The organism is Pseudomonas sp. GM50 (genome assembly GCF_000282375.1).
Lineage (GTDB): Bacteria > Pseudomonadota > Gammaproteobacteria > Pseudomonadales > Pseudomonadaceae > Aquipseudomonas.
The window spans coordinates 1-57671 of the sequence record NZ_AKJK01000018.1 but is presented as its reverse complement, the minus strand read 5'-3'; the positions used below and the strand labels follow the sequence as shown (position 1 = coordinate 57671).

Annotated in this window: 53 protein-coding genes (1 of these 53 running past the window's edge); 26 read left to right on the top strand and 27 right to left on the bottom strand. The window is 56.9% G+C overall.

The features are described 5' to 3' along the window. The 3 genes in view from PMI30_RS25030 to PMI30_RS25040 are tightly spaced (at most 4 nt apart) and all read left to right on the top strand, a layout consistent with a single transcriptional unit that may run on beyond the window. Positions 1-1883: the 3' portion of an FUSC family protein gene (locus PMI30_RS25030; RefSeq protein WP_008006432.1), read on the top strand. Its footprint begins 265 nt before the window's first position; 1883 of the gene's 2148 nt are visible here — the last part of the coding sequence; the start codon falls outside the window, past its left edge; the stop codon is at positions 1881-1883. After that, the gene (locus PMI30_RS25035; RefSeq protein WP_007905582.1) at positions 1873-2073 is read left to right on the top strand and encodes a DUF1656 domain-containing protein; all 201 of its coding nucleotides are present in this window, start codon (positions 1873-1875) and stop codon (positions 2071-2073) included. The genes PMI30_RS25030 and PMI30_RS25035 overlap by 11 nt, the downstream gene beginning before the upstream one ends. 4 nt (positions 2074-2077) lie before the next feature. Further along, entirely contained in the window at positions 2078-3043 is a 966-nt protein-coding gene (locus tag PMI30_RS25040; protein WP_008006429.1) for an HlyD family efflux transporter periplasmic adaptor subunit, read from the top strand. A gap of 342 nt (positions 3044-3385) precedes the next feature. On the opposite strand, the gene PMI30_RS25045 is transcribed toward PMI30_RS25040, so the two are convergent. The 6 genes from PMI30_RS25045 to PMI30_RS25065 form a co-directional block, all read right to left on the bottom strand. Next, positions 3386-4807 carry an efflux transporter outer membrane subunit gene (locus tag PMI30_RS25045; RefSeq protein WP_008006427.1) on the bottom strand — a complete coding sequence of 474 codons (1422 nt, stop codon included), beginning with the start codon at positions 4805-4807 and terminating at the stop codon, positions 3386-3388. Further along, positions 4804-7983 (bottom strand): efflux RND transporter permease subunit, encoded by a 3180-nt coding sequence (locus PMI30_RS25050; RefSeq protein WP_008006425.1) that lies wholly within the window; start codon positions 7981-7983, stop codon positions 4804-4806. The genes PMI30_RS25045 and PMI30_RS25050 overlap by 4 nt, the downstream gene beginning before the upstream one ends. A gap of 12 nt (positions 7984-7995) precedes the next feature. After that, positions 7996-9249 carry a multidrug efflux RND transporter periplasmic adaptor subunit MexE gene (gene mexE / locus PMI30_RS25055; protein ID WP_007905572.1) on the bottom strand — a complete coding sequence of 418 codons (1254 nt, stop codon included), beginning with the start codon at positions 9247-9249 and terminating at the stop codon, positions 7996-7998. Between the two features lie 275 nt (positions 9250-9524). Then, entirely contained in the window at positions 9525-9980 is a 456-nt protein-coding gene (locus PMI30_RS0129440; RefSeq protein WP_081501235.1) for a DUF805 domain-containing protein, read from the bottom strand. Positions 9981-9995: 15 nt separating this feature from the next. Then, the gene (locus tag PMI30_RS25060; protein WP_008006422.1) at positions 9996-10346 is read right to left on the bottom strand and encodes a DUF4190 domain-containing protein; all 351 of its coding nucleotides are present in this window, start codon (positions 10344-10346) and stop codon (positions 9996-9998) included. A gap of 389 nt (positions 10347-10735) precedes the next feature. Continuing rightward, positions 10736-11119: a winged helix-turn-helix transcriptional regulator gene (locus PMI30_RS25065; RefSeq protein ID WP_008006420.1), complete on the bottom strand. Its 384-nt coding sequence runs from the start codon at positions 11117-11119 to the stop codon at positions 10736-10738. A gap of 102 nt (positions 11120-11221) precedes the next feature. Between PMI30_RS25065 and PMI30_RS25070 the strand changes: the two genes are divergently transcribed. The 9 genes from PMI30_RS25070 to PMI30_RS25100 all read left to right on the top strand — a co-directional run bounded on the left by PMI30_RS25070 (position 11222) and on the right by PMI30_RS25100 (position 19176). After that, entirely contained in the window at positions 11222-12340 is a 1119-nt protein-coding gene (locus PMI30_RS25070) for an NADH:flavin oxidoreductase (protein ID WP_008006418.1), read from the top strand. Positions 12341-12733: 393 nt separating this feature from the next. Continuing rightward, positions 12734-13024 (top strand): hypothetical protein, encoded by a 291-nt coding sequence (locus tag PMI30_RS31235; protein ID WP_157173015.1) that lies wholly within the window; start codon positions 12734-12736, stop codon positions 13022-13024. Positions 13025-13110: 86 nt separating this feature from the next. Beyond that, entirely contained in the window at positions 13111-13512 is a 402-nt protein-coding gene (locus PMI30_RS0129435) for a hypothetical protein (RefSeq protein ID WP_157173014.1), read from the top strand. Next, complete coding sequence (locus PMI30_RS25075) at positions 13509-14540, top strand: ABC transporter ATP-binding protein (RefSeq protein WP_008006416.1); 1032 nt, start codon at positions 13509-13511, stop codon at positions 14538-14540. The genes PMI30_RS0129435 and PMI30_RS25075 overlap by 4 nt, the downstream gene beginning before the upstream one ends. Further along, positions 14537-15166 (top strand): ABC transporter permease, encoded by a 630-nt coding sequence (locus PMI30_RS25080; protein ID WP_008006414.1) that lies wholly within the window; start codon positions 14537-14539, stop codon positions 15164-15166. The genes PMI30_RS25075 and PMI30_RS25080 overlap by 4 nt, the downstream gene beginning before the upstream one ends. Next, complete coding sequence (locus tag PMI30_RS25085) at positions 15166-15849, top strand: ABC transporter permease (RefSeq protein ID WP_008006412.1); 684 nt, start codon at positions 15166-15168, stop codon at positions 15847-15849. Before PMI30_RS25080 ends, PMI30_RS25085 begins: the two co-directional genes overlap by 1 nt. A gap of 49 nt (positions 15850-15898) precedes the next feature. Continuing rightward, positions 15899-16804: an ABC transporter substrate-binding protein gene (locus PMI30_RS25090; protein ID WP_008006410.1), complete on the top strand. Its 906-nt coding sequence runs from the start codon at positions 15899-15901 to the stop codon at positions 16802-16804. A 36-nt stretch (positions 16805-16840) separates the two neighbouring features. Then, on the top strand, positions 16841-18169 hold the full coding sequence (locus PMI30_RS25095) for an LLM class flavin-dependent oxidoreductase (RefSeq protein ID WP_008006408.1): 1329 nt from the start codon (positions 16841-16843) through the stop codon (positions 18167-18169). A 251-nt stretch (positions 18170-18420) separates the two neighbouring features. Next, positions 18421-19176 carry a FadR/GntR family transcriptional regulator gene (locus tag PMI30_RS25100; protein ID WP_008006407.1) on the top strand — a complete coding sequence of 252 codons (756 nt, stop codon included), beginning with the start codon at positions 18421-18423 and terminating at the stop codon, positions 19174-19176. A 9-nt stretch (positions 19177-19185) separates the two neighbouring features. On the opposite strand, the gene PMI30_RS25105 is transcribed toward PMI30_RS25100, so the two are convergent. From PMI30_RS25105 to PMI30_RS25115, 3 genes are all read right to left on the bottom strand, one after another. Further along, positions 19186-20067 carry an SMP-30/gluconolactonase/LRE family protein gene (locus PMI30_RS25105; protein ID WP_008006405.1) on the bottom strand — a complete coding sequence of 294 codons (882 nt, stop codon included), beginning with the start codon at positions 20065-20067 and terminating at the stop codon, positions 19186-19188. Next, positions 20064-20906, bottom strand: coding sequence for an NAD-dependent epimerase/dehydratase family protein (locus tag PMI30_RS25110; RefSeq protein WP_008006404.1), 843 nt, complete (start codon positions 20904-20906; stop codon positions 20064-20066). Before PMI30_RS25110 ends, PMI30_RS25105 begins: the two co-directional genes overlap by 4 nt. Before the next feature lie 91 nt (positions 20907-20997). After that, complete coding sequence (locus PMI30_RS25115) at positions 20998-21723, bottom strand: oligogalacturonate-specific porin KdgM family protein (protein WP_008006403.1); 726 nt, start codon at positions 21721-21723, stop codon at positions 20998-21000. A gap of 360 nt (positions 21724-22083) precedes the next feature. Here PMI30_RS25115 and PMI30_RS25120 point away from each other — a divergent pair, with 360 nt between their 5' ends. From PMI30_RS25120 to PMI30_RS25160, 9 genes are all read left to right on the top strand, one after another. Next, complete coding sequence (locus PMI30_RS25120; protein ID WP_008006402.1) at positions 22084-23238, top strand: mandelate racemase family protein; 1155 nt, start codon at positions 22084-22086, stop codon at positions 23236-23238. A 72-nt stretch (positions 23239-23310) separates the two neighbouring features. Further along, entirely contained in the window at positions 23311-24921 is a 1611-nt protein-coding gene (locus PMI30_RS25125; RefSeq protein WP_008006401.1) for an ABC transporter substrate-binding protein, read from the top strand. An 87-nt stretch (positions 24922-25008) separates the two neighbouring features. After that, positions 25009-26022 carry an ABC transporter permease gene (locus tag PMI30_RS25130; RefSeq protein ID WP_443216281.1) on the top strand — a complete coding sequence of 338 codons (1014 nt, stop codon included), beginning with the start codon at positions 25009-25011 and terminating at the stop codon, positions 26020-26022. Positions 26023-26073: 51 nt separating this feature from the next. Next, positions 26074-27684 carry an ABC transporter substrate-binding protein gene (locus tag PMI30_RS25135; protein WP_008006399.1) on the top strand — a complete coding sequence of 537 codons (1611 nt, stop codon included), beginning with the start codon at positions 26074-26076 and terminating at the stop codon, positions 27682-27684. Positions 27685-27746: 62 nt separating this feature from the next. Then, a complete protein-coding gene (locus tag PMI30_RS25140) occupies positions 27747-28664 on the top strand; it encodes an ABC transporter permease (RefSeq protein ID WP_008006398.1) in 918 nt (305 codons plus the stop codon). Positions 28665-28675: 11 nt separating this feature from the next. Continuing rightward, positions 28676-29515 (top strand): ABC transporter ATP-binding protein, encoded by an 840-nt coding sequence (locus PMI30_RS25145; RefSeq protein ID WP_008006397.1) that lies wholly within the window; start codon positions 28676-28678, stop codon positions 29513-29515. Between the two features lie 10 nt (positions 29516-29525). Next, on the top strand, positions 29526-30302 hold the full coding sequence (locus PMI30_RS25150; protein ID WP_008006396.1) for an ABC transporter ATP-binding protein: 777 nt from the start codon (positions 29526-29528) through the stop codon (positions 30300-30302). A gap of 26 nt (positions 30303-30328) precedes the next feature. After that, positions 30329-30697 (top strand): 5-carboxymethyl-2-hydroxymuconate Delta-isomerase, encoded by a 369-nt coding sequence (locus tag PMI30_RS25155; protein ID WP_008006394.1) that lies wholly within the window; start codon positions 30329-30331, stop codon positions 30695-30697. 54 nt (positions 30698-30751) lie between these two features. Further along, the gene (locus tag PMI30_RS25160) at positions 30752-32569 is read left to right on the top strand and encodes a glycoside hydrolase family 28 protein (protein WP_008006393.1); all 1818 of its coding nucleotides are present in this window, start codon (positions 30752-30754) and stop codon (positions 32567-32569) included. Between the two features lie 71 nt (positions 32570-32640). Here the strand turns inward: PMI30_RS25160 and PMI30_RS25165 are convergent, their stop codons facing one another. From PMI30_RS25165 to PMI30_RS25185, 5 genes are all read right to left on the bottom strand, one after another. Continuing rightward, a complete protein-coding gene (locus PMI30_RS25165) occupies positions 32641-33579 on the bottom strand; it encodes a carbohydrate kinase family protein (RefSeq protein ID WP_008006392.1) in 939 nt (312 codons plus the stop codon). 131 nt (positions 33580-33710) lie between these two features. Further along, positions 33711-34349, bottom strand: coding sequence for a nucleoside triphosphate hydrolase (locus tag PMI30_RS25170; protein ID WP_008006391.1), 639 nt, complete (start codon positions 34347-34349; stop codon positions 33711-33713). 162 nt (positions 34350-34511) lie between these two features. Further along, positions 34512-35438 (bottom strand): ABC transporter substrate-binding protein, encoded by a 927-nt coding sequence (locus PMI30_RS25175; protein WP_008006390.1) that lies wholly within the window; start codon positions 35436-35438, stop codon positions 34512-34514. A gap of 43 nt (positions 35439-35481) precedes the next feature. Then, entirely contained in the window at positions 35482-36504 is a 1023-nt protein-coding gene (locus PMI30_RS25180; RefSeq protein ID WP_008006389.1) for an ABC transporter permease subunit, read from the bottom strand. Next, positions 36501-38060 (bottom strand): sugar ABC transporter ATP-binding protein, encoded by a 1560-nt coding sequence (locus PMI30_RS25185; protein WP_008006388.1) that lies wholly within the window; start codon positions 38058-38060, stop codon positions 36501-36503. The genes PMI30_RS25180 and PMI30_RS25185 overlap by 4 nt, the downstream gene beginning before the upstream one ends. Positions 38061-38577: 517 nt before the next feature. Between PMI30_RS25185 and PMI30_RS25190 the strand changes: the two genes are divergently transcribed. From PMI30_RS25190 to PMI30_RS25200, 3 genes are all read left to right on the top strand, one after another. Further along, positions 38578-39588 (top strand): LacI family DNA-binding transcriptional regulator, encoded by a 1011-nt coding sequence (locus PMI30_RS25190; protein WP_008006387.1) that lies wholly within the window; start codon positions 38578-38580, stop codon positions 39586-39588. Positions 39589-39922: 334 nt separating this feature from the next. After that, positions 39923-41587, top strand: a complete 1665-nt coding sequence (gene pgi / locus PMI30_RS25195; RefSeq protein ID WP_008006386.1) for a glucose-6-phosphate isomerase — start codon at positions 39923-39925, stop codon at positions 41585-41587. Positions 41588-41826: 239 nt separating this feature from the next. Next, positions 41827-43053, top strand: a complete 1227-nt coding sequence (locus tag PMI30_RS25200) for a maltoporin (RefSeq protein WP_008006385.1) — start codon at positions 41827-41829, stop codon at positions 43051-43053. Between the two features lie 521 nt (positions 43054-43574). Here the strand turns inward: PMI30_RS25200 and PMI30_RS25205 are convergent. The 8 genes from PMI30_RS25205 to oxdA all read right to left on the bottom strand — a co-directional run bounded on the left by PMI30_RS25205 (position 43575) and on the right by oxdA (position 50642). Then, positions 43575-44252: an energy-coupling factor ABC transporter permease gene (locus PMI30_RS25205; RefSeq protein WP_008006384.1), complete on the bottom strand. Its 678-nt coding sequence runs from the start codon at positions 44250-44252 to the stop codon at positions 43575-43577. A gap of 59 nt (positions 44253-44311) precedes the next feature. Beyond that, complete coding sequence (locus PMI30_RS25210) at positions 44312-44752, bottom strand: nitrile hydratase accessory protein (RefSeq protein ID WP_008006383.1); 441 nt, start codon at positions 44750-44752, stop codon at positions 44312-44314. After that, positions 44749-45402 carry a nitrile hydratase subunit beta gene (gene nthB, locus PMI30_RS25215; RefSeq protein WP_008006382.1) on the bottom strand — a complete coding sequence of 218 codons (654 nt, stop codon included), beginning with the start codon at positions 45400-45402 and terminating at the stop codon, positions 44749-44751. Before nthB ends, PMI30_RS25210 begins: the two co-directional genes overlap by 4 nt. 19 nt (positions 45403-45421) lie before the next feature. Further along, positions 45422-46054, bottom strand: coding sequence for a nitrile hydratase subunit alpha (gene nthA / locus PMI30_RS25220; protein ID WP_008006381.1), 633 nt, complete (start codon positions 46052-46054; stop codon positions 45422-45424). Between the two features lie 76 nt (positions 46055-46130). Then, complete coding sequence (locus PMI30_RS25225) at positions 46131-47645, bottom strand: amidase (RefSeq protein WP_008006379.1); 1515 nt, start codon at positions 47643-47645, stop codon at positions 46131-46133. Between the two features lie 302 nt (positions 47646-47947). Beyond that, positions 47948-48472 carry a group I truncated hemoglobin gene (locus tag PMI30_RS25230; protein WP_008006377.1) on the bottom strand — a complete coding sequence of 175 codons (525 nt, stop codon included), beginning with the start codon at positions 48470-48472 and terminating at the stop codon, positions 47948-47950. Between the two features lie 160 nt (positions 48473-48632). Beyond that, on the bottom strand, positions 48633-49499 hold the full coding sequence (locus PMI30_RS25235) for a transporter (RefSeq protein WP_008006375.1): 867 nt from the start codon (positions 49497-49499) through the stop codon (positions 48633-48635). Between the two features lie 87 nt (positions 49500-49586). Next, positions 49587-50642, bottom strand: a complete 1056-nt coding sequence (gene oxdA, locus PMI30_RS25240) for an aliphatic aldoxime dehydratase (RefSeq protein ID WP_008006373.1) — start codon at positions 50640-50642, stop codon at positions 49587-49589. 572 nt (positions 50643-51214) lie between these two features. On the opposite strand from oxdA, the gene PMI30_RS25245 reads away from it, so the two are divergent. After that, positions 51215-52150, top strand: a complete 936-nt coding sequence (locus PMI30_RS25245) for a helix-turn-helix domain-containing protein (RefSeq protein WP_008006369.1) — start codon at positions 51215-51217, stop codon at positions 52148-52150. Positions 52151-52235: 85 nt separating this feature from the next. On the opposite strand, the gene PMI30_RS25250 is transcribed toward PMI30_RS25245, so the two are convergent. The 5 genes from PMI30_RS25250 to PMI30_RS25270 form a co-directional block, all read right to left on the bottom strand. Beyond that, the gene (locus tag PMI30_RS25250) at positions 52236-52496 is read right to left on the bottom strand and encodes a hypothetical protein (RefSeq protein WP_008006367.1); all 261 of its coding nucleotides are present in this window, start codon (positions 52494-52496) and stop codon (positions 52236-52238) included. A gap of 230 nt (positions 52497-52726) precedes the next feature. Beyond that, positions 52727-53749: a transketolase family protein gene (locus PMI30_RS25255; protein ID WP_008006365.1), complete on the bottom strand. Its 1023-nt coding sequence runs from the start codon at positions 53747-53749 to the stop codon at positions 52727-52729. After that, a complete protein-coding gene (locus tag PMI30_RS25260; protein ID WP_008006363.1) occupies positions 53746-54594 on the bottom strand; it encodes a transketolase in 849 nt (282 codons plus the stop codon). The genes PMI30_RS25255 and PMI30_RS25260 overlap by 4 nt, the downstream gene beginning before the upstream one ends. A 17-nt stretch (positions 54595-54611) precedes the next feature. After that, entirely contained in the window at positions 54612-55913 is a 1302-nt protein-coding gene (locus tag PMI30_RS25265) for an MFS transporter (RefSeq protein WP_008006361.1), read from the bottom strand. A 96-nt stretch (positions 55914-56009) separates the two neighbouring features. Then, positions 56010-56759 carry an SDR family NAD(P)-dependent oxidoreductase gene (locus PMI30_RS25270; protein WP_008006358.1) on the bottom strand — a complete coding sequence of 250 codons (750 nt, stop codon included), beginning with the start codon at positions 56757-56759 and terminating at the stop codon, positions 56010-56012. A gap of 191 nt (positions 56760-56950) precedes the next feature. Between PMI30_RS25270 and PMI30_RS25275 the strand changes: the two genes are divergently transcribed. Next, positions 56951-57671: LysR family transcriptional regulator (locus tag PMI30_RS25275; RefSeq protein ID WP_008006356.1), on the top strand; the 721-nt coding region annotated here is incomplete at its 3' end.

Below are 57671 nucleotides of genomic sequence, written 5' to 3'. Positions count from 1 at the left end.
CGATCTTTCCCCAGGCGCCCCTGCCTTTCATCCTCACCCTGGCCTTGTGGTTGGCATTCTGTACCGCCGGCGGCACCTTGTTGCGCTACACCAGTTCCCAGGCATTTGTCTTGAGCGGGTACACGGCGGTGGTCGTGGCGCTGCTGGCGGTGCCCGATCAGGACGGCACGTTCCTGCTGGCCGTCACTCGTGTGACCGAGACGCTTTTGGCGGTGGCTTGCGTGTGCGTGGTCAGTCTTCTCACGGCGCGGCCGGAAGCTGTTGCGCGGGATTACTTCGCCAAGATCGACCAGGTCATCAAGCTGCTCGCGACCCACGCTGCTGCCGTCATCCGAACCGAAGAAAGCGAGGCCGATTTCCATCGGCGGCAAATGCAACTGCTCGGCGCAATCAGTGCTCTGGAGGGGGTACGTCGGCATTTATATTACGATGCGCCACGGTTGCGCAGCGCCAATAGTCTGGTGCAGCTGCTTGGCAATCAACTGGTGCTGCTGACTTCGCGGTTGACGGCCCTGCGTCACCAGCGGCTATTGCTCACCGAACGCTGGGAAGGCGCGTTGCCGGAAGAGATACAGCGTTTGCGCGCCGAAGAACTGGCGTTTCTCGATGAGTTGGCCCTGCAAGGGCGTTCACTGTCGATCGAGGCGCGGCACCATTTCGCCGCGCTGCAACAGCGTTTCGATGACCAGGCCTACAAGGCCGAACAACTCACCGAGACGATGCCTGCCACGCTGCGTTCATTGGCCTGGGCACTGCGCTGGGAGCAGGCACGGATGCTGGAGCAACTGGCGCAGATTCTGGAACTGAGCGACGCGATTCAGGAAGGGCGTGAAGCCAGTTGCGTGTTCCGTGGCCAGGAAAATCCGCTGCATTTGGACTTCACTTTGGCGGCAATGAATGCAATCCGGGCATTTGCCGCGTTGCTGGTGGCCGGTCTTATCTGGATCGAGACCGCTTGGGACGGAGCCCGTGGCGGGATGATTGTGGTGGGGATTCTCTGTTCGCTGATGGCGACTTTTCCGCGACCGTTGCTGGCCGCGCAAAGCTTTGCCAGGGGGCAGGGTCTGGCTTTGGTAGTGTCGGCGCTCTATCTGTTCATGCTGGTACCGATGATCAGTGACTTCGAGTTACTCGCCTTGTTGCTTGCCCCATTGCTGTATGCCGTCGCGGTGGGGCTGGCCAGTCCGTCAACCACGGGTACGGGCATTGGTCTTGGACTGACGACCATTCTGTTGCTGGGTCCGCAAAACACAGAAATCGGCCAAAACAGTGCCATTCAGTGGTTCGAGTTTGCCGGTGCGTATGTCAGCGCCTCCGCGCTGGCGCTCAGTGTCTACGCCTTGATCTTCCCGTTCAGGCCCGTTTTGCGGATACGCCGGCTGTTCAATGAAAACTGCGAGCAGGTCTACGCGTTGCTGAAGACGCCGGCCACCGATGAACAGCAATTTACGTTTGAAAGCCGTATGGTCGATCGCCTGACCATGATGCTGGGACTATTGCCGGCGACCAACGACAAGCACTCCAGCGAGCTGTTCGAAGTCAGCCTTGGGTGCATGGCACTGGGTGTGGCCTTGAATCAGCTCAGGCAACAGGGGCAAAGCAATACGTTGTTGAGTACAGAACAGCAAAACCGTTTGCTGGCTGCCGTGCGTGAGACAGGACGATTGATCTCTGGGCGGCCCGGGATTGACCTTGAGCAGTTGCTCGGAAACTTGCGTGTCTTGGGCGATGAAATGGATGACTTGCATTTAGACGTTCATGAACACCTGTGGTCGGTATTCAGGATGCGCGTGGCGTTGTTGATCGTGGTGTCGTTTCTGGAGCGACATCGCAAATACGTTCAACCTGCCCAAACGGAAGGAGAGCCAGCCCTTGCCCATTGATTTTGAATTGGGTGGCGTCTACTTGCCACCGATTGCCCAGGCGTTACTACTGGCCCTGCCGATTTTCCTGCTGCTGGACTGGGTCTTGCGCCGCTTTGGCGTGCTGCGTTTTGTCTGGCATGAAGCCTTGTTCGAAGGCGCGTTGTACGCGTGTGTTTGCGCGACGCTGATTCTGGTGATGGGAGCTTGATGCCTTGAAGAAGATCCTTGCCCGACTCGTGACTGTGGCAGTGGTATTGCTGGCTTTCGTGCTCGGCTGGTTCGCCTGGGAACATTACACCCGCTCCCCCTGGACCCGGGATGCGCGGGTTCGCGCCGATGTGGTGACATTGTCCGCCGATGTCTCGGGGCGCATCGTCAGCCTGAGCGTTCAAGACAACCAGCATGTTACGAAAGGCCAGTTGCTGCTGGAGATCGACCCGGCTCGTTATACGCTGGCAGTGGAGCATGCCAAGCGCGCGGTGGAAGTCGCAAAAGCCACGCTGGGCCAATCCGAAGCGACGATTGTCTCCAGCGAAGCGCTGCTCAGGCAGCGCCAAAGCGAAGAGCGTCGCCGTCGAACCCTCAAACAGGGTTTCGCGATCTCCGGCGAAGAATGGGAAAAATCCAGTACCGAAGTGGCAGTGGCGCAGGCGGAGCTGTTGCGCAATCAGGCGAATCTGGGCCTGGCACAAGCCAATGTGCAGTTGGCGATCGCCGCATTGACCCAGGCCGAACTGGACTTGCAGCGCACGCGGGTCGTAGCGCCTGTCAGTGGTTATGTAACCAACCTGCTGACTCGTCAGGGAGATTACGCCACTGCTGGAGGGGCGTTATTGGCACTGGTGGACAGCGACTCGTTTTATATCAGCGGCTACTTTGAAGAAACAAAACTGCCACGAATCGAGGAGGGCGACCGGGTAAAGGTCGAGTTGATGAGCGGCGAGACCTTCGGCGGCACCGTGCAGAGCATCGCTTTTGCTATCGCCGACCGCGAGAACTCCCCCGGCAGTCGCCTGCTGGCCAACATAAACCCCAGTTACACCTGGGTGAAGCTGGCGCAACGGGTGCCGGTGCGGATTCAGATCGACGCCGACTATGTCGCCAAAAACCGCCTGCGTGCCGGGACCACGGCTACGGTAACCATCATGGAAAACGGCGATAGCAAGGCAACCCACTAACCCCATGTGGGAGCGAGCCTGCTCGCGATAGCAGTCTGTCTGACACATGGATGTTGGATGTACCGACACTATCGCGAGCAGGCTCGCTCCCACAGTTTGATTGCCGCCACCACGAAGACCGCGCAGAACCCAGATCCCTTGTGGGAGCGAGCCTGCTCGCGATGGGGCCTCACATTCAATATCGATGTCGCCTGACACGCTGCCATCGCGAGCAGGCTCGCTCCCACAGGGAATGTGGTGTTTGGACTAGGACATGCAACCAAAAAAAAGCCCCGCGACCGAATGAGGCGCGGGGCAAAGGAATTGGTTGGTTGCGGCCAACCAAAGGAGCTCGTTAAAACGTTACTTGCTGGCGACCGTCTCTGGCTGCCAGCCGCCGCCAAGGGCTTTGTAGATCGCGACAATGCCGCGATACAAATCGACTTCGGCCTGGGCCTGGGTGTCTTCGGCTGCCAGACGCTCGCGCTGGGCATCGAGCAGTACGAGGAAGTCCACGGTGCCTTCGCGGTAGCGAATGTCGGCCAGGTCCGCAGCGGCGCGGCTTGATTCGCTTTGACGAATCAGCGAGATCAGGCGCTGCTGACGTTTGCCGTAATCGCTGAAGGCATTTTCCGATTCTTCCAGTGCCAGCAGTACTTGCTGCTCGTAGGTCGCCAGGGCGCCTTCGGCTTCAGCATCGGCGCCGCGCAAACGGGCGCGCACACTGCCCAGGTCAAACGCCGCCCAGGTAATGCTTGGGCCCAGTGCCCAAGCGTTGGCCGCCGAGGAGCCGATCTGCGATCCGCGCCCGGCGGTGAAACCGAGGAAGCCGCTGAGGCTGACCCGTGGGAACAAATCAGCCTTGGCCACGCCGATACGGGCGGTGGCGGCGGCCAGTTTGCGTTCGGCGCTGCGGATGTCCGGACGCCGTTGCAGCAGTTCGCCCGGATCACCGATGGGCAGTGCCTTGGCGATCGCCGGCAAGTCTTTTGGACTCAGGTCGACGGTCAGTTTGTCTGGACGCTCACCCAGCAGGGTGGCGATGCGGTTGCGCTGACGAACCTGTTCGGCCTGCAGTTGCGGCACGCTGGCTTCGACAGAGGCCAGGCGTGCATCGGCGCGAACCACGTCCAGCTGATCGCCGACACCGGCATCACGCAGGCTTTCAGTGATCTTGCGCGATTCCTGCTGGTTGTTCAGGTTGGCCAGGGCGATTTTTTCCCGCAGCTGTGCGCCGCGCAGTTGGCCATAGGCGTCCACCAGTTCGGCAATCATGGTGACTTGCAGTTGGTAAAGATCGGCTTCGGCCGCCTGCTGTTCAGCGTCGCTGGATTCCAGGTTGCGCTGGATGCGACCGAACAAGTCCAGTTCCCAGGCCATGTCCAGGCCCAGGTCATAGCGTTCACTGCTGACGCGTTTAGTGGTCTGGCCGGGAATCTGTCCTTTGGCCAGATCACTGCTCGCGCGGCTGGTGATGGTCGGCATGGCGTCATTGCTGGCGTCATCGCGAATAGCCCGGGCCGCTTTCCAGCGAGCGAAGGCCACGCGCAAATCACGGTTGCCTTGCAAGGATTGCGTCACCAACTGGTTGAGGGTCGGATCGTCGAACTGCTGCCACCAGATACCTTCGAAACGTGCACGGTCGAAGTTCTTCTGACCGGCGCTGCCATCGGTGGCGGCCGTTATGTTGGCCGCCTCCGTCGCTGGGGTTTTGTAGTCCGGGCCAACGGCGCAGGCACTCAGGGCCAGCACCAGAAGGCTCGGCAGGAAGGCTTTCAGGCTCATTGTTGTGCCTCCAGTTTCAGCGCCTTGGCCGCTTTGCGCGCTTCACCGCGCTCCACAAAGTTGCGAATCAGTACGTAGAACACCGGCGTCAGCAACAGACCGAAAAAGGTCACCCCGAGCATCCCGGAGAACACCGCCACACCCATGGCATGACGCATTTCAGCACCGGCACCGCTGGAGAAAACCAGAGGCACCACACCCATGATGAACGCGAAGGAGGTCATCAGGATCGGCCGCAGACGCAGACGGCAAGCTTCCAGCACCGCTGCCAGCGGGCCGAGGCCTTCTTCCTGTTTGTCCTTGGCAAACTCGACGATCAGAATCGCGTTCTTACACGCAAGTCCCACCAGTACGATCAGGCCGATCTGGGTGAAGATGTTGTTGTCACCGCCCGAGGCAATCACACCGGTAATGGCCGACAGCAGGGTCATCGGTACGATCAGGATCACCGCCAGTGGCAGGCTCCAGCTTTCGTATTGAGCCGCGAGTACCAGGAACGCCAGCAGTACGCAGAGCGGGAACACGAACAGCGCCGTGTTGCCGGACAGAATCTGCTGGTAGGTCAGGTCGGTCCACTCGTAGGTCATGCCGTTGGGCAATTCGTCCTTGAGCAGTTTCTCGATGGCTTTCTCGGCCTGGCCGGAGCTGTAGCCGGGGGCTGCCGCACCGTTGATTTCAGCGGTGATGAAACCGTTGTAGTGCATCACGCGGTCCGGCCCCGAGGTGTCGCTGACCTTGATGAAGGTCGCCAGCGGAATCATCTCGCCCCGGTTGTTACGGACTTTCAGCTGACCGATCTGGTCCGATTCGAGACGGAACTGCTGCTCAGCCTGAACGTTGACCTGATAGGTGCGACCGAAGCGGTTGAAGTCGTTGGCATACAGCGAGCCCAGATAGATCTGCAGGGTGTCGAAGATGTCGCTGACGGCCACGCCGTGGGTCTTGGCTTTTTCCCGGTCGATGGCGGCATCGACCTGCGGCACGTTCACGGTGTAGCTGGTGAACAGGCCGGCCAGTTCCGGCACGCTGTGGCTTTTGGTGATGATGTTCATGGTTTCTTTGTACAGCTCGTCATAGCCCAGGTTGCCCCGGTCTTCGATCTGCAGGCGGAAACCGCCAATGGTGCCCAGGCCTTGTACCGGCGGCGGCGGAAAGATCGCCATGTAGGCTTCCTGAATCCCGGCGTATTGGCCGTTCAATGCACCGGCAATCGCACCGGCGGACATGCTCGGATCCTTGCGCTGGTCGAACGGTTTCAGGGTGACGAACACGATGCCGGCGTTAGGGCTGTTGGTGAAACCGTTGATCGACAGACCCGGGAAGGCCACCGCGCTTTCCACGCCAGGCTGTTTCAGGGCCAGGTCGGACATGCGCTTGATCACGTCTTCGGTACGGTCCAGGCTCGCGGCATCCGGCAGTTGCGCGAAGGCCACCAGGTATTGCTTGTCCTGGCCGGGTACGAAACCGGTCGGGGTATTGGAGAAACCGAAGAACGTCAGCACCATCAGGCCGGCGTACACGAGCAAGGCGATACCGCTGCTGCGGATAACCCGGCCCACGGTGCCGACATAACCATGACTGGCTTTGTCAAAGAAGCGGTTGAACGGACGGAATAACCAGCCACCGAAGATCTTGTCCAGAACCCTGGAGAAGCGGTCTTTCGGCGCGTCATGGCTCTTGAGCAACACGGCGGCCAGCGCCGGCGACAGAGTCAGGGAGTTGAAGGCCGAGATCACGGTCGAAATTGCAATCGTCAGGGCGAACTGTTTATAGAACTGCCCGGTCAAGCCGGAGATGAACGCCGCCGGGATAAACACCGCGCACAACACCAGCGCCGTCGCGATGATCGGACCGGTCACTTCGCGCATCGCACGCTTGGTGGCTTCGACAGGGGTTAATCCGAGCTCGATGTTTCGCTCGACGTTCTCCACCACCACAATCGCATCGTCGACCACGATACCGATGGCCAGTACCAATCCGAACAGCGACAAGGCGTTTAACGAGAAGCCGAACAGGTGCATCACGGCAAACGTACCGATCAGCGAAACAGGCACTGCCACCAACGGAATGATCGAGGCGCGCCAGGTTTGCAGGAACAGGATCACCACGAGTACAACCAGGATCAGCGCTTCGAAGAGGGTATGAACCACCGCCTCGATGGAGCCGCGCACGAAGATCGTCGGGTCATAGACGATGCTGAAGTCCATGCCTTCCGGGAAGTTCTTCTTCAGTTCGGCCATTTTCTCCCGAACGTCGTTGGAGATCTGGATCGCGTTGGAGCCAGGGCGCTGGAAGATCGGGATCGCCACCGCCGGCTGGTTGTTCAGCAAGGAACGCAGCGCGTATTGGCTGGAGCCGAGTTCGACGCGAGCGATGTCTTTCAGGCGAGTGATTTCACCATTCTCGCCGGAACGAATAATGATGTTCTCGAACTCTTCCTCGGAAACCAGGCGGCCTTGGGTGTTGACCGACAGCTGGAACGCGGTGGCATTCGGCGCAGGCGGAGCGCCCAGGGCACCGGCCGCCACTTGACGGTTCTGTTCACGAATCGCAGTGACCACATCGGTTGCGGTCAGGTTGCGCGAAGCAGTCTTGTTCGGATCGAGCCATACCCGCAGCGAGTAATCGCCCATACCGAACAGCTGCACATCACCGACACCGCCCAGACGCGCCAGCTCATCCTTGATGTTGAGCAAGGCGTAGTTGGACAGGTAGAGCATGTCGTAGCGTTTGTCCGGCGAGGTCAAGTGCACAACCATGGTCAGGTCGGGCGAAGCCTTGTCGACGGTGATACCGATGCGCGTCACTTCCTCGGGAAGCTTGGGCTCGGTCCGGGTCACGCGGTTCTGCACCTGCACCTGTGCGTTGTCCAGGTCGGTGCCCAGCGCAAAGGTGATGGTCAGGGTGATCTTGCCGTCGGCGGTGGACTGCGAGGACATGTACAGCATGTTCTCGACGCCGGTGATGGCTTGCTCCAGTGGAGCGGCCACGGTTTCACCGATGACTTTAGGGTTGGCGCCCGGGAAGTTGGCACGGACCACAACGGTCGGCGGAACCACTTCCGGGTATTCGCTGATCGGCAACTGGAACAGCGAGATGGCGCCGGCGATCAGGATCAGCAGCGACAGTACCGCTGCGAAGATCGGCCGTGAAATGAAGAATTGGGAAAAATTCATCGTAGAGATCCCTTAACCGCGTGGAGTCGCAGCAGCCACTTTCACAACCGTACCCGGCGCAACCTTGGCAGGTGCGACTTGGGGCAGGTTGCTGGCTTCCAGCGCTTGTCGTTGTTGAGCCAGAGCCGCGAGGGTTTCCTGGCTGGCCATCGGGATCACTTCAGGGGTGACCGGTGAACCAGGGCGAACCCGTTGCAAGCCCTTGACGATGATGGTGTCGTCCTTGTTCAGGCCGCTGCGCACGATGCGCAGACCTTCGATCTTCGGACCCAGTTCGACGGGGCGGTAAGCCGTTTTGTTGTCGGCATCCATCACCAGCACGAACTTTTTACCCAGGTCGGTACCGACCGCTTCGTCATTGATCAACACCGCGGAGTAAGTGCCGCTGCCCACCAGTTTCAGGCGTGCATAAAGACCTGGGGTGTAGGTGCCGTCGCTGTTGTCGAACACCGCGCGCCCGCGGATGGTGCCGGTCTTCGGGTTGACCTGGTTGTCGACGAAGTTCATCTGGCCCTGGTGCGGGTTGCCGTCTTCATTGGACAGGCCGAGGTAAACCGGCGTGGTTGCGCCGCGTTGGCCCTGGCGGGCGAGCTGGGTGTATTTAAGGAAGACACGCTCGTCGGCGTCGAAGTAGGCGTAGACCTTGTCGGTAGACACCACGCTGGTCAACGCGGTGGTATCGGCGGTCACCAGGTTACCGGCGGTGATTTCCGCACGGCTGACACGGCCGCTGATAGGCGCAGTGACGCGGGTGAAACTCAGGTTCAGTTTGGCCAGGTCCAATTGGGCCTGGAGAGCGCCGACGGCGGCGCGGGCTTCTTGAGCCGCGCTGGTGCGCGAGTCGGCGAGTTCGGCGGAAATCGCGTTGCTGGTGCGCAGGCGTTCGCCGCGCTGGGATTCGTTTTCGCTGCGGGTGGCCGTGGCGCGAGCTTGGGCAACCAGGGCTTCGAGGCGGCGGACCTCAGCCTGGAATGGGCGTGGGTCGATCTGGAACAGCAGGTCACCTTTCTTGACCAACGCGCCTTCGGTGAAGGCCACATCATCGATCTGGCCGGAAACCCGTGGACGAATCTCTACCGTTTCCGGCGCTTCAAGGCGCCCGGTGAATTCGTCCCACTCGTTGACCGGTTGTTCCAGCACCTTGGCCACGCTGACTTTGGCCGCGGGCATGGTTGCGGCAGCGTCCGGGGTCTTGCCGCAAGCGCTCATCACCAGCACGGCCAACAGGGCCAAGGGGAAGCGCAAATGTTTGAGTGACTGTTCCATGGATGCATCCGCCAATGTATTGAGATGGACGGATGATGCTTGGCGGGGTTGTATGGCACGAATCGAATGAACCGAAGGTAACTATCATTCGGAATGATATAAGTTCATTGCGAGCCCTCTAGCATGCACCTCCCATTGGCGGGCTTTCAAATGAAATGATGACAATTGTGTGTTGCGAGGAGTGCAAAGATCGGACGGATTGGAAGTGTTGCCAACGGTTCAAACAAAGAGACGGCCATTGCGGCCGTCTCGATTAGCGTCTTGCGGGACTGATCTCAGTTGATCCCTTTAGGGTTCGGGCCGAAACGGTTGTCGCCCGGTTGACTGTCCTGGGCCAGGAAGACGATGTTCACGATAGGCAGCAAGATCCACCAGCCACTGCGATTGGTGTCGTGCATCCGACGAATGGCCGCAGCAATACTAGGAACAAACATGGCCAGGCTATAGGCATTTGAAATAAATCCTTTGGCACCCAGAAGGGCGTCAATAATGCCGAGCAATATAGCGATCCCAAGGTTGATCAAAATAAACATCCAGTACTCCCTTCGGCTCGCACGGCCAGTGAATACTGTATATTTCTTGAGCACCTCAAGGTACGGATTGCCTGTTTCAGGTATACCGGCTGATAACGCGCGTGTTGGCTGGAATGCCTGAGGCGCGCCGCATTGCGGGCAGGCCGTAGCAGTGCTGTGAATTTCCTTGGCACAACCGCGACAAAAAACCATGCTCATATTTTTTCCCTAAAATTAGTCTAGCGATAGCCCAGCGAAACAAAGCGTCGCAATAACCGACAATACAACGCCAGCAATCGCGAGATTATTTCCTGGTCTTTTTTGATTGATACTGATGATGCCGCAAGCGAGGCTGGCGACGGAGAAGATGCTCATTCCGAATAGGGTACTTCTATCCCACGGGGAGTCATCAATCAGGGTAAGTATGCAGATGATGCCCAATATCAACGAGACAATGGCCAGCCATGGCGAATCGATGTCAGCCGGTGCCGCCCGGGCAACGTGTTGGCTCGCTCCGCATTGGGGGCAGATTGGGGCTGTTTCGTGAATTTCCTTGGCGCATGCACGACAAAAGACCATTGCCATCGTTATCCTTAACTTCTGATGCTGAATACCCGCCGCTTTATCGACCGGGCTTGGCGTAACTTTAGGGCTGTTTCAAATAATCTTTGGCGGCGGGATTGGCATGCCGCTATTGAAGACTGTCCGGATCGCCAAAAAACATTTTGACTGGGCTCTAGGACAATGGTTTCTGGCAAAAAAATTGAAATTTGCCCCCCTATTTGCCCCCGCTCGCATCGGGTGTACGAGTGATCGCTTATGGCGATTTCTGACAGAACACCAAGACGGTACATACGCGATAAACCTAGAGTCAATTAGGCACTTAATGTGGCGTTGGTAGGTTTAGGGATACCGCGAGTAAACCTGCGAAGTCATGCGTTTCAGATGGGCAGTGGCGGCGAGTCAATAAAAAATCACTTCGTCAGGCTTACCTGCGCGGCCTCGTCAAACTTCAACCGGGCCGTTTCAACCTCAGGCAATTTGTCGAGCGTCCATTTATGCAATTCGCGAAATGGCTGCTGCAGTGTTAGACCAAGTGGGGTGATCTCATACTGCACTGCCACGGGCGAGAACGAAATGATCTGGCGCGAGACGAGACCATTTCGTTCCAACCGCCGCAGGGACTGTGTCAGTGCTTTCTGAGTGACGCCCTCCAGGCGACGCCTGATGGCATTGAAGCGATGCGGCCCATCATCAAGCACCGCCAGAACCATCATCGACCACTTGTCTGCGATTTGGTCGAACAGCGCCCGGCTTGGGCAGTCTGACGAAAAACATTGCGGCTTTAATTCCAGCATCGAAGTTTCCTCATGTATACCTAGGCGACTCTAGGTGCCTAATTGACATTAGGTCTACAAAATATACTTATGTGGCTTCCAAAAGCAAATGGAGTCCATCCAATGTTAAAGCTTGATACCAGCGTTTTATTTCGTCCTCTTTCCATCCGGTCGCTTGAACTGAAAAACCGGATTGTCATGGCGCCGATGACGCGTCTGTTCTCACCCGAAGGCATCCCGGGTGAAGCGAGCGCTGCCTATTACCGGCGGCGGGCAGAGGGAGGTGTCGGGCTGATATTGTCGGAAGGCACCGTGATTGATCGCCCTGCATCGCGCAATGACTCCGGCATTCCTTTTTTTCACGGCGAAGCGGCGCTGGCGGGGTGGAAAAACGTGATCGATGCGGTCCACAACGCTGGCGGGCGCATGGCACCGCAGATCTGGCACACCGGTGCCACGCGTTACATCAACGACTGGGAGCCAGATGCGCCCGTGGAAAGCCCGTCGGGCCTTGATTCGCCAGGTGACCTGCGTGGTGTGGCGATGAGTGAAGAGGACATTGCCGACACGGTAGCAGCGTTCGCCAAGGCCGCAGCGGATGCCAAACGACTGGGCTTCGATACCGTTGAGATCCACGGAGCCCATGGTTATTTGATCGATCAGTTTTTCTGGTCTGGTACCAATCTGCGCACCGACCGCTACGGCGGCCCGACGATCAAGGAACGCTCGCGTTTTGCCAGTGAGATAGTGTCTGCCGTTCGTGATGCTGTTGGCCCTGAATTCCCGATCATCATGCGCGTCAGCCAGTGGAAGCAACAGGACTACGGCGTACGCGTCGCTGAAACACCAGCTGTGATGGAAGACTGGCTGCTGCCATTGGTCGAGGCCGGTGTCGACGTCCTGCACTGCTCGCAGCGACGTTTCTGGGAACCTGAATTTCCCGAAATTGACGGTGAGAACGGCCTGAACTGCGCGGGCTGGGCGAAGAAAGTAACCGGGGCCGCGACCATCAGTGTTGGTTCGGTTGGGCTAGAAAATGATGTTACTAACGCCTTTGCCGGCAAGGGATCAACCCCTGCGAGTTTGGATCGGCTCGTCGAGCGCATGGAGCGCGAAGAGTTTGATCTGATCGCAGTAGGGCGTGTTCTGCTGAGTGACAAGGATTGGGCCGCCAAAGTTGAAAAAGGCGATTACGCAGACCTGAAGGGCTTCAATCCGGCATCTTTAGCCGAATTGGTTTGAGCCTTACAGCTGAGTGGAGAGTTTCATGCCACAAAGGTTTTAGTCTGAAGGAATCAGAGGTCTAGCCTCGGATGTTGCGAGGTCGAGATCGTAATTTGTTGTTGAGTGCGCCATGACTGTTTCAATGACCGAACAGGTTAAGGCCACTCGACACCTACGCAAACAGGATTGCGTTGCAGTGTGGCCCTGGCATTTACGCGCAGGCTACACAGCGTCGCTAATTAATGTAGTGCTAGATTCTTCATGGCGCGGGCATCCACCGATTGGAGCAGCAAGGCTGGCGGCGAAAAATGCATCGGCGACTAGGCTAGCGGAGCAGGCAAATTCAGAGCGGGGGAGACGCATTGCTTAATTATTATTCATTTTAGGAATAAGCATAATGAAATAGATTCCTTGATCGTATTAGTCATCATGCTACATTGCGGTTACCGGACCGCCGGATATGTTCAATCCTATTTTTATGGTACGACTATGTCCGGCGCCCGAATCTTCCAAATCAGCCTTGAGGCTCTGTCTTATGACAGAACTCATGTCGCGATTTCTCACTCCGGCAATATCCGCATCAGTCCTTGTGCCTCCATTGCCGTTCCATTCGTTACCGGCAAACCTCTTCCTTGTCAGGCCAACAGCGAAGCCTGCAGTGCAATCAGCGAAGGCTTGGCGTTTCTGCTTTACGCCATGTGAATCATCGCTGTTGGGCACTTCCATACCGTTAGTCTAGCCAATCATCTTCAGGTAATACCCGGTCCCATGGGGTTGCAGCTTGACGCGTGAGTGATTGGGCTTCTGTTCCGAGCAAGATCCATCGCGACTTACTACAAATGCCAAACTATTTGGATGAAGCTCATCGAGCTGAAATTGTTAAGCTGAGCACTACATTAACCAGCCAAACTGAATGGCCTACTTGGCTTTTATTGGTCGGATTTTATCTGGCCTGGACTTTTATTGTTATTTATGGCGACGCACTCGGCGAAGTATTCACCCTTGTCCGTTTGGTTCCACTGGTTGTGCTCTGGATGTCGATTCAGAACAATGGATTGCTCGAAACAACGGCTATGTCATTCACGGCTACTTCCAATTATTGCATCGGCATCTGGTCAATCCCGTGGATTGTCCCCGTCATCCTGCCAGGCAATAAAAACACTAAAGCCAATCTGGGCGTCGGAAAATGATACGTTTTGAAACTATCAAGAAAACTCATAAGGGCAGCACGCGAATGGCCGTGAGCGATTTAACGCTTCATGTCCGGGAGGGTGAGATCTGCGTATTTGTCGGGCCAAGCGGGTGTGGCAAAACGACTATTTTGCGAATGATCAATAGGCTGGATACCCAGGACAGTGGTCGCATCTGTGTCAATGGAGTAGCGACCGATGAGCTTGACGTCGTTACGCTACGCCGCGGCATTGGTTTCATGATGCAGAGCGCAGCCTTGTTTCCCCACCAGACGGTTGCAGAAAATATTGGTGCAGTACCGCGGCTCCTGGGCTGGAGCAAACATAAAATCCGCCAGCGCGTGAGCGAACTCATTTCCCTGGTTGGACTTCAGCCGGAATTTCTTGAGCGCTACCCTAATCAGCTGTCGGGCGGGCAGCAAAGTCGCGTCGCTCTGGCGAGGGCATTGGCCTCGGACCCACCGGTTGTATTGATGGACGAACCCTTTGCCGCGCTTGATCCGGTGATACGCGAGCGACTGCAGGATGAACTGGTTGCGCTTCAGAGACGCTTGCATAAAACCATTATTTTGGTGACCCACGATATGGAGGAAGCCATCAAGATTGGTGACCGGATTGCCATCTTCGAGGGCGAAGGAAAGCTTGTTCAGTTCGATACGCCTCACACTATCCTTGCCCATCCTGCCAGCGAGTTTGTGAAGAACTTTATCGGCAAAGATCCGCTGTTAAAAAGACTTTCGCTGATGAAGGTTTCTGATCTTCCAGCGGATGAAGTCAATTGCGAATTCAAACTTCTGCTGGATGATAAGTCCAACCCGTTGAAATGGGTCAGTGAATCGGACGTGCCTGTTCCCGAGCTGACAACGGTGTCGAGTAACGACTCGTTGCATCACGCACTGGTTAAAATTCTAACGGCTCCTATCGGTGTGGTTGTTCGCGTGGACGAGGCGGGCGGTTACGAAGGTTGCCTCTCGATTGCCAGCCTTCACAGCGCACTCAATGAGCGCCGCTTCGGAAGTGCGCAATGATTGACTGGTCCTGGATCGTTGAAAACTGGCAGCAGATCGGTCAGCTGTTATTTGATCATATTCAGCTGGTGACCTTGGGCTTGTGTACAGGGGTGCTATTAGCGGGCGCAATGGTGCTCTTGACGTTGTGGCAGCCAGGATTGGCGCGCCCCATGATTTATGTCAGCGGCATACTCTTTACCATTCCGTCCCTGGCGCTGTTTATTTTGATAATGCCTTTTACCGGTTTATCCAAGACGACGGCGGTCATTGGTTTGAGCCTGTATTCCTTGCTTATTGTGTTGCAGAACACCTTGGCGGGGCTTGCGAGTAATCCCCCGGACGTATTGGAAGAAGCCCGTGCGCTAGGGTATACGCGCATGCAGAGATTCCTCGGGGTTGAACTTCCACTGGCACTGCCTTCGTTATTGGCAGGCTTGCGAACGACCTCGGTTACATTGGTGGGGCTGGTGACCGTTACTGCCTTGATTGGTCAAGGCGGATTAGGCCAGATGTTCATTACCGGGCTGGCTCAAAGTTTCACTACGCCTGTGGCGGTCAGCCTGGTCCTGACGGTGATGTTGGCGTTATGTTTTGATTTTCTGTTTTATTCAATAAATAAATGGCTGGTCCCTTGGGTGCGCTGATGAACATGATCGCAGGTGTCTACCTTTGGTTCTCTCTTCCTGACAATTGGTTGGGTGAAAACGGAATACTGACTCGGCTGGCAGAGCATATTTATTATGTGTCTTTGAGCCTGGCTATTGCTTGTGCAATAGCGTTGCCGCTCGGCGTACTTCTGGCTAACTACCGCAAAGGCGCGCAGGTAGCGATAGGGCTGTTCAATATTGGGCGAGCATTACCTTCTCTGGGTATTGTGATACTTGCAATCATGCTCATTGGCTATGAAACCAGCACGGTGATTATCGCATTGGTGACCATGAGCATCCCGCCGATATTAACCAATACCTATGTTGGAGTCGATCAGGTGGATTCGTCTCTGAAGCAGGCTGCCAGATCGATGGGGATGCGCAGAGGGCAGATGTTTATTCAGCTCGAGTTGCCGCTGGCTTTTCCGCTGATCTTTTCTGGATTCCGATCAGCCCTGGTGCAACTTATCGCAACAGCCACCATCGCTGCGTATGCAGGGTTCGGCGGGCTGGGCAGGTTTCTTATTGATGGACTGGGCCGAAATGATACGCCGCAAATTATTGGCGGCGCACTGATGGTGTCGGCACTTGCGATTGTCAGCGAGTGGGTTTGTTCAATAATAGAAACACTCATGGTTAGAAAATGGCGGGCGGGGAATGTTGAACTAAGCGCTACATGACCATGGGCATTTGAAAGTGCGTATTAACTTTGCAGAGGTGCAGACCCAAATGAAAAACAAACAACGTTCGAAGGCTCACTCAGTGCACTCGGTTTCATTGTTGCTGGGGCTAGGCTTGCTGGTTGGCAGCACGTTTGCCAATGCTCAGTCCATCACCATTGGAGGGGCCAATTTTTCCGAGCAGACGATTCTCGCCAACATCTATGCGTCGGCCTTGAAAAATCAAGGGATAGACGTCAAGACCCGACTCAATCTGGGGAACCGCCAGATCATCGCCCAGGCGCTGGAAAACGGGGATATAGACGTCGTACCCGAATACATAGGATCACTGTTGAGTTTCTATGACGACAAGACCGCCCTGACCACCCAAAAGGAGATCCTCAGCGCTTTGCAACAGAAGTTGCCGGCGGACCTCCAGCTGCTTGAGCCTTCGTCCGCGGGCTCCATTACCGCTTGGGCCGTCACCCGAAAAACCGCAGAAAAGTACAACTTGCACACCTTGTCCGACCTGGCGCCCGTCTCGGGTGATTTCACGCTGGGCGGGCCTCCCGAAGTCGCCACTGCTGCATTGGGCCTGCCCGGGTTGAAGGCGGTCTACGGCATCAACTTCAAGAGCATCAAATCGCTGGACATGGGCGGGCCCTTGTCGCGGCTGGCGTTGAACTCAGGCGCTATCGACGTTGCCACGGTGGTCTCCACGCAAGGCATCCTGGCTAAGGAGCCTTGGGTTGTCCTCGAGGACGACAAGCACCAACAGCCCCTGCAAAACATCACGCCACTGGGTCGCAAGGCGTTGCTAACCCCGGAAGTCACCCAGGTGCTCAACGCGGTCTCTGCAAAACTGACCGATGACGACCTCAAGCAACTCAATCGCCTTGTTGATATCGATCACAAGGATCCCGCAAAAGTCGCGGCGCAGTGGGTCGCCGAACATACCGTCAAGACGGCCCAGTGAAAATGAATGCGACGTTGGTAAGGTCGCGGAGGCGTTATGTCCAATAAAAGTATGATTTTGAATTTGTTCTTTTTTAACCCCCAAGGAGATCATCGTTTTTCCTGGCGCCACCCGCTGTCACCGACCCAGGAAATATTCACGCTCAAGTACTACGTAAAACTGGTGCAGGCGGCCGAGGTGGCGAAGTTCGATGCGGTTTTTGTCGCGGATCACGTCGCGGTCTGGGACTCCGTGGCCAGTGGGTTGAGGCACTATGCCAACGCCCGCCTTGAACCTATTACGCTCTTGTCCGCACTGGCTGCCGTGACTGATCACATTGGTCTGATGGGCACCGCTTCAACTTCCTATAACGAGCCGTTCAACCTCGCGCGATATTTTGCTTCGTTGGACTATCTCAGCGCAGGGCGAGCCAGCTGGAATATCGTGACTTCCTGGCTGGAAGAAGAGGCTTCGAATTTCGGATTGTCGGGCGTGACGAAACACGGCGATCGTTATCTGCGGGCCGAGGAATTCATCCATGTCGTCAAGCAGCTTTGGGACTCATGGGAGGACGGTGCGCTTGAATTTGACAAGGGTACCGGCGACTTTGCCGATCCATCGAAGATTCATCCGATCAATCACAAAGGCGCACATTTCAGCGTACGTGGGCCGCTTAACGTGCCGCGTCCACCTCAAGGATATCCCGTCCTTGCCCAGGCGGGATCTTCTGAAGCAGGCAAGAACCTGGCCGCCGCCCATGCGGACGTGCACTTCTGTTTCATCAATACGGTCGAAGAAGGACTGGCGTACAGGGCAGATTTGAATCGCCGACTTGAATTGAAGGGCAGACATTCCAGTGACCTGAAGATCATTACCGGCGTGCTTCCGGTGGTTCTGGAGGATGAGACTGAGGAGGCGCGACGCCGGCAATTGGAGGACAGCCTCATCATCGATGCCGTGGCGATCGATCTGGTCTCCAGCTACACCCGTCTTGATCTGACAGGCCTGTCGCCGGACAGCCCGCTGCCAGCGTTGCCCGATGAGTCTGAGTTCGATGGCATTCGAACTGAGCTGGCCCTGCTCAAGAAGTACGATACGTCCTTGTCTATCCGCGAAATAGGGCGCCGGTTGGTCAAGAGCTCCAGTACCTGGTTACTGATCGGAACGGCGGAGCATATTGCCGATAAGCTTTCAGCGTTATACGAGTCGAATGCCGTCGATGGCTACAACCTCATGTTTCCGTTTTTGCCGACGGACTTCGAAGCCTTCACCCGCGACGTGGTGCCTTTGCTGCAAGCCAAAGGGGTCTTCCGCAAGGAATATGAACCTGGGACGCTGAGGGACCGCTTGGGCTTGAAAAAGCCTGTTAATAGCTTCTTGCTGTGATCTGGGGCCAAGCGCTAATCACAATCACCCTGACTGGATTTTCATATGGCCAGCGATCTATCCATGTACCTCATTAACGTGAGTGTGTAACGCGCAATTTCTCAGCGTTTCTCGAGCGACGTCCTTGTCGCCATTGCGGCGAATCGAACGTCAGCTGCATGCGAAGTACCATCATTTGATCTGATGCGTTGTCGTACAACTGAATGAGCTATGATGCGTAATCATTCGAAAAACCGAGATTTTTGTTTTTGATGGACAAACTGAACATCCAACCCAGTGTTCGCCGCAGGCACCGAAGCCTGGCGGAGGAGTTGGTGACCGAACTTTCCCGGCGTATTTGCAGCGGTGAGCTCGCCCGTGCGACAAAGCTGCCCACTGAATCTCAGGTCATGGAAGAACATGGTGTCAGTCGCACGGTGGTGCGTGAGGCTATATCGCGCCTTCAAGCGGCAGGCCTGGTGGAAACCCGGCATGGCATCGGCACGTTTGTTCGGGACATCCCGAGCCCGAGCGGTTTTCGAATCGACCCGGCCAGCATTCTCACGTTGCAGGATGTGTTGGCGGTGCTTGAGCTGCGCATCAGCCTGGAAGTGGAGGCGGCCGGCCTGGCCTGCGTACGCCGTACCGACCAGCAACTGCAACTGATGCGTGACTCGCTGGACGCCCTGAACTCCAGGGCGGTCAGTGTCGAATATGCGGTGTCCGCGGATTTCCAGTTTCACCAGCAGATCGCGTTGGCCACGGGTAACCGCTATTTCACCGACATCATGTTGCATCTTGGGGTCAGCATCCTCCCGCGCGCGCGCCTGCATTCCACACGAGTGGTCAATGACAACAAGGAACCCTATCTGGAACGTCTGAGCCGCGAGCATGAAGACATCTATAAGGCGATTGTCCGGCGGGATGCCGACGCCGCTCGGGCGGCGATGCGCCTGCACTTGTCCAACAGCCGAGAGCGAATGCGGCGCGCGTATGAGGCCGCAGAAGCCGAGGCGTTGAACGACTGAACGCAGGCCTCAGGCTCGTGCCATGGGTTCGGGCAGGCCTTTAACGCCTGGATTCAAGGCGAACACACCGCCCGCTAATGGCTGGTCACTGAGGTCGATACCTTGCGGGCGAATCGAGGTGACAAATAGCGTGTCGAGTCGGGCGCCGCCAAAGGCACACATCGTCGGTTTCTTCACCGGCAGTGGCAGCGAGCGATCCAGTTTTCCTTCGGGCGTGAAGCGCAGCACCAGGCCGGCATCAATCGCACAGATCCAATAGCAGCCCTCCGAATCAACCGCCGCGCCGTCCGGTCGACCCGGATGGGCGTTCATGTCGACGAAGTGGCGGCGGTTGTGTGGCGTGCCGCTGTCGATGTCGTAGTCAAACGCCCAGATCTGCTGCCGGGTTGGGTGCGAGTCGGACAGGTACAGGGTTCTGCCATCGGGGCTGAAGGCCAGACCGTTGGGCACCACCAGACCTTCCACTTGCGCAGTAAGCTGACGGGTATCCGGATCGTAGCGATAGAGCGCCCCGACCGCGTCGACGCCCATGTTGGTTTGCATCGTGCTGGCCCAGAAGCGTCCCTGGCGGTCGCAGCGTCCATCGTTGAAGCGCATCTGCGGCCGGGCATGCTCGACGTCGGCGAGCTTTTCGGCGCGTAGGCGTCCGTCAGTCTGAGGCACCAGTTTGAACACTCCACTTTCCTGCGCCCCCAACCAATGACCCGCCGGACTACGGGCGATGCAGGCGAGCATTTCGTCCGCCTGCCAACAGTCAGTCTTGCCATCTGGCTGCCAGCGGTGCAAGCGGCCCGCGGGAATATCCACCCAATACAACGCATTCTCCTGAGCTTGCCAGACCGGACTTTCGCCGGTTGCGTTGCGTGCGTCGACGATGAGTTCGGCATTCATTGGTGTGTTTCCGGCAGGTCACCGAACGGCCCGGCAGCCGTGAATGCTCCCCCTTGGAACAGGCTGTTGGGATCGTCAGCGGCGGGTTTGGGTTGTTGCTCAATTTGCGTGCGAAAGACCTCCGAACTGTCCTGCGGGGCAAAGCCCAGGTGGGCGGCATGGCGATTACTCCACCACTGATCACGATTGTTGGAAACACCGTAAACCACACTGTGTCCGACATTGCTGGCCAGCAGGGCTCGAGCTACCAGGTGCTCCAGGTCCGGATAGCTGAGCCATGTCGAGAGCATTCGCAGGTTGCGCGGCTCCGGAAACGATGAACCGATCCGCAAACTCACCGTTTCGATGCCATAGCGGTGAAAGTAGAACGTCGCCATGTCCTCGCCGTAAGCCTTGGACAAACCGTAATAGCCATCCGGTCGGCGCTGAGAGTGAGCATCCAGCTCGACGTCCTGCGGGTAGAAACCGGTGACGTGGTTGGAGCTGGCAAAAACAATTCGCTTGACCCCGTGTTGCCGCGCCGCCTCATAAATATGAAAGGTGCCGCGGATGTTGGCCTCCATGATTTCCTCGAAGGGCCGCTCCACTGAAATCCCGCCCAGATGGACGATGGCATCGACGTCTTTGACCAGCGCCGCGACTGCGGCCTTGTCGGCCAGGTTGCAGTTGATCACTTCGTCATGCTGACCACGGCTGGGTGCCATAGGGCTGATGTCCGAGGAGCGGACAATTTCGGCGTGAGCCTGCAGGGTTTCTCTGAGGATCTGGCCCAGGCCGCCGGCGGCGCCTGTCAGCAGAATGCGGTTGAAGGGTTTAGGCGAGGCGGGTTGTGTGGTCATGGTCAGATCTTCCATTGAACGGTAGTGGCGTGTTGGTTCGGGGGGGCGCTTGCCTGGCGAGCGATGCGCGATCGTCAGGCAATACCAGGTCTTACATGAAGTTGTACTGGACGCCCAGACGCCAGCGCGCTTGGCGATCGGGGGACGTGGAGTCGACTTTTACGTCGCCGATTTCCATGAACGGCGCCCATTTCTTGGTGAGTTTGTATTTGATGATCAGGTTCTGTTCGTAATCGCTCTTCTTGTTGTCGTAGCGGATGTAGTCGGTCTTGAAATAGATGAATTGATATTCGTAGGCCCACTTGTTCGCAGGCGTATAGCCGAGCCAGCCTTCAAAGCGGTTGGTGGTCTGGTCATCCTTGATGTGGTCGGGCATGTCTTCATTGACCTGGTCACGATCCAGTTTCTTGGCGTCCAGGCGATAGCGCGTGGCGACGTAGAAGGCATCGTTGATTTTGTAGTTGTACTTGAGGCCGAACTTGTAAGTGGTCGAGTCCTTCGAGCTGTCCATCTGGAAGGCCGGGGTCAGCGTCGATTGCGCGCTGAGCTTGTAGTTGTAGCTGACTGTGAACTCATGGCCGTTGTTGACCATGTTGTCGTAGGCGACATCTTCACGGTCACCGGCCGTGCGGTATTTCATTTCCGCTTCAAAGCCCAGTCCACTGTCCAGGCGGTAGTTGAACTTGATTCGGTCAGCGTGGGCGCTGTCGTCCTCGGTGTACTGGTGGCGGTAGTTGATGCTGGCAGAGTCAGCGCTGACGCAGAAGGGCAGGCTGAGGGTCGCGACAGTAACGAGCGTGCGTAGGGTGGTGTTCATACGGTCTTCTTTTTTGTTTTTGTTAGGGTCGTTTGACGTGTACTACGAGCAGCATGGTGTTGCGTATGGATCTCATTTGTGGTGCTGATATACGTTATCGTATGACAAGACGACTCGTCTATGGGTTATAGCTAGTTTTGAAACATGTTGTTACACATGTGCCATGTGAACAGGGCTTTTAAGCAATGCGTGTTATTCCTTGGTTGTCTTTAAATACGGGCGTTTTGATTGGGTATTGAGGAAAAAGGCAGGGGATGTAGGTTATTTATTGGGTCTTTTCATGTGTTGTACGATGACATATGATCGGCGACAACAGACGACACTCCTGTCACAAATCCAATAAGAAGGCTAAAGACGTCCATGAGAATCACAGCAGTCAACGTCCAGGTATTTGCCTACCCGACCCGCCGCGCAGTGGACAGCGCTGGCCACGCTCACCCAGGTGATGTCACCCAAGCCCAAATGGCTTTGCTGCGCATCCAGACCGAAGACGGCAGTGAAGGCTATGCCTTCGGTGCGCCGGAACTGATTCGTCCTTATGTGCTGGACGGTTTTGTACGCAAAGTGCTGGTCGGGCAGAACGCGTTTGATCGCGAGAAAATCTGGCACGACCTGGCGCACTGGCAGCGTGGCAGTGCCAGCCAGTTGACCGATCGTGCCTTGGCCTTGGTGGAACAAGCGTTATGGGACTGGGCGGGGCGCAAGCTTGGCGTGCCGGTACACAAGTTGATCGGCGGCTTTCGCGACAAGGTCCCGGCTTACGGCTCAACCATGTGCGGCGATGAGCTGCCCGGCGGGCTGGCGACGCCGGAAGACTACGGGCGTTTCGCTGAAACGCTGGTCAAGCGCGGCTACAAGGCGATCAAGTTGCACACCTGGATGCCGCCCGTGTCCTTCGCCCCAAGCCCGCGCATCGACATTAAAGCGTGCGCCGCCGTGCGCGAAGCGGTGGGGCCGGACATCGCCCTGATGCTCGATGGTTATCACTGGTACAGCCGCACCGATGCCCTCTACATCGGACGTGAGTTGGAAAAACTCGACTTTGCCTGGTTCGAAGAACCGATGATGGAAGAGTCTGCCGAGTCCTATGCCTGGCTGGCGGGCCAACTGGAGATCCCGGTACTGGGACCGGAAACCCTGTCGGGCAAACACTTGAGCCGGGCCAGCTGGGTCAAGAATGACGTCTGCGACATCCTGCGTGCCGGTGTGGCTGGCGTCGGTGGTATCGCACCGTGTCTGAAGGTCGCGCACATGGCCGAATCCTTCGGCATGGATTGCGAAATCCATGGCAATGGTGCGGCGAACCTGGCGGTGGTTGGGGCGATCAAGAATTGCACCTGGTATGAGCGTGGATTGCTGCATCCGTACCTGGATTACGACGAGGTGCCGGCGTACCTCAAGCGCCTTGTCGATCCGATGGACAACGATGGTTTTGTGCACCTGTCCGATTTGCCGGGCCTGGGTGAAGAGATCGATTTCGAGTTTATCGAGACCCATACGCTTAACAGCTTCTGACCTGTACACGGGCTGCCCGGTGCACGCCGGGCCGTCCGAGAGCCCTATAAATATAAGAAAGGCACTCTCGCTATGAACATTCTTCCTTCGCTGTGGGCGCGGGTATTGGCGGCCACCCTGGCGGTCGCCGTTTTACCTGTGGCTTATGCCAAGACGCCGGCCGATCAACTGATTGTCGGCATGAGCATGATCAACCTGCTGTCCCTCGACCCGGCGGCAGCCACCGGGCTGGATGTGTCGGAGATCAATGCCAATCTCTATGACATGTTGCTGGTGCAAGACGTCGCCCAGCCTGATCGCCTGCTGCCGGCCCTGGCTGAGCGTTGGCAGGTCAGCGATGACCGCAAGACTCTGACCTTCACCCTGCGCACCGGCGTGCAGTTCCAGTCCGGTAACCCCTTGACTGCCGAAGACGTCGCCTGGTCGCTGCAACGGGTACTCAAGCTCAACCTGGCGTTGGCCTCGACCTGGAAGGCGTACGGTTTCAGTGCCGAGAACGTCGAGCGTTCTATGCGCGCTACGGATGCCAATACCTTTGTCATTGAGTTGCCACGGCCGACCGATCCGCTGCTGGTGCTCAACACCCTGGCGACCTCGCCAAGTGCGTTCATTCTCGACCGCAAAAAAGTCCTCGAACATCAGAAGAACAACGACATGGGCGCTGCCTGGCTGGTGACCCATGCGGCCGGCAGTGGGGCCTTCGTGCTCAATGACTGGCGTGCCAACGACGTGATTCTGATGAGCCGCTTCGACGGTTACTGGGGTGGTCCGGCCAAACTCAAACGCATCGTCATGCGCAACATGACCGAGTCGCAGTCGTTGCGCTTGATGATCGAACGCGGCGATCTGGATATCGCTAAAGGCATGTCCGCGCCGGATATCGAAGCCCTGCAAAAAAGCGACAAGGTGCGCACTCAAACCTTGCAGCGCGGCACGCTCTATTACGTAGCGCTGAGTGTGAAGCAACCGATGTTTGCCGACGCACGAGTACGTAAGGCAGTGCGCTCCCTGATCGACTACCAAGGCATCAACCAGACCGTCATGCCGCACTACGGCGTGATCAATCAACGGCCGTTGCCACTGGGCCTCGCCGCACGCTTGCCCGATCCCGGTTATCGGCTGAATGTCGATGAAGCGAAAAAACTGTTAGCCGACGCGGGCTACCCCAATGGCTTCAAGACCACCATCCGCGTGCTGGCCGAGCCTCCCTTTATCAACATCGCTTCCAACTTGCAGTCGACGCTGGCTCAGGCCGGGATCGAAGCCAGCATCATCACGGGCACCGGTAACCAGATTTACGGCGCCATGCGTGAGCGCAGCTTCGACATCATCGTCGGGCGCGGCGGTGGCGGGGCAGAGCGGCATCCTCACTCCAGTCTGCGCACCCTGGTGTACAACCCGGATAACCGCGATGAAGCCAAGTTGAGTAACTTCCAGGGCTGGCGCACCTCCTTCTACAACCTTGAGTTGAACCAACTGATCGAGAGCGCTGAAGTCGAGCCTGACGCCAACAAACAACTGGCCCAGTACCGGGAAATCCAGAAGCAACTCGATCAACAGGTGGGCGCGATTTTGCCGGTTTCGCAGATGACCGACACGGTGCTGATCTACGCCGACGTTGCCGACTTTCAAGGCCACACGGCAGCGACCACGCGCTACAAGGATGTCTACAAGAAGCGCTAAAAACCGCGCGGGGTGAGCCTCGCGTCTTGGCTACAGCGGTGACCGATTTATCAGGAGCTCACTATGTTTGTTATGACTACCTCTGTCATGGGCGCTCGCGCTTCCAATACCGCCCGGCGCGCCAGTACGGTGCTGGTGACGTTGCTCGGCTTGTTGGCCCTGACTTTTGTCATCGGCCGAGTCATGCCGCTGGACCCGGTACTCGCGGTGGTCGGGCCGGACGCGGACAGTTCCACCTATGACCAGGTGTACCGGGCGATGGGGCTGGATAAACCGATCTGGACCCAGTTCGGCCTGTACCTCAATGACCTGCTCCATGGCGATTTCGGCAACGCGCTGTTGACCGGTCACCCGGTACTCGACGACATCCTGCGGGTATTTCCGGCGACCATTGAGCTGGCCACCCTGGCCATCCTGTTTGGCGTGCTGATCGGCTTGCCGCTGGGCGTGTGCGCGGCCAGTAATCAGGGACGCCTTGGGGATCATGTGGCGCGGGTGATCACTCTGTTCGGTTACTCCACGCCGATTTTCTGGCTGGGCATGATGGGCCTGCTGGTGTTCTACGCCTGGCTCGGCTGGGCCGGTGGTGCCGGGCGGATTGATCTGGCGTATGACGGCATGGTGCCCGAGGTTACCGGCCTGTTGCTGATCGATTCGACTCTGGCGCGGGACTGGGAAGCCTTTGCCAGCGCTCTGCGCCACATCGTGTTGCCGGCGCTGATTCTCGGCCTGAACTCGGTGGCCTACATCAGCCGGATGACGCGCAGCTTCATGCTCGAACAGTTATCTCAGGAGTACATCATCACCGCCAGGGTCAAGGGACTGTCACGCCGCCAAGTGGTGTGGGGGCATGCCTTTCGCAACATCCTCGTGCAGTTGCTGACGGTCGTGGCGCTGGCCTATGGCTCGCTGCTCGAAGGCGCGGTGCTCATCGAGACGGTGTTTGCCTGGCCGGGTTTCGGCCAATACCTCACCAGCAGTTTGATGCTCGGCGATATGAACGCGGTGATGGGCTGTGTGTTGGTGATTGGACTGATCTTTGTCGCGCTCAACCTGATCAGCGATGCCTTGTACAAGGTGTTCGACCCACGCACCCGTTAATCCACAACGCTGCTGCAGTACCGATAAAACTATAAAAAGAAGGATCCTTGAATGAAGACTGCTTTTTCGAAACTGCACATAAGCCTGTTGGCGGCCGTTCTGGCCTTGGGGCCGATGACAATGGCCAATGCCAAGACCCCGGCTGATCAACTGATCGTCGGCATGAGCATGGTCAACCTGTTCTCGATTGATCCGGCCAACGCCCCCGGCCTGGATGCCTCCGGCGTCAACGCCAACCTTTACGACACATTGATCAAACGTGATCAGGGCAACCCGGAAAAACACCTGCCGCAATTGGCCGAACGCTGGGAGATCAGCGAAGACGGCAAGCAGGTGACGTTCCACCTGCGCCAGGACGTGAAATTCCATTCTGGTCATCCGCTGACTGCCGAGGACGTGGCCTGGTCGCTGTACCGGGTGATGAAACTCAACTTCGGTCTGGCAACGACCTGGAAGGCTTACGGCTACAGTGTCGATAACATCCAGTCGCTGATCCGCGCCAGTGATGCCCACACGCTGATGATCGACTTGCCGCAAACCATGGATCCGCTGCTGTTGATCGACTCGTTGGCCATTTCGCCCAGCGCCGTGGTGGTGGATCGCAAGACCGCCCTGACTCACGAGAAAAACGGTGACTTGGGCGCTGGCTGGCTGGTGACCAACGAAGCCGGCAGCGGTCCATTTGTACTGACCAAATGGAGCGCCAACGACTCGCTGCTGCTGACCCGATTCGATGGCTACTGGGGCGGCGCGGCCAAACTCAAGCGTGTGGTGGTAAGGCACATGACCGAATCCCAGTCGCTGCGCCTGATGCTTGAACGCGGTGACCTTGACCTGGCCTACGGCATGGCGGCCCCAGACATTCGGGCCATCGACGGCTCGGAAAAAATCCAGGTGCAGTCGTTGCCGCGCGGCACGATGTACTACGTGGCGATGAGCATGAAGCAACCCGAGTTCGCCAAGCCCAAGGTGCGCGAAGCGGTGCGCAACCTGATCGACTACAAAGGCCTGGACGAACAGGTGATGCCGTATTACGGCAAGCTCAATCAACAACCGATGCAACTGAGCCTGGAAGCGCGCCTGCCGGATCCGGGCTATCACATGGACGTGCCCAAGGCGAAAAAACTGCTTGCCGAAGCCGGTTATCCCGAGGGTTTCAGCACCACGATTCGTACGTTGTCGGAGCCACCCTTCATCGACATCGCCGCGCGCCTGCAAGCGACGCTGGCCGAAGGCGGGATCAAGGCCAGTATCGTCACCGGCACCGGCAATCAGGTGTATGGCGCGATGCGTGCGCGCAACTTCGAGATCATCGTCGCACGGGGCGCCGAGCGGTATCCGCATCCGTATTTCAGCCTGCGGACGTTCGCCTACAACCCCAACAACAGCGATGACGCCGGCTTGCCGAACTTCCAGGGCTGGCGTGCCTCGTTCTTTAACCCGCAGCTCAACAGTTTGATCGACCAGGCCGGGGTCGAGCGCGACGGGGCGCAGCGGCTCAGCCTGTATCACCAGGCGCAGGAACTCTACGACCAGCAGGTCGGGCCGATCCTGATGATTTCGCAGATGACCGACACCGTGGTCAGCGCTGCCGACGTCAAGGGTTTCGCTGGCGATGATGCCGAAGCGACGCGTTACCTGGGCGTCTACAAGCAACGCTGAATGCGGCCGGGCGTGTCTGCGGACGCGCCGGGTGATCCTGAATTCAACCCGAGAACATGCCAATGATTGCCAACATGTCTTCTACCGATTCCAACGCCAAGCGGCAGGTGGATCGCACCCCCGGGTCCAGCTTCGATGCCTTGTGCAAGAGCGGCCTGAAAGTGCTGCACCACCTGTTGCGTAACCCAATGACCCTGGCCGGGCTGCTGGTCGCGATGCTGTTGGTCGTGGTCGCGGCATTTGCCCCCTGGATCGCCACTCACGATCCAGTGGCACAGAACCTCGCCAACGCGCTACAGGCGCCCGGCGCCGTTCACTGGTTCGGCACCGATGAATACGGCCGGGATATCTTTAGCCGGTTGGTCTATGGCTCGCGTATTACCCTGTACATCATCACGCTGGTCACGGTGATTGTCGGTCCTATCGGCTTGTTTATCGGCACGGTCTCCGGCTATTACGGTGGCCTCGTGGACACAGTCTTCATGCGCTTGACCGACATCTTCATTTCTTTCCCCAGCCTGGTATTGGCGCTGGCGTTTATCGCGGCCCTTGGTCCTGGCCTCGAACACGCGGTGGTGGCGATTGCCTTGACCTCCTGGCCGCCGATTGCGCGTCTGGCACGGGCCGAAACCCTGTCGTTGCGCAAGGCGGATTTCGTCGTGGCGGTCGAGCTGCAAGGTGCTTCGACATCGCGAATTATTCTGCGGCACATCGTCCCGATGTGCATGTCGTCGGTGATTATCCGCCTGACCATGAACATGGCCGGGATCATCCTCACCGCCGCGGCGTTGGGCTTTCTCGGCCTGGGCGCCCAGGCACCGTCACCGGAGTGGGGCGCGATGATATCGACAGGCCGGCGCTACATGCTTGAGTGCTGGTGGCTGGTGGCTGTTCCAGGTGCGGCGATCATGCTGGTCAGCCTGGCTTTCAACCTGTTGGGCGACGGCCTGCGGGACATTCTTGATCCGCGCAGCGAGTAACCGGAGGCTGTATGTCTGCAATCAAATTGAACGTCGAAGGGCTCAATGTGCGCTTCGTCAATGGTCAGAAAGAAACCCACGCGGTACGGGATGTGTCCTTCACCCTGGGGCGCGAAAAACTAGCCATTGTTGGCGAGTCCGGTTCGGGCAAATCAACGGTGGGACGCAGCCTGCTCAAGTTGCACCCGGCCAGTACCCGAATCACCGCCAAGGCCATGCAATTCGGTGAAGTCGATTTGCTGACGGCCAGTGAAAAAGTCATGCAAAAGATTCGCGGACAGCGTATCTCGATGATCATGCAAGACCCCAAGTACTCGCTGAACCCGGTGGTCAAGGTCGGCGACCAGATTGCCGAGGCATACCTGGCTCACCATAAGGCCAGTCGCAGCGAGGCCCGTGAGCGGGTAATGGAAATGCTCGAAAAGGTGCATATCCGTGATCCGCAGCGAGTCTACAACTTGTATCCCCACGAGGTTTCCGGTGGTATGGGCCAGCGCATCATGATCGCAATGATGGTCATCACCCGGCCGCAAGTGATCATCGCCGATGAGCCGACCTCGGCCCTCGATGTCTCGGTGCGCCAACAAGTGCTAAGCGTGCTTGAAGAGTTGGTTGAGCAGCAGGAAATGGGGCTGATTTTTGTCAGTCACGACCTAAACCTCGTGCGCAACTACTGTGACCGCGTGCTGGTGATGTACGCCGGGCGGGTGGTGGAATCACTGGCTGCCTGCGACCTGCAACACGCCCAACATCCCTATACCCGTGGCCTGCTGGCGGCATTGCCGAGCATGGACAATCGTCGCGAACGATTGCCGGTGCTGCAACGCGACCCGCTCTGGCTGACTTGCTGAGGAATTGACCATGCCCATGATCCAAGCACACGCGCTGAACCTGAGTTTCGGCGTTGGCCCGGCCCTCAATCAAGTGCTGCACGACGTCAGCCTCAGCGTTGCCGATGGTGAATCCTTTGGTTTGGTGGGGGAGTCCGGCTCGGGCAAAACCACCGTGCTGCGCTGCCTGGCCGGGCAGTATCGGCACTGGAGCGGCGAGCTGAGCATTGCCGGCGTGCCGTTGCAGCACAAGATTCCGAAGGCGCATTTCCGGCAAGTGCAGATGGTTTTTCAGGACCCCTATGGTTCCTTGCATCCACGCCATACGGTCGACACTGCGCTGCGCGAGCCGCTGATCATTCACGGGGTAGCGGACAAGGACGACCGGATCAGCGAGATCCTGCTCAAGGTGGGTTTGAACGACAGTTACCGCTATCGCTATCCGCATCAGTTGTCCGGCGGTCAGCGCCAGCGAGTGGCGATTGCCCGCGCATTGATTCTTGAGCCCAGGGTCTTGCTGCTGGATGAGCCAACGTCGGCACTGGATGTTTCGGTGCAGGCGGAAATCCTCAACTTGCTGGCGGATCTGCGCCAGCGCGAGAAGCTCACGTATTTGATGGTGACCCACGATCTGGGTGTGGTGACGCACCTGTGTGATCGGGTGGCGGTGATGCAGCAAGGCAAGATCGTTGAACTGCTCGACAGTAAGGCACTCAATCAGGACCTGGCGACCCACGCCTATACAAGAATGCTGGTGCAGGCCAGCCGTGATTTCAGCCAAGAGTCCGAGCGCCAAATGGCAGTTTGAACAGACCGATTTGCGGAGAAACAACCATGCCCCATTGCCTCATCGATTGCCCCGTAGCCCTGGCCCAACGCATCGGCGAGCAGACCCTGCTGGCCACCGTGCACGATGCCCTCGACGCCTTTGGCGTATTCAAGCCGGGGGATATCAAGGTTCGACTCAACGGTTATGTCCATTACCGCTGCGGGGCTACCCAGGATGACTTCGTCCATGTGGCCCTGTACCTGTTTGCCGGGCGCAGTGCCGAACAGCAACGCAGCTTGGCTTCGGCGGTGTTGGCCGCGTTGCTGGGCCTGCTGCCAGACGTCGAAGCCTTGTCCATGGATGTACGGGAAATGCCACGGGAGACGTTCGTCAATCGTAGTCAATACCTCGAAGAAGCCGGGCTATCGGCCTGAACCCGTGGGTTCAGACACCCTGGCTTGATGACTGGCAAAGACAAGGAAAACGACATGCCGTATCAACCTCCCGCTGTTGCTCTGCCCAAACACTTTCTGGCGCGGTCACTGATCGCCCCCCTGGCCGTGAGTTGCAGTCTGTCATCGTGGGCGCTGCAAGCACCGTCGAAACTGCAAGTGCCGACCCTGGCCTTTGATGATCAGCAGATCATCCTCGTCTGGGAAAAACCTGCCGATTACACCGACATCAAGGACTATCGGGTCTACGCCAACGGCGTCCTGCTGGGCAGCAGCAACGCCAACAATGACCGGGTATCGCCGGCCAAGCCCTACATCGACCGCTTCTACGAGCAGGACACCGCGAACTTCCACTACCGCATCGGCATTCACAGCTACACCGCCCAAGGACTTAAACCCGACACCTCATACCGTTTCACCGTGCGTGCAGTGGGTGCCGATGGCAAGGAATCGGCTGACAGTCCGGCACTCGTGCAACGTACGACGAAGGTTGCGCCGGTGTTCGACGTGAAGAAGTACGGCGCCAAGGGTGACGGCAGCAGCCTCGATACCCTGGCCATCCAGAATGCTATCGAGGCCTGTACCGTTGGTTGCAAAGTGTTGTTGCCCAAGGGCATCTACAAAAGCGGCGCGCTTTATCTCAAAAGCAACATGACTTTGGAAATCGCCGAGGGCGCGACACTGCTGGGTTCCGAGCGCGCCGAAGACTATCCGCTGGCGGGTTACATTCAGTATCCGTATTCGAGCACGGTGCGCCCGGCCTCGCTGATCAACGCCTTGCCCCGCGATCCACGTCAACACCAGTCGTTCGAAAACATCCGTATCGTTGGCAAGGGCACCCTTGATGGTAATGGCTGGAAGCGGCGCACGGATATCGTCGACGAGCGTGGTCAGCCTTTGCCGTTCTACCTGCCCAGCGATAACACGCGCTACCAGCAAGACGGCATTCTCGCCAAGGCGCAAGTCGAACAAGCGGTGGCGCGAGGCATGAATGTCAAGGATGCCTACGGGCAGATGCGTTCTTCGCTGATCACCCTTCGCAACGTGAAAAACGTTTTCTACGGCGGTTTCACCGTGTTGAATCCGGCGTTCCACGGGATCATGAACCTAGAGACCGAAAACGTGGTGCTGGCCAATACCACGCACAAGACCTATGACGCCAACAACGGCGACGGCATCGAGTTCGCCAACAGCAAAGGCGCCATGGTCTTCAACAACTTCTTCGACACCGGCGATGACTGCGTCAATTTCGCGGCTGGCACCGGTGCCGATGCGGTGCATCAAAAGCCCCAGGAGGATGCGTGGATCTTCAACAACTACTTTCGCAAAGGTCATGGCATGGTGGTTGCCGGCAGCCACACAGGCGCCTGGATTCAGAACATTCTGGCCGAGGACAACGTCTCTGACGGCACCGATGCCGGTTTGCGAATGAAGAGTACCAACTTCATGGGGGGCGGGGCGCGGAACGTCATCTTCCGCGATTCGGCGATGCGCAATACCGTCAAACAGGCCTTCATTTTCACCCTCGACTACAACGACCCGAACGCCAAACTGGATTACCAGCGTTCAACAGTCCCGGGGCAGTTCCGGGATATCCGAGTCGCTGATGTGAGCGTCGAGAATGCGCAAGGCAAGGCGATCGAGGTCAAGGGCGATAGCCGGAGCAACGCCTGGCATCAGGGCCTGGTGTTCGAACGCGTACGCTTCAGCGGCCCGGCCAAGGTGCAGATCGATGGGTTGAAGGATTCGCAGTTCGACAGCGTTGTATTCAGCGAGACGGGCGGGGGAAATTCATGGCAAGTGACCAATAGCCAGGGTTTGTCTTTCAACGCGATGGGCCCGACGCCGCCATAGTCGTTGCTTGCCTTTGAGCTGGATGGCGCTTGGCAATGTGCCCGCAACAGCCATCCTTGCCACAGCCCAAGTCAATCCAACTGATGCCGATAAGGCAAGTCCGGCCCGGTCTTGCCGCAGGTGAGGGCGGCGGCGCTGACGGCGAAGGTGAGCATCGCGTCGATCTGTTCGCGACTCAAGCGCTGCAAACCCTCCACCGAATCCAGCTGCTGTTCGGTCAGCCATGCGATCAACGCCGCTTGGAAGGTGTCGCCGGCGCCCACGGTATCAGCCATCAACACCGCGCAGGCCGGCGCCGACCAACTGCCATGGCGGCGGCTGAATACCGTTGCTCCCTGGCCGCCACGGGTGAGGAATACCAGCTGGCAGCGGTGTTCCAGCCAGTCATGGATCACGCTGTGCGGATCACGCTCGGGGTAGAGCAGGTTCAGGTCCTCGTCGCTGACCTTGATCAGGTCGGCATGCTCGACCAGAGTGTTGATGCGTTCGCGCCACAGTTCGATATTCGGTTCTGGGTTGAGTCGCACGTTGGGGTCGAGGCTGATCAGGCGTTTGCCGCTTTCCCTGCGGACCAGGGCCAGCAGGGTGTCGGCAATCGGCTGCACCACCAGCGAGAACGAGCCGATATGCAACCCACGCACCTCAGCGCCTAATTCAGGTAAATGCCCCGGCAACAGCTGGCGATCGGCACAACCTTCGCCTCGGAAGCTGTAATGCGGCGAGCCGTCGGCACCGACGGCGACCATCGCCAGGGTGGTCGGTGCGTCGAAGTCCTGCAGGTAGTCCGGGCGCACGCCTTCCTCCTGCAGCACTTGCTGTAAACGCCGGCCGAGGTAGTCGCTGGACAGCCCGGCGAACAGCGCCACGTCGATGCCCAGACGGCGCAAGCCGACGGCGACGTTGAACGGCGAACCACCGGCAATCGCTTTGTAGTTCACTTTTGAAGCTTGAACGTTGACGTCGTTTTCACTGAAGAAATCGAACAGCGCTTCACCACATACCAGATACATAGTCATTCGCTCTTTAAAGGTTCGCTACAAGTTGTTAATAGCGTTCGTAGGCCTGTTAGCGTTAAAAAGCTAGCCAAGCAAAGCGCTTGGTTAACGGCGTGATTCTTTCTCAAAAGAGAGGAAGTGGGATCTTAATTTGTGATCGTGAAGTCAGCGATATTGCTGGCCGAAATCACAATGTCGGCATTCGGAAGGTCGTTGCGATGAACTTTTTCATAGGAAGTAGACTCATCGAAACCCAATGATCGCCATCGATCAAGCAGGCGCGCTTCCAGGGTTTTGCGGTCAGCCTGCAGCATGATGGTGGCGTCAAAACAGTCTCTTAAGGACGACCATGGGGCGAGGTCTAATAGAAGGTAGTTTCCTTCCACGATGAGATATTTCACGTCAGAGGAAATCAATTGTCCTGCAGCACGGGATATCTCCAGGATTCGATCGAATACCGGAACGGCAACCGCTGGTTCGTTGTTCGCACGAAGCCGTAGCAGCAGACTCCTGAAGCCACCCACATCGAATGTATCAGGTGAGCCCTTACGATCTAAAAGGTTCAAGGATCCAAGAACCGCATCATCGTAATGAAAGCCATCTCCGGGAACAACAGCTGCGCCCCCCGGCATAACTCTATTAAGAGCCTCTACCAAGGCCTGAGAGACGGTGGACTTACCGGCACCAGGCGGCCCCGCTAGCGCAACGACAATTCGATTACCAGACAGAGCCTTAACGTAGTTGAGTAGCTCTGTGCTTACTATTGTGTTTGTTTTGGTGAACATGCCAAATCTCTCCTCAGCAGCCGTCGCTCAGGTTTCCCGTAGGTTCGTCCCTTTAGGGGTTTTCATGCCGTGCGGCCGCTGCGAGCACCTCGCAGCAGCCATTCCCCGCATGACAGAGGTGGCTAGAAACCCCTATGTCATTTGACTCAACCCCTCAGTTGGTCAGTGGTCAGCTTGCCAGCCTTTGTACTCCATGACGTTGGCTCGTGTTACCAGTGAGGGTTGAAGCAGTACCGTTGTGCTTTCCAAAGATTTGCCATTCAACAGGTCATAACCCATCGTTACGGCCTGTTGTGCCTGGCCCCAAGGGGATTGGGAGGCGGATGCCTGGATCTGTGTATCGCTTTTGAGCGCAGTCTCTATATCGGGAGCTCCATCCACCGATGCGATAATGATGCCTTTGCGCTTGAGTTGTTTTGCTGCCAGGTCTGCACCTATGGCCTGGGGGTCATTGATCGCGAACACCGCGTCGACTTTTGCAAAGCGAGTCAAGTCGCCTTGCATCACGCTGTAGCCACCTTCACGCGAACCTTTGGCATCCTGATTATCAGACAGTATCTTGATATCGGGTGCCTGCGCGAAAACACTCTTACAGCCATTGACTCGGTCTAAGACTGCTGAGGTCTGCGTACCATTCTGGATAATAACGTTACCCTTGCCACCCAGCTTCTCAGCGATGTACTGACATACAATCCTGCCGGCTTCGACGTTATCGGTCTGTACCGTGGCGTTGGCACCTTGCACCATGACATCTACGCCCACAACCACTATGCCTGCCTTCCTTGCTTTCGCAATCGCAGGCGCGATTGCGACAGGGTCGACGGCGTTGACAAGAATCAAGTCTACGCCCGAAGAAATGAAGTTATCGATTTGAGTGAACTGCTTATTCAAATCGTAATCTGCCGACACCGAGATAAATTTTGCGGCGGGATTGATATGCAGTGCCTCGGCTTTGGCGCCATCTACCATCGCTACAAAGTAAGGATTACCCAGCGAGCCAACAGTTATCCCGACGGATTTCAACTCTCGCGCTTGAGCGCTGCTAAATGCCAGTAGTGTACAAACAGCGGTAAATATTATTTTTTTCATGAGCACTGTCTCTTGTTATTGGAGTGTGGGGGTTATATATGATTCAGGTTCGTGCACCTGACTGCCGAAAGCGATCGAGGGCTACCGCTCCGATGATGACAACACCTTTGATAATGTATTGCCAGATATCCGAAACTCCCAGCAATATCAGGCCATTAGAAAGTGTAGCGATAATCAGGGCGCCAATTAGCGTACCGACGATAGTGCCGACGCCTCCTGTAAAGCGCGTTCCTCCCAGAATAACGGCGGCGATAGCGTCGAGTTCATAAGACTGTCCCATTTGCAGTCCATTAGCAGCCATCAGTCGAGCGGAAGTCATGATGGCCCCCACGCCCGCCAACAAACCGGACAGGGCATAAGTAAATAACAGGACTTTCCAGACCTTGATTCCCGACAACCGTGCGGCCTCAGGATTGCCGCCCACTGCGTAAATCTGTACGCCTAACACCGTACGTCGAAGAATAAGCCACGAAAGAGTAACCACGACTACCGCGATTACAACCAGCCATGGCACCCCGAACAAGGTATCGTTTCCAATGTAAGCAAAGGACAGGTCGGGATTGAAAACCGTTTTGTCTTCGCCGATGAGGCGTGCGATTCCACGCATCGCTGTCAATCCGCCTAGCGTGACGATAAATGCCGGTAGCTTTCCAAAAGCGACCAATACACCATTGACGAGCCCTAGTAGCAGTCCGACTCCAAGCCCCGCAGCGATGGCCAGGGGAGCAAACCCCGGAACTTGCGATACCAATAGCGCCACTACTGCGGAAACAGCCAGAATCGAACCAACCGAAAGGTCGATACCACCTGTCAAAATCACGAAAGTCAGACCTGACGCCAATACCACATTGATAGAGGCTTGCTGACTGATGATCGAGAAATTCTGAACCGAGAAAAAGCTCTCGCTCATCAGGCCAAAGCCCACACAAAGGAGTAACAGTACGGGCAGCATGCCCGCCACTCTCATCAGTTGGCGCATTTTATCCTGGGTGGAAGGTCCGGCGATGCTTCGTACACCAGGCGTGGTGAGGTCACTTGCTACTTTGCTTTGCAGTGGGGAAGTCATTGGACTAAGTCTCCGTTGGCTAGAGTCAACCTGTCGCTGCCTGTGGCAAACGCGATAATGGCTTCAGGTGTGATATCAAGACCGCTGTGGCCACCGAGTTCGGTGACAAGTTTACCCTCACACATGACCAATACACGGTCGGCAATTCCAACGATCTCTGGTAGTTCACTTGAAATTATCACTACGCAAACGCCGGATGCTGCTAATGCATTGATGATTTTATATATTTCTGATTTAGCCCCAATGTCGACACCCGATGTAGGCTCGTCGAGGAACAATACTCTGGGCTTCATCTCCAGCAGACGAGCCAACAAAACTTTTTGCTGGTTGCCTCCGGACAGTGCTCCAACATTGATATCTGAAGACGCTTTGATATTGAGTGCCTGGATTGCTTGTTCGGTACGTCCAGTTCCGGCCGCTCGGTCCACAAACCCCGCAAATCGAGCATCACTTCCCACAACACATACATTAATATTGTCGTGGACACTCATGTCGAGAAAAAGGCCCAGTGCTTTGCGGTCTTCTGTCAGATAGACGATGCCTGCGTTACCTGCATCGCGAGGAGAGCGTATGACTACAACTTCGCCGTCCATCTCAATCTTTCCGCCTGAGTACGCATCGACGCCTGCGATTAATCGGGCAAGTTCGGTTCTTCCAGAACCCACCAGTCCTGCAATCCCGAGAATTTCGCCGGCATACAGATCGAAACTGCAATCCTGAATTTTGAAGTCATCTGTAAGATTGCGAACACGTAGTATCGGTTGCTCGTAAGAGCACAAAGAACGCTCATGGGCGTAGAAGCCGGAAACATCGCGGCCAACCATCATCCGGACCAGGGTTTCAGCTGACAGCGTGACGCGATCCAGCGAACCAACGTAACGACCGTCCCGGAGCACCGAAACACAATCGGACAATGCGTATATCTCGGCCATTCGATGGCTGATATAGATGATCGCGACGCCATCATCACGTAGCTGCCGAATCAATGTAAAAAGACTTTCGGTCTCTTTTGTGGATAGCGGCGTTGTAGGCTCGTCCATCACCAGGATTCGCGTATCGGCATGAATTGCACGCGCGATTTCAACAAGTTGTTGGTCCGCAATCGACAAGGTGCCGACCAGTGCGTGCGGATCAAATGTGACGCCAAGTCGCTTTAGTACTACGAGCGCGCCTTCGGTCATTGCCTTGCGGTTTATAACGCCACATCGACGAATCTCTCTACCCAGGTAGATGTTCTCCACCACGCTCATATTTGCGCACAAGCTGAGCTCTTGATAGATGACGGATATGCCATGGCGCTTCGCATCGTTCACGCCATAGTTTCGAATATCACATCCGTCGATTCGGATAGTGCCACTGTCGGCGACATAGGCCCCCGATAGTATTTTCATCAGAGTGGATTTTCCGGCGCCGTTTTCGCCCATTAGCGCGTGGATTTGTCCAGGGAAAATACTGAGGTCAATATCATGCAGGACGCGCACCCCATTGAATGACTTCGAGATGGAATGCATTTCCAATAGGGCAGGAGGGGGGCTTTCAGATCCAGTGCTCAGCATAGCTGTTAACTCCTTATCTACCGATTTGAGAGGCAGTTGAAACCTCTCATCGGTGTTCTTGTTTGAGCAACATAGTCGAAAGGAAAGCGCTTGCGCAAGCGCTTTCCTTTTCGTTCGAGGAATTCTCCAAAAAGCACTTCAACGTCCATCCCCTAGGGAAGCCCCGATCAAAGAGCACATGAAAAGGATGTTAGAAAAGCGCTTGCGCAAGCGCTTTCGTCTCGGCTATGCTTTTTTCAACAAGCGCTGCTGCGTCCATCAATTGGTTCGCAGGATGATCGCTACGATAATAAAAAGGAGTGCCCGGCTATGCTGCATAGCGGATTCCACCATCTCGATTCACAGACTTCAGATGCGCTGCGCATCTCGCTGGGTCTCTCACGAAATTGCGGGCTCGCCCCGGCATCAATTCCGAGAGCCATCGACGCATTTTCTCGCCGTGAGCTTTACAATAGGTAGCAACTGGACATGAGTTCAGCGCTATCCATCAAATCACGTGAGAAAGGAGTGATGCACAGTGGGTGCAAAGATGAGCGATGTCGCGAGAGCCGCGAACGTATCAATGTCTACGGTATCTCATGTTCTCAACGGTACTCGTAAAGTACATCCTGACACCGTCCGTAGTGTGAATCAGGCTGTAGAGTCCGTAGGCTATATTCGAAACTCACTCGCTCGGTCTCTGGCTCGCTCCTCTTCGGGTTCGGGTGCTATCGGCGTGGCGATTGCTACGCTTTCAAACTATTACTTCAGTGAAACAGTACGTGCCATCGAAGCGGCATGCGCGAAAAGCGGATTGATGATGATATTGGTCAATACGCAAAGAGATCCGGAACAGGAACTCAAAGCGGTCAAGGCACTGCATGAGCGACGTGTTGACGGGATTGTACTCGCTTCGGAATATGATCCAGAAAATCGAGTATTTAATTACTTAAAAGCCAACAAGATACCCACGGTTCTCATCGATCGACTTCTCTCGACGTCTTTTGATCAGGTGGGGGTAGAGAATAAGCACTCCTCTCAAGAATTGATTGCACATTTGATCAAGCTGGGTCATCGGCGTATCGGGATGGTATCCGGACGATTGACCCAGTCTTCTTCTCATGAGCGAATTGACGGCTACCGTGCGGCTTTGGCTGACGCTGGAATTGAGTACGAAGATCAATTGGTTTGCTGTGGTGAATCGGCGATTGCGCCGGCAATGGAAGCCACTCGCCATTTGCTATCGCTAGAGCACCCGCCCACCGCAATAATGACTGCAAACAATTTGATGACCATTGGTGCAATGCAGGCCCTTCGTGAAGCGGGGCTTGAGGTGCCAAAGGATATCGCGTTGGTTGGCTTTGACGATTTCGACTGGGCGGATGCTTTTAGCCCAAGATTGACAGTTGTAGCGCAACCTCTCGAGGAACTCGGAGCCCAGGCTGTGAAGCTTTTATTGAAGCGTATCAAGCAACCTGAGGGTAGACGTCAGACTATCAGATTGAAACCCTCTTTAATTCAGCGAGATTCATGCGGCGCTCCCAAATGACTGTAATCAGGATTTCGTCCTGAGGATCTAGCGGTGCAGACGTGAATTACTTGACTCTTGTTCACGTCTCGCCGCCTGGATAATTTTGAAACCAAACGACTAGCACCTGGTTTCCATTTGTCGTGCACGTATATGTATGTTTCAGTGTTTTCTGCTTGAGTGCCCCGCGTTTGGTTTTGTTTTTCTTCAGGTAATTGGTTGTAGCTGCAAAATGCAGAGCTTATTCCTGTGATGGCGCTTCTGCGTTCGCAGAATTACGAAATGCTTAAATTTGAATGGCAAGACAAGAGTCGATTTAGACGGCACAAGCCGTATTGGCGAAGAAGGGCTGAGCATGAATAACTACAACAAAACGAATGATGTGACTGCACTGCCGGCATGGCGCAATCTGCTCGACCATCGGGAGAGCATGAAAAATTTTAGTATGCGCGATGCCTTTCGAGATGACAGTAAACGCTTTCAAGAGTTTTCCTTGGCGGGCTGCGGGCTTTTTTTGGATTACTCCAAAAACCTGATCACTCACGAAACGCGTTCATTGCTTGTAAACCTTGCTCGCGAGGCAGGCGTGGAACAGGCAGCGCATGCCATGTTCAGTGGAGAGAAAATCAACTGCTCCGAGGGGCGTCCTGTGCTGCATACCGCGCTGCGGCGACCAGTGGGTGACGCTTTGATGGTCGATGGTCGCAACTTGATGCGCGATGTGCATGGCGCCCTGGCGCAAATGACTGACGTGGTGAGTCGTATCCATAACCATCTGTGGCGTGGTTACAACGACAAGGTCATCACCGATGTCGTAAACATTGGTATTGGTGGCTCATTTCTGGGCCCGGAGCTTGTCTCTGAGGCGCTGGCGCCTTTTGCTCGGCATGGAGTGCGGTGCCATTATCTAGCTAACATCGACGGCAGTGAATTCCGAGAGGTTACAGCCGGACTGAACGTAGAAACAACGCTGTTCATCATCTCCAGCAAAACCTTCGGTACTCTTGAAACCTTGAAGAATGCACAAGCTTCTCGTAGCTGGTACTTGGCTAAGGGCGGGACGGAGGAGAAGCTATATCGCCATTTCATTGCTGTGACAAGTAATCGCCAAGCGGCGCTGGATTTCGGCATTCGTGAAGCAAACATATTTCCTATGTGGGACTGGGTCGGTGGCCGTTACTCACTATGGTCTGCAATTGGCCTGCCGATTGCGCTGGCCATTGGCATCGCTAACTTCAAGGAACTGCTATCCGGCGCGTACGCGATGGATCAGCATTTCCTGAACGAACCATTGGAACAGAACCTTCCTGTTCTTTTAGCGGTACTCGGCGTTTGGTATCACAATTTTTGGGGTGCGCAAAGCTATGCTTTCTTGCCCTATGACCATTACCTGCGCAACTTCGTTAAGCATCTGCAGCAGATGGACATGGAGTCAAATGGCAAAAGTGTTCGTCATGACGGCACGTCAGTGTCTTGCACCACGGGCCCGGTAATCTGGGGCGGCGTGGGGTGTAACGGACAGCACGCTTACCACCAGTTGCTGCATCAGGGAACGCCTCTGATTCCAGCTGACTTCATTGTGCCTGTGGTCAGCCACAATCCAGTGGCTGATCATCAGGAATGGCTGTATGCCAATTGCTTGTCTCAAAGCCAAGCGCTGATGTGGGGCAAAACCCGCAGTGAAGCTGAGGCAGAGCTAAAAGCCAAAGGCCATTCATCCAGTGAGATTGAACGACTGGCACCGCATAAAGTGATCCCCGGTAACCGGCCAAGCAATACAGTTGCTCTTGAGATCATCAATCCACATAGCCTTGGTGCGCTGATCGCCCTTTACGAGCACAAGGTCTTTGTCCAAGGCGTAATTTGGGGAGTCAATTCGTTTGATCAATGGGGCGTGGAGCTGGGCAAGGAGCTAAGTAACAACGTCCATAGCCTCCTGACTCGATATGACGCGCAACCGGCTGATGATTCCTCGACGCAGGGTCTTATAGATTTCTTCCGAGGACGTCATCGGGGGTAGAGCCTCATAAGATCGGACGGGACTAATGCCTTATCGTTAGCTCGTCGTGGCCACTTTGCACTGCCTGGATTTTTCGTATGCTTTTGGTTCAGGTAATGCAGTGCCTTTTTTATTCGATTTAACTTGGTATTTTCCTGTCGGAAACCGGTGCGTGGAGTTAGTCGCGTATCCGAATCAAAAGCGTGCTGTTCGTGTTATCGGCCTTGTCCAATAAATATAACAAACAAAAGGTGTTATGAATGAACGTTAAAACTCTCAGCGCAGTTCTGGGTGCGTCCTTTGCTGTCGGCTTTTTGCCCGTTGATGCGTATGCAACAGACTTCAGTGGTTATTTCAGAACCGGAGTAGGAGATTCGACTCAAGGAGGGAAACAGTCGTGTTTTCAGCTACCGGGCGCGCAATCCAAATACCGTCTGGGCAACGAATGTGAGCAATATCTGGAACTGGATTTGCGTCAGGATCTGCTTTCACTGGACGACGGCTCGGTGGTCAGCGTGGAAGGCATGGCACAGTTTTATAACGAATATGGCCATGAACCAAAATTTGACGGGGAGCACGGCTATACGCGGATGAGCCAGCTCTACGGTGAGTGGAGCAAGATGCCGGCATTGAATGGCGGTTCTTTCTGGGCGGGCCGTCGTTACTACAACCGAAACGACATCAATATTTCCGACTACTTCTACTGGAACCAAAGCTCAACAGGCTTTGGGTTCGACCAGGTCGCATTGGGAGATCTGAAATACAGCTACGTGTTCTCACGCAAGGACAACGTCTTCCAAAAGGATTTTGTTACCCGTCATGATGTGACCGTCAGCGGATTCAACACAAATCCCGGTGGCGAGGTTCAACTGGGCGTCAGTTATCTGGACAAGCCGAGCCGCGAGAATGCTCATCAGGGCTGGTCGGTGGTTGCCCAGCACAAGCAGGTCGCGTTTCTTGGCGGAGTCAACAAGTTCGCTGTTCAATACGGCCGAGGGCCGGGCACCGCATTGGGCTACACCGGTGATACCACGCTGGATGAGAGCAACAAGAGCTGGCGGCTCGTGGAGTTTTTCGACTGGCAAATGACTCATGCTTTCAGTGGTCAAGTTGAATTGGTCTATCAAAAAGACACGCGCCCTGATGGTGATGATCAGAACTGGTTATCCATTGGTGTTCGGCCAATTTATGCGTTCACGGACCAGTTCAAGTTGATCACAGAAGTTGGGCGCGACCAGGTTGAAGCCGCAGACGGTACCCGAAAACTCACTAAGTACACCATCGCGCCTACCTGGTCACCGAAGGGCACGGGATTCTGGGACAGGCCGGAATTTCGTCTGTATTACACCTACGCAACCTGGAACAAGGCTGCGCAACGCGCCGCCAGCTTACAATCTCCGGGATCGGCGTTGTCTGATACCGGTGCGTTTGGTACAGACCTGCAAGGCTCCAACGTAGGGTTTCAGGTCGAGTATTGGTGGAAATAAATCCTGAAATGGCAGTGCTGACGATCAGCCCGGATCTGCTTCAACAACTGCGGATAGCGAGGGCAATCCAACGCTTCTTCTCAAACAGAAGGGAGTGGTGAACCGCGAGAGGAAGTGAGCGAGTCAGAGGGCGCTGAACGTTGTGGCGTTCAGCGCCATCGTCGATCGAACATTGTTGAAGCTTTATCAGGCGAGTCACTCAGAGCGAGAGACGACGTCACTATCCTTTTATCCGGTGATCGGGTTTGTAATTGCGCACTGATGCACCGGCGCGAAAGTCACCTATGGCGCTGCTTCGTCGCTTCTTGCAGCTGCATTCGAAAGTATCAGCTCAAATGTTGATATAGGGCATGTACCGGTGCGTCCTCAGACCGCCACTGCGGCGGGTGTTATTTCTGAAAAACATCAAACACCTCTGGTTTGCTCACGAGGTTTCGGGGCGGTTCTTGCTCTTGATGCCCCCGAGCATTACGGTCTTCGAATACCCGGGGACAGTCTGACCTGGACTGGAGTTTGTCGACTCAGGCGGACTGGTACAGACGGCGCTCGAGCAGCGTGCTACCACGCAGGCGATGTGTTGCCTTGGCACCGGCCAGCACGGCCAGGTCCAACAGCGGTTCGAGGGTGACGACGGTCATGTAGGCACTGCCGAAGGTCAGAATTGACATGGCGTTTTCGGCTGTGAAGCCTTGCCCGTAGAACGCCCAGAAGGCAACCCAGGCGACAATGCCCGCCTGGAAGGCAGTCGACAGCCCCAGAGCTTGTCTGTAGCTCAGTTCCACATACGGCGTGTCTGGCGCGATGATGCGTTTCGCCAGGGCGGCGACTGCGAACAGCGGTACCAGAAGGGTGGTGACGTTCATGCCGTATTGCGGCAGGTCGAATGGAGCGAAGAACAGACTCTGGATTAGCAGTCCCAGGGCGAGACCCGCTGCCGCAGGTGCGGCGCCGAGCAGCAGAAACAGCGTTGACCCCAGGATGAGATGGACCTCGGATACGCCGACTGGGTGGTGCGGTAGCAGCTCGAAGAAGCTGAATACCAGGGCCGTGGCAGTGACAGTGCGAGCCAGCAGCGAGAAGACACCACGCTCGCCCATGGCTTGGGCCGCGAGTTTGAGGGTGTAGGCGCCGGCACCTGCGGCAGTGACATAGCTCAGCCAGAGTTTTCCAGCTTCCACCAGGTTAGGTTCGATGTGCATGACGATTGCTCCTTGGCCGCTACGCGACCTCGAAAGTAAAAAACAGGACGACTCCGGCCTCAGCTTGTGGCCCGGCTGATCGCCACCGGCTCGTGCCGCGGCAGGTGTTCGTGCCCGTTTCCATGGGCTGGTGGGCAACTCGCATTGAGCAGCGTGACCGGTTGTCCATGGGGGGTATTCAAGTAAGCTTGCTGCCATTCCTCGGTGCGCCGGGTAATGTCTTCCATACCCGCTAAACCGAGTGTGGTGACCATTCTTTCCAACGCTGTGATCCACTGCCGGTAGTAAGTGTCGTTGAGGCTTTCTCCGGGTTGCGCCGGGGCAGCCTTGATCTCGTCGCTGAATACCTGCACCCAGTCCTTCCAGGGAAATAGACCGATTTGGTGCAGGTGTAGCAGCAAGGAAAAAGCCTGGGCCTGCCAAGGTTTGTCGAATACCGGGCCTTCATTGTCGAGAGACAGACCGGCTATGGGGGGGATGTGAGGCATGCTTGCGTTCATACGGCCTCCAGATAGTTGTCCCACAGATCAATGCAAACACTGTCCGGTCGCGCCACTCCCCACAGTTCTGTCGCACTGAAGCGAACGGCATAGACCTGTTGGGGTTGTTCGCCCAGACCGTGGGCCATCGTGTCTGGGGTGGCAAACGCGCCGTGTGCAATCTCGATGGTCCCGACCTTGCCGCGCGCGTAGCGCGGCAGTCGGGTGTGGGTGGTTAGGTTGAGGTTTTTCGTCCGTACCCGGTCACCGACCCGGAAGCGGCCGCAGACAGGTTCCTTTGCCCGGGAAGAGGCGCCTCCGAGGATCACCGCCTCGACGATGTCCGGTGTTAGCACCGTTGGGGGCTGTGCCGGTGAGGTCGGTTTGACCGTGCCCTGCAGTTCGGCAGTGCTGATCACGCCTTTTTCCAGCAGCAGGGTCTCGAAGGCGTGAAGCCAGTGTTCGTAGTAACTCGACTGCAAGTATTCAGCCGGTTCCATGCGTTCAATGGAGTGTCGGAACTCGTCGACATTGAAGTGTCCGCCGACGAAGAGCGAGGCGAACAGCGGAAAGATCCTGCGTTCCCAGTCGTGATGGAAGACCGGTTCATTTTCTTCGGTGAGCACTGGGCCGAAACCGTGCATACCGCCTAAGTCGTGTACACCGTTCATGGTTTTCTCCTTCTCGGGTTCAGGCTTCGTCGCCCGGCGTCTTGGGCAGGCCGGTGCCGATCATGGCGTCACGCGTCACGAGCTCGACCAGGCGTTCCTCGCTCCAGCCGTCAGTGCCCGCCGGACGTTCCGGCAGTACCAGGTAGCGCAACTCAGCACTGCTGTCCCAGACGCGAACTTCCTTGTCATTGGGAATAAGCAAACCGAATTCGGCCAGCACGCTGCGCGGATCGATGACTATCCGTGAGCGATAGGGCGCGGATTTGTACCAGGCTGGGGGCAGGCCCAGGGTCGGCCAGGGGTAGCAGGAGCACAGCGTACAGACCGTCACGTTGTGCACGGTCGCGGTGTTCTCCACTACCACCATGTCTTCGCCCTGCACGCCGGAAAAACCCAGTTCGGCAATGGCCGCAGTGGCATCTTCCAGCAGCCGATGTTTGTAATCGGGATCGAACCAGGCCTTGGCGACCACCTGAGCGCCGTTGCGCGGGCCGACCTTGTGCTGGTAAGTGTCCACCAGAGCATCCATGGCGGTTGGGTCGACCAAACCCTTTTCTATCAACAGGGACTCGAGCGCCTTGACACGCAAGGCGATGGCCTCGGGGGGCTCGGTGTGATCGTGATCGTGATGATGTTCGTGCGTATGGCTCATGTATTGGCTCCTCTGAAGTTGATACTCACTTTCAGTGCGACTTGCCGGTGTTTGCTCGCCAATGCGATGTGCAGGTTTACAACGTCCGCCAATCGACAGAGGCCTCGAATGCAGCTGCAGCTTGATAGAGGGTGCCTTCCGCATAATGTCTTCCGACAAACATCAGCCCCACGGGCAGTCCGTCCACCAGACCACAAGGGATCGACATGGCGGGGTGCCCGGTAATGTCCTGAGCGGCGGTGTTGCCTAACATCTCCAACGCACGAGTGACGGTCTCGGTGATTGAAGAACCCGGTTCAGGGAGCGGCTGGGCGGTGATTGGCACGGTCGGCATGACGAGCAGGTCATAGGTGTTCAACGCCTTGTCATAGGCAGCTCGGGCAAAGCGCGCAATGTTCTGGGCCTTGGCGTAGTAGCGACCGTTGTAGCGCTCCAGACCGAACTGACCCACGAACATGCAAAGCTTGAGTGACGGGGACAATGCGTTCGCCTGATCGCGCCAACCGGCCTGTTTGTCCAGCAGGCCCACGTCGTAAAGCCCCTTCCAGTTAAAACCCGCTCCGTTGCCATGCATCATTTGCATGGTCAGGCCTTCACAGCCGATAGGGCTCCACAACGATCCCGCCAGGGTGTGTTCGGGAACCGAGACCTCCTCGACCCGCGCGCCCAACGCCTCGAGCCGGGCGATAGCGCTGCGCACCTTTTCTGCAATACGTGGATCCTGGTTAGCGAGTTGGAAGCCTTCCTGGAGAACCCCGATCCTGAGTCCGATCACGCCTCGTTCCAAGTAATCGCTATAGGTGTCGACCTCGGGAGCGGTCTGGCGAGGGTCGAGCCCGTCGGCTCCGGCCATCACTTCGAGCATGAGGGCGTTATCGCGTACGTTGCTCGTCAGGGGGCCGACATGGTCGAAAGTGGACTCGATCGCCATGACGCCGGTATAGGGTACCAGACCGAAGGTGGGCTTCATTCCGTAAATGCCGCACCATGCTGCCGGAATGCGGATGGAGCCGCCCTGGTCTCCACCGACAGCCAGGTCGACCTCGCCCGACGCCACAAGCGCCGCGCTGCCGGAAGACGAGCCGCCGGTCGTGAAACCATGGCGAAAAGGGTTGTGCACGGGAGCTGGGTCTGAGGTATGGCTACCGCCGGAGAGGCAGTAATGTTCACATGTGGCTTTGCCGAGGATGGTTGCGCCAGCGTCGAGCAGACGCATCACCACGGTGGCATCAAACGACGGTACGAAACCCTCCAGTGGTGCGGCACCGTTCATCATCGGGACACCGGCCAGAGAGATATTGTCTTTGAGCGCAACCGTCTTGCCGGCAAGCTTGCCCGAACTGGCGCCCATCACCTCCGTTCTGTAGTACCACGCATTCAGCGGATTATCCGTACTTGAAGGGCGGTAACCTGCACTGCGCTCGTAGCGCACTGGAGGGATGAAGTCTGGCAACTCATCGACTAGATCGTAGGCATCAAAACTGGATTGCATAAGCGCCAGGTATTCGCTGGCTTGCTCGGGGGTCAGCTGTATGTGCAGACGGTTGGCGAGATCCTGCACTTGTTCGAGAGTCGGGCGAATGATGGCCATAGGGTGTCCTGTTTCCTGTGCCAACCCGTAAGGTTGGCAATGTTTGTTCAAACGTCATCTCGGCGATGCCCGGGCACGATGTGCACTATTGGCGACGTCGCGGCCGGGGCTGGTATCAAGCTATCTCCGCAGATTGAGCGGTGCTTGGTTGAGGAGGACATTCGCTTGGTTGAGCGGGACTCGGGGGCCCGTTTATAGCCACGCCACGGTAGCCGTCGGCTGCCAGAGCAAGCTCTCGGCAGCATGGAGGGCACCCCATGGATACGCCTCCATGGGTGTGGCTCAGGTTGGTGACGAGCGTGTCAGTTCTCGGATTCAGGCGTGGTCGGTTTCTGAGATGACTTCCCGGGTTTCGGCCAGAAAACCCCAACGCTCTTCATTCCTTTGGCTGGGTCCATTTCCGGGTGCGCGAGTACGACGTCCCGATAAGAGGGGCTCCCAATCACCGCCGGCTTGAACTTGATGAGGAAGTCATTGACCTCCTTGCGCAGATCCGGGGCCAGACCGTAGTCGTCGTAGCACGCCTCCAGACAATCGAGCACCGCTTGCCAGTGCACCTCGGTCAGACCCATCCCGCGATGCGCGGTGACCATGTCTCTACCCCTGTATTTGGCGCTTCCACCCCAGTGCTCGGAAAGGAAATCGACAAAATTGATGTGTTCCTTCTGGAACGTCGATTCCGACATATGGGCCCAGATGTGCCCGATGGCGGGGTGCCCCATTGTTTTTCTCAGAACTGCACCTGCGAACTGATAAATAGCGTCATAGCCGCCAAGACGGGTATAGAGGGACAGTTGTTGTTCCATGGTGGGTTGCTGGTCGGTCATTGTCTGGTTACTCCGTGTCAGGTTAGAGGCATCTCATTAGCCAACTGTCGCGTTGGCCCGATTGATACGGGATGCGAAGTCGTGCGATGGAGCCAGGTTGACTTCGTCGTTGGGCACACGTTTGGTTGATAAGGACAACGGGTGGTAGAGACGGGCGGGTCTAAAAGACCCTGACGTAGCGCAGGTTCATGCGAAAGTTCTCTTTGGGGCCGTTCTCCACCGCAAGGTCGCGTCCAAGTTGCACTTGGAGTTGGTCCTTGGCGGTAAAAAACTTTCTGGCCGTGAAGCGGACGTTGGTGGTTTCCATCCTGTCGTCCTGGTTGACACCGTCGATCTGGTTTTCCCCGCCCCAACTGTGGCCGAAGCCGATAGCCAGCGCAGAGGTCTCGTCGGGCATGTAGCGGCCCATTAACTGGGCACCGTAGGAAACGTCCTGCTCCCGGCGGGCTGAGCTGGCGCCGAAGTCGTTGTTGTCTCCGTACCAGATGGCGTCACCGACGAGGTCGATGGCCCACTTCTCCGTGAAGTGCTTGACGTAAGCGGCCTGGAGATCAAACTTCCAACGGTTCTCGCCAAGGTTGAGCGCGTCGTCTTTGTCATAGTTGCCAGTCGGCACGTACAAGTAAGCGGTCGCACCGAGGGTGTCGTTGGCGTCGTTGAGACGGTACTTGAGCGGCGCTGTAAGAATGAGGTCGCCGATGCCGCTGGCGTCGCCTAGACCAGACGCGTCACCACCGCCTGAGACATGACCGAAGGGCAACAGGAATTGCGGCTCGATGGTTAGTCGCTCGCTCAACTGGTAGACGTGCAGCAGACGCAGAATGCCGACATCGGAAGTCAGGTTGAAATCGGAACTGGTCTTGTGCCCGTTGGAATAGGCTTTGTCTGTGGTGGCGTGCTGGTAGTAGACGACGCCGATGGTCGCTCCCACGGGGAGTGGCTCGTAATCGCCAGGATCCACCTCGAGCGCGTGGGAGGAAAGGCTGGGGAGGAGGGCTGCAAGCGACAGGTAGCGGAACCGTTTCATGATCGAAGATCCTTTTTTCGGGCAAAAAGAGCCCCGCTATCGCCAGTCAGGCAACGCGCAGGGCTAAAAGTGGAGTCAGCGATGGAGTCAGGTGGGCGACACTTGCGCGTCGCGCATCATCCCGGTCTGTGGGTGGCAGTTGATGTACTCGAACAGTTGCTGGCTACCGTCCGCTACCGAGACCTCGTGATACAGCCGCAGCTTCGAAAGGCCTCCGATCACGCGGAAGAAGGTGGTGAAAATGCGTAGGTGAGTGGGATGGGATTCCGCCCAGCGCTCCAGTTTGTCGAGCGATCGCCAGTGACCGATGTCATAGGCGATGTCGAGGAGATTGCCGTCAAGGTCGACATTGCGTACGAAGCGGTTGCTATAGCAGCCCAGCGCCTGCCCCTCGTCACGCAGGAAGTTCATGCCGTCTTGCAGTGGCGGCAGCATCTCGTTGAAATAGAGCGCGCGCTCTTCCTCGCCGGCTTCGACCCAGTCTTGTCCGGAACGGATCAGCGTCAGGTTGTCGTGGCCACGTACCACGACCCTGCCTCCCTTGGCGGGATCGCCTGAAATGACTTGTAGTTCGCTGGTCGGCTGCATCCAGTCGGTCTGTGAGATAGCAAAGCGGTCGCGCGCCGAGCCCCAGTAGCCGTGCTCCTCAATCTCGCCGCTGATGCCGTCCATGACCGCACCGACACCTGGCAAATCGTCCTTGAATGCATACAGCGTCTCGAACTGCTCGGCACGTGGTGCGATGACTTCGCGGAAATACCCCAACCCCTCGTTCAGGCGCGCATCGTCGCCCCACCAATCGGCCACAGGCGCTGAAAGTAGCCAGCGGTGATAGGCGGCGGGATCACGCCAGTAGCCCACGGCGATGAAGTTTCCATAACCCTGATTGTCGAGGTGGTAGGTCAGGTCGTGATTCCCTGGGCCATCGGCGAGGGCAAAGCTTGCATCAATGTAGCGCATGGCTTGCAGGGCGGCGGCGCGTTGCTCGTCACGAAATTGCACCCCGAGGTAAGCCATCACAACTTGCTTCACGTTTTCATCAGCTCGCCCCACAAACATCGGGAAGGGTGGCTTGTAATCGTCGTGAACACGACGGGACAAAGTCCGGGGACATTTAAGATGTTTATCGATTGCAGATTCCATGGGGGCTCCTTTATTTCCGTCTCAAACGGACGGTTCGCTGTTCTACATCCCAGTGGATGTGGTTGTTTTGCGAGTGGGACCACTCCATCGGCGTTGCAGCGCGAGGGTCCCGAGTTGCAGTAGGTAAGTGGCAAACTCTTCGGGTGCCATGTCCCATCGCTGTAAAAACCAGGACGAATCGGACAGTCGCTGCTGTTCTCGTAGTTGCATGAGCCACCTCGTCATTCGTGTTTGTAGGGACACGGCATGGAGTGAAAATTATCGAGGGGGGATGGAATGCGCTTGGCTCGAATGGACAACCGTTTGGTTAAAAAGGACAGGTGTAAATGGCCGGCATATCTATGCGCAGCAATGGTGCGGAGCTTGTGAAAAAAGGTGCGATTCGCCCCGGGAAGTTGCATGGGGACTGTTTAGGAAGATCTACCCACTTACACGCCAGCCAAGTATTTCGGTGGCCATCTTGTAGTGCGTCTGGCAGCTGGAATGAGGCCATGAGGGTGGCCTGCTAATTGCTTGGCTCGCAAAAACGTTACCCCGCTTTTTTGTTGAATCGCTGCCGATAGGTGAATGCAATGAGCCAGACATGTCACTATTCGACCCTTGCCGTAACGGCACCACTCCGGTTTGATTACTGGAAAGATGTGGTCTGTCATCACTGCCTGGACGCCGACAGCAAACTGCTGGCGCAGAGCGATTTCGACGGGGTGCTGGAGGTGCATAGCATGGGGGCATTGGACATTTGCACGTTGTCCGCCCCCTTGCACTATTGGGAGCGTTCCGCCCAGCACCTGCGCAGTGATCCTAATGACGATTTGTGGTTGGGCTTTACCCGGAGCGGTTACGGCGAACTGGAGCAGGCTGACCGACGGACGAAGCTCACCGCGGATGATCTGTTTCTTTATGACGCATCCCAGCCGTTCAGATTCAGCTTCGGTGGTACTGATAACCACCTTGTCCGCATTCCGCGACAACTGCTCAGTCAGCGCTTGCCCTCCATAGCAGATTGCACCGCTGTGGTTCTGGATGATCGTCGCCCAGGGGTGATTCCGTTACGCGAGATGTTACGCCAGGCCGCGAGTATGCCTTCAGGCTTCCATAACACAGGAGTATCCAGTCGTTACTCCAGCACGTTGCTCGACCTTCTGGTGGTCAGCCTGGAACTCCAGGATTTAAAGCAGACTCATGACGAGTTGGATCTGCATGGCCGGATCATGAATTACATCCACCGGTATTTGAGCGAGGCGGACCTGTCGCTCGAACGCATTGCTCAAGCCCACCATGTCTCCACGCGCACTGTGACGCGCGCTTTCGCCCGTCATCAGAAATCGCCGGTCGCAGAAATCTGGAAGGCGCGATTGCTCGCCAGCCGCGACGCTATTGAGCGCGGTCAAGTCCGCAGTATTTCTCAGGCGGCGCTGGATTTCGGCTTCTCCGACTTCTCTCATTTCAGCCACGCTTTTCGCAAGGCCTTTGGCGTTGCTCCCCATACTCTCCTGCGACGAGAGTGAAAGGGGGGGGCTTTATCGCTTCTGAAGCGAAAGATATTGAAGGTGATCATTCGAGAGGCGTGTGCAGCGACTGGCTGGCATTAAATTATGTGCGGGAAAACAACAGCTTCAAGCCTGCGGCTCCAAATACCAAGGCGAGGGTGCCTTCGATCCATCGGCGCGCCCTGCGATAACCCCGAATCATCGGAGCTGTCGAGAAAACGATCGCATAGCTGCAGAAAAAATAGTGATGCTCAAGACGGTGCATGGCAACGCCCATGATTCGCATGTTGCTGGGGCCAGGGCTGGCAGCTCCCACAATGTAGGCTGTGAATACCAGCAGTAAGTGGTGCAGATCAAATGACATTCTTAGACTCTGGAAGAATGCATGGCAGCCAGCAGCTCAAGAGGTTCCAACGTGCAAGTCATTCCATCAGTTGCCCAAATCCGAGCCATTCGCCTCTAGTTTCTCCTCGGAAATTTTTTGTTCGGTGCAGCCTTTTCAGGCATAACGCTTACCCCAAAGCAGACTGTCGGTGCTCAAGGGGGATGTCCCCCTTGCCAGGGGGCTGATTCAGCCCCCTGCAGTTTTAACCCCTATAACCAACCCTTGATCTGCGCGCGCACAGCCTGGGTGGAAATACCGTAGCGATCGTGCAACGTCGGAAGTGCGCCAGCATCGAGAAACGCGTCAGGCAGCGCTATTTGTCTGAATGTCGGCGTGACCCCATTGCGCAACAGCACGGCTGCCACTGCTTCGCCCAATCCGCCGATGATGGAGTGGTTTTCGGCAGTCACTACCAGTCGTCCCGGCTTTCTGGCCTCAGCCAGAATAGTCTGCTCATCCAAAGGCTTGATGGTGGGAACGTGAAGCACCGCGACATCCACACCGTCAGCCTGAAGTTCATTGGCTGCTTCCAGGGCGCGCATTGTCATCAAACCGGTGGAAATGATTAAAACCTCATTGCCCGTACGCAGAGTCTTGGCTTTGCCGATCTCGAATTTATAGCCATATTCGTCGAGCACCAGCGGTACGTTGCCGCGCAGTAACCGCATGTAGACTGGCCCTTGGTGCGCGGCAATGGCGGGCACGGCTTGTTCGATTTCCAAGGCATCGCAGGGGTCAACGATCATCAGGTTCGGCATGGCGCGGAAGATTGCCAGATCATCCGTTGCCTGGTGGCTGGGGCCGTACCCGGTGGTCAGGCCCGGCAGACCGCAGACAATTTTAACGTTGAGGTTTTCCTCGGCAATCGCCATGCAGATGAAGTCATAGGCCCGGCGCGAAGCAAACACTGCGTAAGTGGTGGCGAAGGGCACAAACCCCTCCCGAGCCATGCCGGCTGCCGCGCTCATCAACAGTTGCTCAGCCATGCCCATCTGGTAGAAACGCTCCGGGTGCGCCTTCGCAAAAATGTGCAGGTCAGTGTATTTGGACAAGTCAGCCGATAAACCCACGATGTCCTGGCGCTGGTCCGCGAGTGCGGCCAGTGCGTGGCCGAATGGCGCTGGTTTTGTGGCCTGGCCTTCAGCGGCAATCGAAGCAATCATTGCCGAGGTCGTCAGCTTTTTCTTCGCCGCTGCGGGCACCTGAACGTTAGTCTTGTGTGCGTTGTTCATACTGTTTTGCCTTCTTCCAGGTTGTTCAGGGCCACATCCCATTCATGCTCATCTACGCGGATGAAGTGAGTCTTTTCGCGGGTTTCCAGAAACGGCACGCCTTTGCCCATCTTGGTATCGCAGATGATGACGCGCGGCTGTGCGGCGGGATGGCTGCGGGCTGCGTCGAACGCTTTGACCAAAGCGTCCAGGTCGTTACCGTCTACCCGCTGGGTAAACCAGCCAAAGGCTTGCCATCGGTCAACGATGGGTTCAAATGCCAGCACCTCGCTGGAGTGTCCGTCGGCTTGCTGGTTGTTGATATCGACGATGGCGATCAGGTTGTCGAGTTTCCAGTGCGAAGCTGACATGACCGCTTCCCAGGTAGAGCCCTCATTCAGCTCGCCATCCGATAGCAGGTTGTAAACGAAAGAGCTGGACTGTTTGCGCTTCAAACCCAGGCAGGCGCCCACTGCGATGCCCAGACCCTGGCCCAGCGAGCCGCCGGTGATCTCCATGCCGGGAGTGTATGCGGCCATGCCGGACATGGGCAGGCGGCTGTCATCCGAACCGTAGGTTTCAAGCTCATCCAGTGGAATGATTTGCGCCTCGATCAGCGCGGCATACAGCGCAATCGCGTAGTGACCGATGGAGAGGTAGAAGCGATCACGCTGTTCCCACTCGGGGTCTTCGGGCTTGTAGTTCAAGGCATGAAAGTACGACACGGCCAGCAAGTCTGCCGCGCCCAGCGCCTGGCCGACATAGCCCTGACCCTGGACTTGGCCCATGCGCAAGGCATGGTGGCGAATGTTATGTGCGCGCTGCACCAGTGTGGTGGAGGACGCGCGAGATAAGGTGGCAGTCATGGAAATTCTCCGTTAACTCAACGATTGACCGAAGCAGCAGGAATACGCAGCACCAAACAGGCACCGATGCACAGCACACCGGTAATCAGGTACATGCCGATGGCGCTCGAACCGGTCGTGGTGGTGATCCAACCAATCAGGTAGGGCGAGCAGAAACCCGCCAGATTGGCAAAGCTGTTGATTCCAGCGATCCCCGCAGCGGCAGATACGCCACCGAGCAAGGTGGTAGGCAGCATCCAGAACAGTGAAGACGCAGACAGCACGCCGGCCGCCGCAAGACACAGGCACAACACCGACAGCATCAGGTTGGTGCCGAACACCGCCGCCAACGTGAGGCCCAGCGCGCCGGCAATCATCGGCGCCACCAGATGCCAGCGGCGCTCCTGGTGCTTGTCGCCGCTGCGCCCCATCAGCACCATCGCGACGATGGCGCACAGGTAGGGGAGGCTGGTGAGCAAGCCGATGTGCATCGGATCGGCAACACCGGCATTACGGATAAGTGTAGGCAGCCAGAAGGTGATCGCGTATTGGCCCATGACCACGCAAAAGTAGATGCAGGCGAGGATCCACAGCCGGCGGTCGCGCAGGAATGCTCCGACCGATGCATGGGTGACTTTGCGGCTGTTGTCCTCGGCCAGTTCTTTGCTAACCAGCGCTTTTTCTTCATCGGTGAGCCAAGTCGCCTGGTGCACGCCATCCTTGAGGTAAGCCAGCACCATCAGGCCAACGATGACGGTCGGAATGGCTTCGATCACGAACATCCACTGCCAGCCCGCCCAGCCATGAACGCCGGCGAACTGGGTCATGATGTAGCCTGAGAGCGGCCCGCCGATCATTCCCGAGAGCGGAATGGCGATGAACCACAGCACGGTCATTTTGGCGCGGCGGTAGGAGGGGAACCAGTAGGTGAGGTAGAGCAGCAGGCCCGGTGCGAGACCGGCTTCGGCGATACCGAGCAGAAAGCGCAGCGTATAGAACTGCCAGGCCGTTTCTACGAAGGCGAAGAGGGCGGAGATAATCCCCCACGAAATCATGATGCGCGCGATCCAGCGACGGGCACCGACCTTGTGGAGGATAAGGTTGCTCGGCACTTCGCAGAGGAAATAGCCAAGAAAGAACACGCCCGCGCCGAGCCCGTATACGGTTTCGCTCAGGGACAGGTCATTCATCATCTGCAGCTTTGCAAACCCGACGTTTACCCGGTCCAGGTAGGCGCACAGGTAGCACAACATCAGGAAAGGCATCAATCGCCAGGCAGTCTTGCGATACGCGCTTGAGCGCACTGTGGACACAGTGTCGAGCGTCATGGTGGTCATCATGAGGGTCTGATCTCTTGTTTTTATAGAACGTCGCGCTTGAAGCCCGACGTATCTTCGATCCAGAACTTAATGGACAGCGGGTGGTGACACCTGTGGTCAGTGGATCAACATGCCGCCGTTTACATCCAGCGTGATGCCGGTGAGGTAAGAGGACAAGTCGCTGGCGAGAAACAGTGCCGCATTGGCAACATCCTGCGCTGCACCAAGCCGACCCAGCGGGATGCTTTCGATGATCGCGTGGCGGCGCTCATCCTGCATCAGGCCACCGGTGATGTCGGTATGGATCAGGCCTGGGGTAATGGAGTTGACGCGAATGTTGTCCGCGCCAAATTCGCGGGCCATGGCCTTGCCCAGTCCAAGCACACCGGCTTTGGCTGCACTGTAGTGCGGGCCACCGAAAATGCCGCCGCCGCGCTGGGCCGATACGGATGACATGCAGACGATGCTGCCCGCAGCCTGAGCGCGCATCACCGGAATCACTGCCTGGGACATCAACAGCGTGCCGCGCAGGCTCACATCCAGGACCTTGTCGTAATCGCTGGGGCGAATGTCCAGGGTCTTGATTGGCTGGGTGATGCCGGCATTGTTGACGAGTATGTCGATACGACCGTAGTGCTCGAGCACCTTGGCGACGGCTGCCTGGACTTGTGTCTCATCGGCGACGTTGGCAGCCAGGCCCAGATGGCCTTCGCCGAGGGTGGCCGCGGCGTCACGGGCGGCGGATTCGTCGAGATCCAGGATCACAACGCGGGCGCCGTGTTGGGCGAAGGTGAGCGCTGTTGCGCGGCCGATACCGCGTGCGGATGCAGCGCCAGTAATAATCGCGATTTTGCCTTGAAGAAGCATGAGGGGTACCTCTGATTGTTTTTATGGTTCGATTCAGCGATCGATGACTCAGGGTGGTCCCCGTCGGCAGGCTGAGCAATAACGCAAACGTCACTGCTACATGAATAAAATTCAGCACTCGTCAATGCACACCGTAAATGCTTGAATGACACGATCCGCCCGAGACCAAAAAAACAATAGGCTGAATACCGATGCGCCAGGACGATCTCCCTTCATCCCATCTGCCACCGCTGAGAGCCATTCAAGCCTTCGAGCAGACTGCCCGTTTTGGCAACCTGGCAAGAGCCGCCGAAGTGCTCGACCTCACGCCGTCAGCGATCAGCCACCAATTGGCCAAGCTAGAGGTGATGATTGGTCGACAGTTGTTTGTGCGGGCAGCGCGTGGGGTGACCCTGACGCCAGTGGGTGAGCAGTACTTGAAGGACATTTCCGGTCTGTTGCAGAGCCTTGAGGTCGCCACCGAGCGGGCAGCGAGTGACGTCAGCATGGATTGCCTGCGGCTGCATTCCTCCCCCAGCTTTGGCTTACTCTGGCTGATGCCGCGGTTGGAGTCGTTTCGCTTGAGCAATCCGGACATCCAGATCAATTTGTCCTGCTCCTATGAATCGCTGCACTTCAGTCAGGACAAGATCGATGTCGATATTCGTCACGGCCGGCCTAATTGGCCCAGCTATGAAGTGCGCACCGTGCGTAACGAAAGTTTCGCTGTGCTGGCCTCGCCCAAGCTGATCGCGCGCTGCGCGGTAAAAAACGCAGCAGATCTTCTGGCGCAAGAGCTGATCCTTTCCGAAGCAACCTTGCTCAGATGGCCTGAGTGGTTCGCCCAGCATGGCCTCGCGCGCCCCGAAAAGCCCTACGCCTTGAGTTTCGACCGGTCCTATATGAGCCTGGAAGCCGCGAGCCACGGCTTTT

Excerpts from the sequence above, each read along its gene's own strand:
- nthA (WP_008006381.1), bottom strand. The coding sequence starts at position 46,054 with ATGAGCCATACGCACGAACATCATCACGATCACGATCACACCGAGCCC.
- PMI30_RS25255 (WP_008006365.1), bottom strand. The coding sequence starts at position 53,749 with ATGAACAACGCACACAAGACTAACGTTCAGGTGCCCGCAGCGGCGAAG.
- PMI30_RS25160 (WP_008006393.1), top strand. The coding sequence starts at position 30,752 with ATGCCGTATCAACCTCCCGCTGTTGCTCTGCCCAAACACTTTCTGGCG.
- PMI30_RS25235 (WP_008006375.1), bottom strand. The coding sequence starts at position 49,499 with ATGAAACGGTTCCGCTACCTGTCGCTTGCAGCCCTCCTCCCCAGCCTT.
- PMI30_RS25210 (WP_008006383.1), bottom strand. The coding sequence starts at position 44,752 with ATGAACGCAAGCATGCCTCACATCCCCCCCATAGCCGGTCTGTCTCTC.
- PMI30_RS0129440 (WP_081501235.1), bottom strand. The coding sequence starts at position 9,980 with ATGAGCATGGTTTTTTGTCGCGGTTGTGCCAAGGAAATTCACAGCACT.
- PMI30_RS25270 (WP_008006358.1), bottom strand. The coding sequence starts at position 56,759 with ATGCTTCTTCAAGGCAAAATCGCGATTATTACTGGCGCTGCATCCGCA.
- PMI30_RS25245 (WP_008006369.1), top strand. The coding sequence starts at position 51,215 with ATGAGCCAGACATGTCACTATTCGACCCTTGCCGTAACGGCACCACTC.
- PMI30_RS25225 (WP_008006379.1), bottom strand. The coding sequence starts at position 47,645 with ATGGCCATCATTCGCCCGACTCTCGAACAAGTGCAGGATCTCGCCAAC.
- PMI30_RS25060 (WP_008006422.1), bottom strand. The coding sequence starts at position 10,346 with ATGGCAATGGTCTTTTGTCGTGCATGCGCCAAGGAAATTCACGAAACA.
- PMI30_RS25105 (WP_008006405.1), bottom strand. The coding sequence starts at position 20,067 with ATGAATGCCGAACTCATCGTCGACGCACGCAACGCAACCGGCGAAAGT.
- PMI30_RS25165 (WP_008006392.1), bottom strand. The coding sequence starts at position 33,579 with ATGTATCTGGTATGTGGTGAAGCGCTGTTCGATTTCTTCAGTGAAAAC.
- PMI30_RS25120 (WP_008006402.1), top strand. The coding sequence starts at position 22,084 with ATGAGAATCACAGCAGTCAACGTCCAGGTATTTGCCTACCCGACCCGC.
- PMI30_RS25145 (WP_008006397.1), top strand. The coding sequence starts at position 28,676 with ATGTCTGCAATCAAATTGAACGTCGAAGGGCTCAATGTGCGCTTCGTC.
- PMI30_RS25085 (WP_008006412.1), top strand. The coding sequence starts at position 15,166 with ATGAACATGATCGCAGGTGTCTACCTTTGGTTCTCTCTTCCTGACAAT.
- PMI30_RS25135 (WP_008006399.1), top strand. The coding sequence starts at position 26,074 with ATGAAGACTGCTTTTTCGAAACTGCACATAAGCCTGTTGGCGGCCGTT.
- PMI30_RS25130 (WP_443216281.1), top strand. The coding sequence starts at position 25,009 with ATGGGCGCTCGCGCTTCCAATACCGCCCGGCGCGCCAGTACGGTGCTG.
- PMI30_RS25065 (WP_008006420.1), bottom strand. The coding sequence starts at position 11,119 with ATGCTGGAATTAAAGCCGCAATGTTTTTCGTCAGACTGCCCAAGCCGG.
- PMI30_RS25260 (WP_008006363.1), bottom strand. The coding sequence starts at position 54,594 with ATGACTGCCACCTTATCTCGCGCGTCCTCCACCACACTGGTGCAGCGC.
- PMI30_RS25150 (WP_008006396.1), top strand. The coding sequence starts at position 29,526 with ATGCCCATGATCCAAGCACACGCGCTGAACCTGAGTTTCGGCGTTGGC.
- PMI30_RS25095 (WP_008006408.1), top strand. The coding sequence starts at position 16,841 with ATGTCCAATAAAAGTATGATTTTGAATTTGTTCTTTTTTAACCCCCAA.
- PMI30_RS25180 (WP_008006389.1), bottom strand. The coding sequence starts at position 36,504 with ATGACTTCCCCACTGCAAAGCAAAGTAGCAAGTGACCTCACCACGCCT.
- oxdA (WP_008006373.1), bottom strand. The coding sequence starts at position 50,642 with ATGGAATCTGCAATCGATAAACATCTTAAATGTCCCCGGACTTTGTCC.
- PMI30_RS25250 (WP_008006367.1), bottom strand. The coding sequence starts at position 52,496 with ATGTCATTTGATCTGCACCACTTACTGCTGGTATTCACAGCCTACATT.
- PMI30_RS25185 (WP_008006388.1), bottom strand. The coding sequence starts at position 38,060 with ATGCTGAGCACTGGATCTGAAAGCCCCCCTCCTGCCCTATTGGAAATG.
- nthB (WP_008006382.1), bottom strand. The coding sequence starts at position 45,402 with ATGAACGGTGTACACGACTTAGGCGGTATGCACGGTTTCGGCCCAGTG.
- PMI30_RS25200 (WP_008006385.1), top strand. The coding sequence starts at position 41,827 with ATGAACGTTAAAACTCTCAGCGCAGTTCTGGGTGCGTCCTTTGCTGTC.
- PMI30_RS25205 (WP_008006384.1), bottom strand. The coding sequence starts at position 44,252 with ATGCACATCGAACCTAACCTGGTGGAAGCTGGAAAACTCTGGCTGAGC.
- PMI30_RS25050 (WP_008006425.1), bottom strand. The coding sequence starts at position 7,983 with ATGAATTTTTCCCAATTCTTCATTTCACGGCCGATCTTCGCAGCGGTA.
- PMI30_RS25110 (WP_008006404.1), bottom strand. The coding sequence starts at position 20,906 with ATGACCACACAACCCGCCTCGCCTAAACCCTTCAACCGCATTCTGCTG.
- PMI30_RS25230 (WP_008006377.1), bottom strand. The coding sequence starts at position 48,472 with ATGACCGACCAGCAACCCACCATGGAACAACAACTGTCCCTCTATACC.
- PMI30_RS25080 (WP_008006414.1), top strand. The coding sequence starts at position 14,537 with ATGATTGACTGGTCCTGGATCGTTGAAAACTGGCAGCAGATCGGTCAG.
- pgi (WP_008006386.1), top strand. The coding sequence starts at position 39,923 with ATGAATAACTACAACAAAACGAATGATGTGACTGCACTGCCGGCATGG.
- PMI30_RS25125 (WP_008006401.1), top strand. The coding sequence starts at position 23,311 with ATGAACATTCTTCCTTCGCTGTGGGCGCGGGTATTGGCGGCCACCCTG.
- PMI30_RS25170 (WP_008006391.1), bottom strand. The coding sequence starts at position 34,349 with ATGTTCACCAAAACAAACACAATAGTAAGCACAGAGCTACTCAACTAC.
- PMI30_RS25115 (WP_008006403.1), bottom strand. The coding sequence starts at position 21,723 with ATGAACACCACCCTACGCACGCTCGTTACTGTCGCGACCCTCAGCCTG.
- PMI30_RS25155 (WP_008006394.1), top strand. The coding sequence starts at position 30,329 with ATGCCCCATTGCCTCATCGATTGCCCCGTAGCCCTGGCCCAACGCATC.
- PMI30_RS25045 (WP_008006427.1), bottom strand. The coding sequence starts at position 4,807 with ATGAGCCTGAAAGCCTTCCTGCCGAGCCTTCTGGTGCTGGCCCTGAGT.
- PMI30_RS25100 (WP_008006407.1), top strand. The coding sequence starts at position 18,421 with ATGGACAAACTGAACATCCAACCCAGTGTTCGCCGCAGGCACCGAAGC.
- PMI30_RS25070 (WP_008006418.1), top strand. The coding sequence starts at position 11,222 with ATGTTAAAGCTTGATACCAGCGTTTTATTTCGTCCTCTTTCCATCCGG.
- PMI30_RS25075 (WP_008006416.1), top strand. The coding sequence starts at position 13,509 with ATGATACGTTTTGAAACTATCAAGAAAACTCATAAGGGCAGCACGCGA.
- PMI30_RS25175 (WP_008006390.1), bottom strand. The coding sequence starts at position 35,438 with ATGAAAAAAATAATATTTACCGCTGTTTGTACACTACTGGCATTTAGC.
- PMI30_RS25140 (WP_008006398.1), top strand. The coding sequence starts at position 27,747 with ATGATTGCCAACATGTCTTCTACCGATTCCAACGCCAAGCGGCAGGTG.
- mexE (WP_007905572.1), bottom strand. The coding sequence starts at position 9,249 with ATGGAACAGTCACTCAAACATTTGCGCTTCCCCTTGGCCCTGTTGGCC.
- PMI30_RS25265 (WP_008006361.1), bottom strand. The coding sequence starts at position 55,913 with ATGATGACCACCATGACGCTCGACACTGTGTCCACAGTGCGCTCAAGC.
- PMI30_RS25090 (WP_008006410.1), top strand. The coding sequence starts at position 15,899 with ATGAAAAACAAACAACGTTCGAAGGCTCACTCAGTGCACTCGGTTTCA.